The organism is Mycolicibacterium sp. XJ662 (assembly GCF_053484035.1).
Genome location: NZ_JBEFTL010000002.1, coordinates 452,035 through 507,574 on the forward strand (window position 1 = coordinate 452,035; position 55,540 = coordinate 507,574).

At 67.3% G+C, this 55,540-nt stretch carries 61 protein-coding genes and 1 pseudogene (2 of these 62 running past the window's edge); 23 read left to right on the forward strand and 39 right to left on the reverse strand.

Features of this window, described 5'->3' with window-relative positions; translation table 11 throughout:
- The 3 genes from ABQE93_RS09435 to ABQE93_RS09445 form a co-directional block, all read left to right on the forward strand.
- Window positions 1-712: the 3' portion of a cutinase family protein gene (locus ABQE93_RS09435; RefSeq protein WP_448406814.1), read on the forward strand. 41 nt of this gene lie to the left of the window's left edge; only the last 712 of its 753 coding nucleotides appear in the window; its start codon lies off the left edge, out of view; the stop codon is at window positions 710-712.
- Between the two features lie 36 nt (window positions 713-748).
- A complete protein-coding gene (locus tag ABQE93_RS09440; protein WP_448406813.1) occupies window positions 749-1,396 on the forward strand; it encodes a cutinase family protein in 648 nt (215 codons plus the stop codon).
- A 128-nt stretch (window positions 1,397-1,524) separates the two neighbouring features.
- Window positions 1,525-2,139: a cutinase family protein gene (locus ABQE93_RS09445; protein WP_448407256.1), complete on the forward strand. Its 615-nt coding sequence runs from the start codon at window positions 1,525-1,527 to the stop codon at window positions 2,137-2,139.
- A gap of 7 nt (window positions 2,140-2,146) precedes the next feature.
- Here the strand turns inward: ABQE93_RS09445 and truA are convergent, their stop codons facing one another.
- From truA to infA, 8 genes are all read right to left on the reverse strand, one after another.
- A complete protein-coding gene (truA, locus tag ABQE93_RS09450) occupies window positions 2,147-3,040 on the reverse strand; it encodes a tRNA pseudouridine(38-40) synthase TruA (RefSeq protein WP_448406812.1) in 894 nt (297 codons plus the stop codon).
- Window positions 3,024-3,599: a 50S ribosomal protein L17 gene (gene rplQ, locus ABQE93_RS09455; RefSeq protein ID WP_448406811.1), complete on the reverse strand. Its 576-nt coding sequence runs from the start codon at window positions 3,597-3,599 to the stop codon at window positions 3,024-3,026. The genes truA and rplQ overlap by 17 nt, the downstream gene beginning before the upstream one ends.
- Window positions 3,600-3,628: 29 nt before the next feature.
- A complete protein-coding gene (locus ABQE93_RS09460) occupies window positions 3,629-4,681 on the reverse strand; it encodes a DNA-directed RNA polymerase subunit alpha (RefSeq protein ID WP_448406810.1) in 1,053 nt (350 codons plus the stop codon).
- An 80-nt stretch (window positions 4,682-4,761) separates the two neighbouring features.
- The gene (gene rpsD, locus ABQE93_RS09465; protein ID WP_448392851.1) at window positions 4,762-5,367 is read right to left on the reverse strand and encodes a 30S ribosomal protein S4; all 606 of its coding nucleotides are present in this window, start codon (window positions 5,365-5,367) and stop codon (window positions 4,762-4,764) included.
- A 13-nt stretch (window positions 5,368-5,380) separates the two neighbouring features.
- On the reverse strand, window positions 5,381-5,788 hold the full coding sequence (gene rpsK, locus ABQE93_RS09470) for a 30S ribosomal protein S11 (protein WP_046751018.1): 408 nt from the start codon (window positions 5,786-5,788) through the stop codon (window positions 5,381-5,383).
- 4 nt (window positions 5,789-5,792) lie between these two features.
- Window positions 5,793-6,167 carry a 30S ribosomal protein S13 gene (gene rpsM / locus ABQE93_RS09475; RefSeq protein ID WP_448392849.1) on the reverse strand — a complete coding sequence of 125 codons (375 nt, stop codon included), beginning with the start codon at window positions 6,165-6,167 and terminating at the stop codon, window positions 5,793-5,795.
- A 172-nt stretch (window positions 6,168-6,339) separates the two neighbouring features.
- Window positions 6,340-6,453, reverse strand: coding sequence for a 50S ribosomal protein L36 (gene rpmJ / locus ABQE93_RS09480; RefSeq protein ID WP_003879483.1), 114 nt, complete (start codon window positions 6,451-6,453; stop codon window positions 6,340-6,342).
- A 33-nt stretch (window positions 6,454-6,486) separates the two neighbouring features.
- Window positions 6,487-6,708, reverse strand: coding sequence for a translation initiation factor IF-1 (infA, locus tag ABQE93_RS09485; RefSeq protein ID WP_003418601.1), 222 nt, complete (start codon window positions 6,706-6,708; stop codon window positions 6,487-6,489).
- Between the two features lie 273 nt (window positions 6,709-6,981).
- Here infA and ABQE93_RS09490 point away from each other — a divergent pair, with 273 nt between their 5' ends.
- The 12 genes and pseudogenes from ABQE93_RS09490 to mmsB all read left to right on the forward strand — a co-directional run bounded on the left by ABQE93_RS09490 (window position 6,982) and on the right by mmsB (window position 20,522).
- Window positions 6,982-8,643 (forward strand): NAD(P)/FAD-dependent oxidoreductase, encoded by a 1,662-nt coding sequence (locus tag ABQE93_RS09490; RefSeq protein WP_448406809.1) that lies wholly within the window; start codon window positions 6,982-6,984, stop codon window positions 8,641-8,643.
- Window positions 8,644-8,653: 10 nt separating this feature from the next.
- Entirely contained in the window at window positions 8,654-10,105 is a 1,452-nt protein-coding gene (locus tag ABQE93_RS09495) for an ATP-binding protein (protein WP_448406808.1), read from the forward strand.
- A gap of 22 nt (window positions 10,106-10,127) precedes the next feature.
- Window positions 10,128-10,973: an LLM class F420-dependent oxidoreductase gene (locus ABQE93_RS09500; RefSeq protein WP_448406807.1), complete on the forward strand. Its 846-nt coding sequence runs from the start codon at window positions 10,128-10,130 to the stop codon at window positions 10,971-10,973.
- Between the two features lie 19 nt (window positions 10,974-10,992).
- Window positions 10,993-11,835 carry an LLM class F420-dependent oxidoreductase gene (locus tag ABQE93_RS09505; RefSeq protein WP_448406806.1) on the forward strand — a complete coding sequence of 281 codons (843 nt, stop codon included), beginning with the start codon at window positions 10,993-10,995 and terminating at the stop codon, window positions 11,833-11,835.
- 577 nt (window positions 11,836-12,412) lie between these two features.
- Window positions 12,413-13,213: a class I SAM-dependent methyltransferase gene (locus ABQE93_RS09510; protein WP_448406805.1), complete on the forward strand. Its 801-nt coding sequence runs from the start codon at window positions 12,413-12,415 to the stop codon at window positions 13,211-13,213.
- Window positions 13,214-13,241: 28 nt separating this feature from the next.
- A complete protein-coding gene (gene rfbB, locus ABQE93_RS09515) occupies window positions 13,242-14,237 on the forward strand; it encodes a dTDP-glucose 4,6-dehydratase (protein ID WP_448406804.1) in 996 nt (331 codons plus the stop codon).
- Between the two features lie 61 nt (window positions 14,238-14,298).
- Window positions 14,299-14,545 (forward strand): annotated as a pseudogene (locus ABQE93_RS09520) (long-chain fatty acid--CoA ligase); the annotation flags it as partial.
- A gap of 45 nt (window positions 14,546-14,590) precedes the next feature.
- Window positions 14,591-16,156, forward strand: a complete 1,566-nt coding sequence (locus ABQE93_RS09525; protein ID WP_448407255.1) for an AMP-binding protein — start codon at window positions 14,591-14,593, stop codon at window positions 16,154-16,156.
- 63 nt (window positions 16,157-16,219) lie between these two features.
- Window positions 16,220-16,852 (forward strand): class I SAM-dependent methyltransferase, encoded by a 633-nt coding sequence (locus ABQE93_RS09530; protein WP_448406803.1) that lies wholly within the window; start codon window positions 16,220-16,222, stop codon window positions 16,850-16,852.
- A gap of 88 nt (window positions 16,853-16,940) precedes the next feature.
- Window positions 16,941-18,461, forward strand: a complete 1,521-nt coding sequence (locus ABQE93_RS09535) for a CoA-acylating methylmalonate-semialdehyde dehydrogenase (RefSeq protein ID WP_448406802.1) — start codon at window positions 16,941-16,943, stop codon at window positions 18,459-18,461.
- Window positions 18,462-18,468: 7 nt separating this feature from the next.
- Window positions 18,469-19,635 carry an acyl-CoA dehydrogenase family protein gene (locus ABQE93_RS09540; protein WP_448406801.1) on the forward strand — a complete coding sequence of 389 codons (1,167 nt, stop codon included), beginning with the start codon at window positions 18,469-18,471 and terminating at the stop codon, window positions 19,633-19,635.
- 14 nt (window positions 19,636-19,649) lie between these two features.
- Window positions 19,650-20,522 (forward strand): 3-hydroxyisobutyrate dehydrogenase, encoded by an 873-nt coding sequence (mmsB, locus tag ABQE93_RS09545; RefSeq protein ID WP_448406800.1) that lies wholly within the window; start codon window positions 19,650-19,652, stop codon window positions 20,520-20,522.
- A gap of 1 nt (window position 20,523) precedes the next feature.
- Here the strand turns inward: mmsB and ABQE93_RS09550 are convergent, their stop codons facing one another.
- Window positions 20,524-21,210 carry a nitroreductase family protein gene (locus ABQE93_RS09550; protein WP_448406799.1) on the reverse strand — a complete coding sequence of 229 codons (687 nt, stop codon included), beginning with the start codon at window positions 21,208-21,210 and terminating at the stop codon, window positions 20,524-20,526.
- Between the two features lie 37 nt (window positions 21,211-21,247).
- The gene (locus tag ABQE93_RS09555; RefSeq protein WP_448406798.1) at window positions 21,248-22,051 is read right to left on the reverse strand and encodes an HAD family hydrolase; all 804 of its coding nucleotides are present in this window, start codon (window positions 22,049-22,051) and stop codon (window positions 21,248-21,250) included.
- A 116-nt stretch (window positions 22,052-22,167) separates the two neighbouring features.
- Between ABQE93_RS09555 and ABQE93_RS09560 the strand changes: the two genes are divergently transcribed.
- Both ABQE93_RS09560 and ABQE93_RS09565 read left to right on the forward strand, forming a co-directional pair.
- On the forward strand, window positions 22,168-22,833 hold the full coding sequence (locus ABQE93_RS09560) for a response regulator (protein ID WP_448406797.1): 666 nt from the start codon (window positions 22,168-22,170) through the stop codon (window positions 22,831-22,833).
- Window positions 22,830-24,071 carry a GAF domain-containing sensor histidine kinase gene (locus ABQE93_RS09565; RefSeq protein WP_448406796.1) on the forward strand — a complete coding sequence of 414 codons (1,242 nt, stop codon included), beginning with the start codon at window positions 22,830-22,832 and terminating at the stop codon, window positions 24,069-24,071. The genes ABQE93_RS09560 and ABQE93_RS09565 overlap by 4 nt, the downstream gene beginning before the upstream one ends.
- Before the next feature lie 72 nt (window positions 24,072-24,143).
- Here ABQE93_RS09565 and ABQE93_RS09570 read toward each other — a convergent pair whose 3' ends face one another.
- The 10 genes from ABQE93_RS09570 to secY form a co-directional block, all read right to left on the reverse strand.
- On the reverse strand, window positions 24,144-24,665 hold the full coding sequence (locus ABQE93_RS09570) for a MarR family winged helix-turn-helix transcriptional regulator (RefSeq protein ID WP_448406795.1): 522 nt from the start codon (window positions 24,663-24,665) through the stop codon (window positions 24,144-24,146).
- A gap of 40 nt (window positions 24,666-24,705) precedes the next feature.
- Entirely contained in the window at window positions 24,706-25,716 is a 1,011-nt protein-coding gene (locus tag ABQE93_RS09575) for a pyridoxal phosphate-dependent aminotransferase (protein ID WP_448406794.1), read from the reverse strand.
- A complete protein-coding gene (locus tag ABQE93_RS09580; RefSeq protein ID WP_448406793.1) occupies window positions 25,716-26,726 on the reverse strand; it encodes a 3-oxoacyl-ACP synthase III family protein in 1,011 nt (336 codons plus the stop codon). The genes ABQE93_RS09575 and ABQE93_RS09580 overlap by 1 nt, the downstream gene beginning before the upstream one ends.
- Before the next feature lie 4 nt (window positions 26,727-26,730).
- Window positions 26,731-27,396 carry a DUF8713 domain-containing protein gene (locus ABQE93_RS09585; RefSeq protein ID WP_448406792.1) on the reverse strand — a complete coding sequence of 222 codons (666 nt, stop codon included), beginning with the start codon at window positions 27,394-27,396 and terminating at the stop codon, window positions 26,731-26,733.
- A complete protein-coding gene (locus tag ABQE93_RS09590; RefSeq protein ID WP_448406791.1) occupies window positions 27,377-29,137 on the reverse strand; it encodes a thiamine pyrophosphate-binding protein in 1,761 nt (586 codons plus the stop codon). The genes ABQE93_RS09585 and ABQE93_RS09590 overlap by 20 nt, the downstream gene beginning before the upstream one ends.
- 70 nt (window positions 29,138-29,207) lie before the next feature.
- Window positions 29,208-29,918, reverse strand: a complete 711-nt coding sequence (locus ABQE93_RS09595) for an anti-sigma factor family protein (protein ID WP_448406790.1) — start codon at window positions 29,916-29,918, stop codon at window positions 29,208-29,210.
- Complete coding sequence (locus ABQE93_RS09600) at window positions 29,915-30,439, reverse strand: sigma-70 family RNA polymerase sigma factor (protein ID WP_448406789.1); 525 nt, start codon at window positions 30,437-30,439, stop codon at window positions 29,915-29,917. The genes ABQE93_RS09595 and ABQE93_RS09600 overlap by 4 nt, the downstream gene beginning before the upstream one ends.
- A 168-nt stretch (window positions 30,440-30,607) precedes the next feature.
- On the reverse strand, window positions 30,608-31,405 hold the full coding sequence (gene map / locus ABQE93_RS09605; protein ID WP_448406788.1) for a type I methionyl aminopeptidase: 798 nt from the start codon (window positions 31,403-31,405) through the stop codon (window positions 30,608-30,610).
- Window positions 31,406-31,408: 3 nt separating this feature from the next.
- Window positions 31,409-31,954, reverse strand: a complete 546-nt coding sequence (locus ABQE93_RS09610; protein ID WP_448406787.1) for an adenylate kinase — start codon at window positions 31,952-31,954, stop codon at window positions 31,409-31,411.
- Entirely contained in the window at window positions 31,951-33,288 is a 1,338-nt protein-coding gene (secY, locus tag ABQE93_RS09615) for a preprotein translocase subunit SecY (protein WP_448406786.1), read from the reverse strand. Before secY ends, ABQE93_RS09610 begins: the two co-directional genes overlap by 4 nt.
- Before the next feature lie 256 nt (window positions 33,289-33,544).
- Here secY and ABQE93_RS09620 point away from each other — a divergent pair, with 256 nt between their 5' ends.
- Genes ABQE93_RS09620 through ABQE93_RS09630 form a run of 3 tightly spaced genes read left to right on the forward strand, consistent with a single transcriptional unit; the run spans window position 33,545 to window position 36,273 of the window.
- Complete coding sequence (locus ABQE93_RS09620) at window positions 33,545-34,474, forward strand: class I SAM-dependent methyltransferase (protein ID WP_448406785.1); 930 nt, start codon at window positions 33,545-33,547, stop codon at window positions 34,472-34,474.
- The gene (locus tag ABQE93_RS09625; RefSeq protein WP_448406784.1) at window positions 34,471-35,367 is read left to right on the forward strand and encodes a class I SAM-dependent methyltransferase; all 897 of its coding nucleotides are present in this window, start codon (window positions 34,471-34,473) and stop codon (window positions 35,365-35,367) included. The genes ABQE93_RS09620 and ABQE93_RS09625 overlap by 4 nt, the downstream gene beginning before the upstream one ends.
- Window positions 35,368-35,376: 9 nt before the next feature.
- Window positions 35,377-36,273, forward strand: a complete 897-nt coding sequence (locus ABQE93_RS09630) for a class I SAM-dependent methyltransferase (RefSeq protein WP_448406783.1) — start codon at window positions 35,377-35,379, stop codon at window positions 36,271-36,273.
- On the opposite strand, the gene ABQE93_RS09635 is transcribed toward ABQE93_RS09630, so the two are convergent.
- Window positions 36,257-37,606: a xylulokinase gene (locus ABQE93_RS09635; protein ID WP_448406782.1), complete on the reverse strand. Its 1,350-nt coding sequence runs from the start codon at window positions 37,604-37,606 to the stop codon at window positions 36,257-36,259. The genes ABQE93_RS09630 and ABQE93_RS09635 overlap by 17 nt on opposite strands.
- Window positions 37,607-37,633: 27 nt before the next feature.
- Between ABQE93_RS09635 and ABQE93_RS09640 the strand changes: the two genes are divergently transcribed.
- The gene (locus tag ABQE93_RS09640) at window positions 37,634-38,614 is read left to right on the forward strand and encodes an NAD(P)-dependent oxidoreductase (RefSeq protein ID WP_448407253.1); all 981 of its coding nucleotides are present in this window, start codon (window positions 37,634-37,636) and stop codon (window positions 38,612-38,614) included.
- A complete protein-coding gene (locus ABQE93_RS09645) occupies window positions 38,611-39,264 on the forward strand; it encodes an L-fuculose-phosphate aldolase (RefSeq protein ID WP_448406781.1) in 654 nt (217 codons plus the stop codon). The genes ABQE93_RS09640 and ABQE93_RS09645 overlap by 4 nt, the downstream gene beginning before the upstream one ends.
- Window positions 39,265-39,310: 46 nt before the next feature.
- Here ABQE93_RS09645 and sppA read toward each other — a convergent pair whose 3' ends face one another.
- The 15 genes from sppA to ABQE93_RS09720 form a co-directional block, all read right to left on the reverse strand.
- On the reverse strand, window positions 39,311-41,101 hold the full coding sequence (gene sppA, locus ABQE93_RS09650; protein ID WP_448406780.1) for a signal peptide peptidase SppA: 1,791 nt from the start codon (window positions 41,099-41,101) through the stop codon (window positions 39,311-39,313).
- A 40-nt stretch (window positions 41,102-41,141) separates the two neighbouring features.
- Window positions 41,142-41,588: a 50S ribosomal protein L15 gene (gene rplO, locus ABQE93_RS09655; RefSeq protein ID WP_448406779.1), complete on the reverse strand. Its 447-nt coding sequence runs from the start codon at window positions 41,586-41,588 to the stop codon at window positions 41,142-41,144.
- A complete protein-coding gene (gene rpmD / locus ABQE93_RS09660; RefSeq protein ID WP_448406778.1) occupies window positions 41,585-41,773 on the reverse strand; it encodes a 50S ribosomal protein L30 in 189 nt (62 codons plus the stop codon). Before rpmD ends, rplO begins: the two co-directional genes overlap by 4 nt.
- A 2-nt stretch (window positions 41,774-41,775) precedes the next feature.
- Complete coding sequence (rpsE, locus tag ABQE93_RS09665; protein WP_448392794.1) at window positions 41,776-42,435, reverse strand: 30S ribosomal protein S5; 660 nt, start codon at window positions 42,433-42,435, stop codon at window positions 41,776-41,778.
- A gap of 25 nt (window positions 42,436-42,460) precedes the next feature.
- Window positions 42,461-42,865, reverse strand: a complete 405-nt coding sequence (gene rplR, locus ABQE93_RS09670) for a 50S ribosomal protein L18 (protein WP_448406777.1) — start codon at window positions 42,863-42,865, stop codon at window positions 42,461-42,463.
- A 2-nt stretch (window positions 42,866-42,867) separates the two neighbouring features.
- On the reverse strand, window positions 42,868-43,407 hold the full coding sequence (gene rplF / locus ABQE93_RS09675) for a 50S ribosomal protein L6 (protein WP_448406776.1): 540 nt from the start codon (window positions 43,405-43,407) through the stop codon (window positions 42,868-42,870).
- A gap of 13 nt (window positions 43,408-43,420) precedes the next feature.
- Window positions 43,421-43,819, reverse strand: coding sequence for a 30S ribosomal protein S8 (gene rpsH / locus ABQE93_RS09680; protein ID WP_069405603.1), 399 nt, complete (start codon window positions 43,817-43,819; stop codon window positions 43,421-43,423).
- 127 nt (window positions 43,820-43,946) lie between these two features.
- Window positions 43,947-44,132, reverse strand: coding sequence for a type Z 30S ribosomal protein S14 (locus tag ABQE93_RS09685; protein WP_046753705.1), 186 nt, complete (start codon window positions 44,130-44,132; stop codon window positions 43,947-43,949).
- A 5-nt stretch (window positions 44,133-44,137) separates the two neighbouring features.
- A complete protein-coding gene (rplE, locus tag ABQE93_RS09690) occupies window positions 44,138-44,704 on the reverse strand; it encodes a 50S ribosomal protein L5 (protein ID WP_448406775.1) in 567 nt (188 codons plus the stop codon).
- Window positions 44,701-45,021 carry a 50S ribosomal protein L24 gene (rplX, locus tag ABQE93_RS09695; protein WP_448392789.1) on the reverse strand — a complete coding sequence of 107 codons (321 nt, stop codon included), beginning with the start codon at window positions 45,019-45,021 and terminating at the stop codon, window positions 44,701-44,703. Before rplX ends, rplE begins: the two co-directional genes overlap by 4 nt.
- On the reverse strand, window positions 45,022-45,390 hold the full coding sequence (gene rplN / locus ABQE93_RS09700) for a 50S ribosomal protein L14 (protein ID WP_163897914.1): 369 nt from the start codon (window positions 45,388-45,390) through the stop codon (window positions 45,022-45,024).
- A 239-nt stretch (window positions 45,391-45,629) separates the two neighbouring features.
- On the reverse strand, window positions 45,630-46,514 hold the full coding sequence (locus ABQE93_RS09705) for a formylglycine-generating enzyme family protein (protein WP_448406774.1): 885 nt from the start codon (window positions 46,512-46,514) through the stop codon (window positions 45,630-45,632).
- A 4-nt stretch (window positions 46,515-46,518) separates the two neighbouring features.
- Window positions 46,519-47,211, reverse strand: a complete 693-nt coding sequence (locus ABQE93_RS09710; protein ID WP_448406773.1) for a hypothetical protein — start codon at window positions 47,209-47,211, stop codon at window positions 46,519-46,521.
- On the reverse strand, window positions 47,211-49,562 hold the full coding sequence (locus tag ABQE93_RS09715) for an arylsulfatase (RefSeq protein WP_448406772.1): 2,352 nt from the start codon (window positions 49,560-49,562) through the stop codon (window positions 47,211-47,213). Before ABQE93_RS09715 ends, ABQE93_RS09710 begins: the two co-directional genes overlap by 1 nt.
- 34 nt (window positions 49,563-49,596) lie before the next feature.
- Window positions 49,597-50,256, reverse strand: coding sequence for a DUF2306 domain-containing protein (locus ABQE93_RS09720; RefSeq protein WP_448406771.1), 660 nt, complete (start codon window positions 50,254-50,256; stop codon window positions 49,597-49,599).
- A 57-nt stretch (window positions 50,257-50,313) separates the two neighbouring features.
- Here ABQE93_RS09720 and ABQE93_RS09725 point away from each other — a divergent pair, with 57 nt between their 5' ends.
- Window positions 50,314-51,003: a TetR/AcrR family transcriptional regulator C-terminal domain-containing protein gene (locus ABQE93_RS09725; protein ID WP_448406770.1), complete on the forward strand. Its 690-nt coding sequence runs from the start codon at window positions 50,314-50,316 to the stop codon at window positions 51,001-51,003.
- Between the two features lie 6 nt (window positions 51,004-51,009).
- Here ABQE93_RS09725 and ABQE93_RS09730 read toward each other — a convergent pair whose 3' ends face one another.
- The 3 genes in view from ABQE93_RS09730 to ABQE93_RS09740 are tightly spaced (at most 47 nt apart) and all read right to left on the reverse strand, a layout consistent with a single transcriptional unit that may run on beyond the window.
- Window positions 51,010-52,647 carry a glycosyltransferase family protein gene (locus ABQE93_RS09730; RefSeq protein ID WP_448406769.1) on the reverse strand — a complete coding sequence of 546 codons (1,638 nt, stop codon included), beginning with the start codon at window positions 52,645-52,647 and terminating at the stop codon, window positions 51,010-51,012.
- A gap of 47 nt (window positions 52,648-52,694) precedes the next feature.
- Window positions 52,695-54,173 carry a glycosyltransferase gene (locus ABQE93_RS09735; protein WP_448406768.1) on the reverse strand — a complete coding sequence of 493 codons (1,479 nt, stop codon included), beginning with the start codon at window positions 54,171-54,173 and terminating at the stop codon, window positions 52,695-52,697.
- On the reverse strand, window positions 54,170-55,540 hold the 3' portion of the coding sequence (locus tag ABQE93_RS09740; RefSeq protein ID WP_448406767.1) for a hypothetical protein. The gene runs 159 nt beyond the window's last position; the window shows 1,371 of its 1,530 coding nt (coding positions 160-1,530); its start codon lies off the right edge, out of view; it ends in the stop codon at window positions 54,170-54,172. The genes ABQE93_RS09735 and ABQE93_RS09740 overlap by 4 nt, the downstream gene beginning before the upstream one ends.

Here is a 55,540-nt window from a genome sequence, read left to right on the forward strand (position 1 = left end):
CGCCGCGGTCGCGCTCATCTGCGCCCCGATACCGTTGGCTATGGCCCAGCCCGGCCCGCCACCGGGGCCGCCGGAACCCGGGCACGGCACCGGAGAAGTACCTGGTCCGTACGCGTCCCCTGTGACACCGACCGTGGTCGCACCGAGGTCGACGTGCGCCGATATCGAGGTGATCTTCGCCCGCGGCACCGACGACACCCCGGGCCTCGGGACACCGGGAAGCGCGTTCGTCAACGAGCTGCGCCAGCGGGCCGGCGGCCGCAGCATCACCGCCTACGCGGTCGACTATCCCGCCTCCTACGACTTCCTGGCCGCTGCCGACGGTGCAGCCGACGCCACCAACCGCATCGCGGTTCTGGCGCAGCAGTGCCCGTCGACCCGCATCGTGCTCGGCGGTTACTCGCAGGGCGCCGCGGTGATGGACATGCTGGCCGGTGTGCCACCGCTGGGCAACAAGATCGGCTCCATCGGGTCGGCGCCCCCGCTGCCCGGCAGCCTGCAGCGAAACGTCGCGGCGGTCGCGGTGTTCGGCAACCCGGCGGCCAAGTTCGACAACCCGATCACCAGTTCGGTTTTCGCAGGCAGGGCGATCGACCTCTGCAAGGACGGCGACCCGATCTGTTCCGGCGGCCGCAATCCGTTCGCGCACAACGACTACGTCACTTCGGGACTGGTTCAGCAGGCCGCCGACTTCGCCGCCGGCCACCTCTGACCTGAACGGCGCGGCCCGCCGATATCATCGGACCCCGTGGAACCCCATCGTCTTCGCCGACGGCTCATCGGCGCTGCCCTTGCCGCGCTGACCGCGGCGGCCACCCTCGTCGCCCCGGCGGTCGCCTCGGCGCAGCCCTGCTCGGATGTGACGGTGGTTTTTGCGCGCGGCACCGGCGAACCACCCGGCATCGGGCGCGTCGGACAGGCCTTCGTCGACGCGTTGCGCCCGCAGCTGGGCGCACGGACGTTGTCGAGCTACGGGGTGAACTACCCGGCCAGCTACGACTTCGTGCTGGCCACCGACGGTGCGGCCGACGCGTCGGCGTTCGTCTCGAACATCGCGCAGAGCTGCCCGTCGACCCGGATTGTCCTCGGCGGGTTCTCTCAGGGGGCGGCCGTGGTCGACATGCTCGCCGGGGTGCCGCCGCTGGGCAACCGCCTCGGCGCGCTCGGGCCCATGCTTCCCGACAACGCCATCTCCAAGGTCGCCGCGGTCGCGGTGTTCGGCAACCCCGCGGCCAAGTTCGGCAACCCGATCACCAGTTCGGTGTTCGGCGGGCGCGCGATCGACCTGTGCACCGACGGCGACCCGGTCTGCTCGCGCGGTCGCAATCCGTTCGCGCACCGCGACTACACCGCGATGGCACACCAGGCCGCCAACTTCGTTGCAGGTCTGGTGTAAAACCGTCGTCGACGGTCGCGTCGATATCTTCAGTTATCATCGGCTGGGTGAAATTCGATCTTGTCAGTCGGTGGGGACGTCGCGGAATTCTGCTTGCAGGGGCGGTTGTGCTCGCTTTCGCCGGGCTGATGACCCCGGCAACGATTAGCCACCAAGGGTTTGCGCCTGTCGCCGCCGCGCAGTCCTGCCCGCAGGCCGAGCTCATCTTCGCCCGTGGCCGCACCGAAGCCGCAGGCGCCGGCGTGATCGGCAACGCGCTCATCAGCGCTGTGCGCAGCAAGACCGACAAAAACATCAACCTCTACGCCGTGAATTACCCCGCGGACTACGAGGTCGACATCGGCGCCAACGACATGAGCTCACGCATCCAGGACATGGCGGCCCGGTGCCCCGACACGCGCCTGGTGCTCGGTGGCTATTCGCTGGGCGCCGCGGTGACCGACGTCGTGCTGGCCGCGCCCATCGCGGCGCTCGGCTTCGATAAGCCGTTGCCGCCGGGCATGGACCGCCACATCGCGGCCGTCGCGCTGTTCGGCAACGGCATCGCCTGGGTCGGGCCGATCACGAACTTCAGCCCGCTCTACAGCGAGCGCACGATCGAGCTGTGCCACGGCGCCGACCCGATCTGCAGCCCCGCCGACCCCAAGACCTGGGAAGGCAACTGGCCCGACCACGCCGCGCGGGCCTACATCAACGCCGGCATGGTCAACCAGGCCGCGGACTTCATCGTGGGCCGCATCTAGCCGTCGTCTAGTCGACGAAGCGCAGGCCGCGGGTGACCTTGGTACGGGCCTCGAGCTGATCGTCGGGCGGGTAGTCGACGCCGACGAGCGCCAGTCCCTGCGGCGGTGCCGCGGCGAACTCGCTGGAGCGTCGCTTGGCCTCCAACAGCGTTGCGCACCAGCCCGGTTCGCGGCGATGCTCGCCAACCGCCAGCAGCGCACCCACCAGTGATCGCACCATCGACCAGCAGAACGCGTCGGCGCTGACGTGGGCGGTGACGCGCTCGCCGTCGCGGGACCAGCCCAGCCGCTGCAGGTCACGGATGGTGGTGGCGCCCTCCCGGTGACGGCAGAACGCGGCGAAGTCGTGCAGCCCCAGCAGGTGTCGGGACGCGGCGGTCATCGCGTCGACGTCCAGCGCACGCGGCCACGCCGTCACGAACCGGGCGTCCTGCGGTTCGACGCCGTAGGGCGCCGTCGACAGCCGATAGGTGTAATGGCGCCGCAGCGCCGAGAACCGCGCATCGAAACCCACTGGCGCACGGTCGATGTCAAGCACGCGCACATCTGAGGGTAGGAACCTGCTCAGCCGTCGCACCAACGGAAGGAACTCGCTGTCGCCTTGACGTGGCGTGCGGGGATAGGCGTGCGGCAGCGCATCGGCGGGCACATCGACGTGTGCGACCTGCCCTGAGGCGTGCACACCGGCGTCGGTGCGTCCGGCCGCGCGCAGCTGCACCGGGGTGCGAAACACCGTCGACAACGCGTCGTCGACGACGCCGGCTACCGTGCGTTGCCCGGTCTGGGTTGCCCAGCCGGCGAAATCGGTGCCGTCGTAAGCGATCGCAACGCGTAGACGAACGGGCCCGCCACCGTTTCCGATGGCGGGCCCGTCGCTCACGTCACTAGGACTTGTCGTCATCCTTGTCGGCTTGCGCCTCTGCCTCGCTCGACTCGGCCTGGGCCTCCTCGACCGACTCGTCCTCGGTCGGGCCCTCGGCGGCCTCCGGCTCGACGGAAGCCTGCGGTGCGGCGGCCGCCGTGACCGGCTGCTCGACCTTCTCCGCGCGCTTGGCCTGCGACGCCGCCGCACGGCGGGCACGCTCGGCCTCCGATGTCACCGTCTTCTCCCGCACCAGCTCGATGACGGCCATGGGCGCGTTGTCGCCCTTGCGGGCCTCGACCTTGATGATGCGGGTGTAGCCGCCGTTGCGATCGGCGTAGAACGGGCCGATCTCGGCGAACAACGTGTGCACCACGTCCTTGTCGCGGATCTTCTTCATCACCTCACGCCGGTTGTGCAGCGTGCCCTTCTTGGCGTGGGTGATCAGCTTCTCCGCATAGGGCCGCAACGCCCGCGCCTTGGGCTCGGTCGTCTTGATCCGGCCGTGCTCGAAGAGCGATGTGGCCAGGTTGGCCAGGAGCGCCTTCTGATGCGAGGACGACCCGCCGAGGCGAGGGCCCTTGGTGGGCTTGGGCATTGCGAACTCCTATTAGGGACGGACTCTTTTTAGAGCTGTTCGGTTTCGGCGTAGTCCTGGTTGTCCTCCAGGTCGTAGCCGGCGTCGCTGTTCCAGGTGCCGGTGGCGGCGTCGTAGCCGGCGACCTCGGACGGATCAAACGTGGCCGGGCTGTCCTTGAGCGACAGACCCAGCTGGTGCAGCTTGATCTTGACCTCGTCGATGGACTTCTGACCGAAGTTACGGATGTCCAGCAGGTCGGACTCCGTGCGGGCGACCAACTCGCCCACCGTGTGCACACCCTCACGCTTGAGGCAGTTGTAGGACCGCACCGTGAGGTCCAGATCGTCGATCGGCAGCGCGAAGCTGGCGATGTGATCGGCCTCGGCAGGCGACGGCCCGATCTCGATGCCCTCGGCCTCGACGTTGAGTTCCCGTGCCAGACCGAACAATTCGACCAGCGTCTTACCGGCCGACGCCAGCGCGTCGCGCGGGCTGATGGAGTTCTTGGTCTCGACGTCGAGGATCAGCTTGTCGAAGTCGGTGCGCTGCTCGACGCGGGTGGCCTCCACCTTGTAGGTGACCTTGAGCACTGGGCTGTAGATGGAATCGACCGGGATGCGGCCGATCTCGGCGCCCGACGCCTTGTTCTGCACGGCGGGCACGTAGCCGCGGCCGCGCTCGACGACGAGCTCGACCTCCAGCTTGCCCTTGTCGTTGAGGGTGGCGATGTGCATATCGGGGTTGTGCACCGTCACACCGGCCGGCGGGACGATGTCGCCCGCGGTGACCTCGCCCGGGCCCTGCTTGCGCAGGTACATGGTGACCGGCTCGTCCTCCTCAGACGAGACGACCAGACCCTTGAGGTTGAGGATGATGTCGGTGACGTCCTCCTTCACCCCGGGGACCGTGGTGAACTCGTGCAGCACACCGTCGATGCGGATGCTGGTGACTGCCGCGCCGGGAATCGACGACAGCAGGGTTCGCCGAAGCGAATTGCCAAGGGTGTAACCGAATCCAGGCTCCAACGGCTCGATGACGAACTGAGAGCGGTCCTCGGCAAGTACATCTTCGGACAGTGTGGGTCGCTGAGAGATCAGCATGGTGTTTCTCTATCTCCTTCTCGGCACCCGCTATTTGATGCCGGTTGGGTTTCTGCGGTCAGGTGCGCCGCAGAAGTCTGTTACTTCGAGTAGAACTCGACGATGAGCTGCTCGGAGAGCGGCACGTCGATCTGCTCGCGGGTGGGCAGCTGGTGCACCAGGATGCGCTGGCGTTCGCCGACGACCTGCAGCCAGCTGGGGATCGGCCGGTCACCCGCGGTCTCGCGCGCGATCTGGAACGGCAGCGTGTTCAGCGACTTCTCCTTGACGTCGATGATGTCGTACTGCGACACCCGGTAGCTGGGGATGTCCACCTTGACGCCGTTGACGGTGAAGTGGCCGTGGCTGACCAGCTGGCGGGCCTGACGGCGGGTGCGTGCCAGCCCGGCGCGGTAGACCACGTTGTCCAGTCGGCTCTCCAGGATGCGCAGCAGCTCCTCGCCGGTGACGGCCGAGCGTCGCACGGCCTCTTCGTAGTAGCGGCGGAACTGCTTTTCCATCACGCCGTAGGTGAAGCGGGCCTTCTGCTTCTCCTGCAGCTGCAGGCGGTATTCGCTCTCCTTGACCCGGGAGCGGCCGTGCTGGCCGGGCGGGTAGGGACGCTTCTCGAAGGACTGATCGCCGCCGACCAGGTCGACGCCGAGGCGGCGCGACTTGCGGGTCGCGGGTCCGGTGTAACGAGCCATCTGAAATCTCCTCCTAGACCCGGCGCCGCTTGGGCGGACGGCAGCCGTTGTGCGGCTGCGGCGTGACATCGGCGATCGCGCCGACCTCGAGGCCGGCGGCCTGCAGCGACCGGATGGCGGTCTCGCGGCCCGAACCCGGACCCTTCACGAACACGTCGACCTTGCGCACACCGTGCTCCTGCGCCTTGCGGGCGGCGTTCTCGGCGGCCAGCTGCGCGGCGAACGGCGTCGACTTACGCGAGCCCTTGAAGCCGACGTGGCCCGACGACGCCCACGCGATGACGTTGCCCTGCGGGTCGGTGATCGTCACGATCGTGTTGTTGAACGTGCTCTTGATGTGCGCGGCGCCGTGCGGGACGTTCTTCTTTTCCCGGCGACGGGTGGTCTTACCCTTCGCGGCAGCCTTTTTTGCTGGTGGCATCTGCTTACCTGGCCTTCTTCTTGCCGGCGATGGTGCGCTTGGGGCCCTTGCGGGTGCGCGCATTGGTCTTGGTCCGCTGGCCGCGCACCGGCAGGCCACGGCGGTGCCGCAGACCCTGGTAGCAGCCGATCTCGATCTTGCGGCGGATATCGGCCTGCACCTCGCGGCGCAGATCGCCCTCCACCTTGAGGTTGCCCTCGATGTAGTCGCGCAGCTGAGTCAGCTGATCGTCGGTGAGGTCTTTGGTGCGTTGGTCCTTGGAGATACCCGTCGCCGCGAGGATCTCGTTGGAACGGGTACGGCCGATGCCGTAGATGTAGGTCAGGGCGACCTCCATGCGCTTATCGCGCGGGAGGTCTACGCCCACGAGACGTGCCATCAGGCAGTGTTCCTTCTTCTATGCGGAGGTCTGGTCCCAGCCCGTTCCCCGATGGGGTCCGGCCTCCGTACCGGACGTGATGAGCGGCCGATCCGCTCAGTGGTGCTGGGATTTCGTCATTCAGTTGTAAATGCGGAAGCTCAGCGCTGTTGTCTGGTCTTCGCGCAAGCGCTCATCCCTGCCTCTGCTTGTGGCGCGGATCGGAGCAGATCACCATGACCCGCCCATGCCGGCGGATCACCCTGCACTTATCGCAGATGGGCTTGACGCTCGGGTTCACCTTCACGGCTGTGTCGATCCTGTTCTTCTCGTTCGAAAACTACTTGTACCGGTAAACGATGCGGCCCCGGGACAGGTCGTAGGGCGACAACTCCACCACGACGCGGTCCTCGGGCAGGATGCGGATGTAGTGCTGCCGCATCTTGCCGCTGATGTGGGCAAGAACCTTGTGTCCGTTCTCCAGCTCAATGCGGAACATCGCATTGGGCAGAGGTTCGACCACGCGGCCCTCGACCTCGATGGCACCGTCTTTTTTGGCCATTATGTTTCGGAGATCCTCCGTGTCCTTCTCGTACTGCGGCGCCTTTGTCGCCGCGAGCGGCGACACCCTGCACGGCGTGGCTCGCTCCCGACTACAAAACGTGAGCCAGTAGCCAGAAATTCCAGACAGGGGCACGCAAGAGTCGGCGCGGGAGCCGCACCGCCGATCCATATTACCTGCTCGAGCGCCCGCCCCAAAATCGCTGGCCGTCGACCCCCGCGCGGTGAATATCACCACTATATCCGCGGGCCGCGCAGCGCATACTTGACATCGATGACCGGCCCCACTGCCCGCAAGCCCGTAATCCTCTCCGTCGACGACGATCCAGCCGTGTCCCGAGCCGTCGCTCGCGACCTGCGCCGCCACTACGGTGAGGTTTTCCGCATTGTGCGCGCCGAATCGGCGCAGGACGCCCTCGAGACGCTCAACGAGCTTAAGTTGCGCGGTGAGACCGTCGCGGTGTTCGTCGCCGACTACCGGATGCCGCAGATGAGCGGCATCGAGTTCCTCGAACAGGCGATGGACATCTTTCCGATGGCACGCCGCGTGCTGCTCACCGCCTACGCCGACACCAACGCCGCGATCGATGCCATCAACGTCGTCGACCTGGATCACTACCTGCTCAAGCCGTGGGATCCGCCCGGGGAGAAGCTCTACCCGGTGATCGACGCGCTGATCGAGGCCTGGCGCGAAACCGGCGATCGGGCGATCCCGCACACCAAGATCATCGGACACCCCTACAGCGCCCGCTCCTCACAGGTGCGCGAATTCCTCGCCCGCAACCGGCTGTACTACACGTGGTTCCGCTCCGATGAACCCAAGGGCCGACGCCTGCTCGACGCCGCGGGCCTGGATGACCTGACGCTGCCGGTGGTGATCACCGAACAGGGTGAGACGCTGGTCGGGCCGTCCGACGCCGATCTCGCCGCGACGCTCGGCCTGTCCACCACACCGGCCGAGGACTTCTACGATCTCGTCGTCATCGGTGGCGGGCCTGCGGGGCTGGCGGCCGCGGTGTACGGCGCCTCGGAGGGGCTCAAGACCGTACTGATCGAGCGCACCGCGACCGGCGGCCAGGCGGGCCAGAGCTCACGCATCGAGAACTACCTGGGTTTCCCGGACGGGTTGTCGGGCGCTCAGCTCGCCGAACGGGCGCGCCGGCAGGCCGAGAAGTTCCGCGCGGAGTTGATCACCGCCGCTGAGGTGACCCGCCTGGAGGTCGACGGCGCCGCCCGCACCATCCACCTTTCCGACGGACGGGCCATCGGCACCCGGGCCGTCATCCTGGCGATGGGCGTCGACTACCGCCAGCTCGACGCCGACGGCTGCACCGGTTTGACGGGTGCCGGGCTGTATTACGGTGCCACGGCGTCGGTGGCCGCGGACTGCGACGGCGAGGACGTCTTCGTCATCGGAGGGGCGAACTCAGCAGGGCAGGCCGCGATGCATCTGGCGCGCACCGCGAGGTCGGTGACCCTGGTGTGCCGTCGCACGCTCGAAGATTCGATGTCCTATTACCTGATCCAGCAGATCCGCGCCCAGCCCAACATCAAGGAGCTGCCATACACCAGGGTGCACGCGGTCAAGGGCGCCGACCATCTGGAACGCGTCTTTTTGGAGAACACCCGCACCGGGGAGCGCGAAGAGCACGGCTGTGAGCGCATGTTCGTCTTCATCGGCGCCGAACCGCGTACCGACTGGGTCGAGCAGGCCGGCATCGCCCGCGACGACCACGGGTTCGTCCTGGCCGGCCCCGACCTGCGCAACGTCGCCGGCTGGACCCTTGACCGTCCGCCGCACCAGCTGGAAACAAGCGTGCCGGGCGTGTTTGTTGCAGGTGACGTGCGTTCCGAATCGGCTAAACGGGTCGCCGCCGCCGTCGGCGAAGGATCGATGGCGGTGATGTTGGTGCACCGCTATCTCGCGGAAGCTTAGGGAGACGACCATGAGCCAGACCTGCCTGCCCGACGAACTGCGTTCGCTGTTCCTGTTCGAGGCGCTCGACGACCGACAGCTGCAGGTGTTGTGCGACAACGGCCACATCGCCACGTTCGAGCCGGGACCGATCTGCACCGAGGGCGACCCGGCGACCTGTTTCTACGTGCTGCTCGAGGGCGAATTGGTGATGTCGAAACGCTCCAGTGGCATCGACATCCAGACGGCCCGCACCTCCCAGCGCGGCGTGTACTGCGGCGCATGGTCGGCCTACGTGCCCGGTGAGGAACACGTCTACGAGGCGTCGGTGCGGGTCACCGAGCCGTCGCGGTTCTTCGTGCTCGACGCCGACGCGTTCGCCGAGTTCATGCGCACCGAGTTCCCGATGGCCGTGCACCTGCTGGAGGGCCACCGCGTCGGCGGGCGGCGACAGCGCGAGATCGTGGGTCAGCGCGAGAAGCTGCTGGCGCTTGGCACCATCACCGCCGGCCTGACCCATCAGCTCAACAATCCGGCGGCCGCGGCCGCGCGGGCGGTTGCCGACCTGCGCGAAGGCGTCGGCAAGATGCGCCACAAGTTGGCGATGCTGGCCGACGGCCAGTTCACCCCGGTGGCGCTGCGGACGTTGATCAGCATCCAGGACGAGGTCACCGAACACGTGGCCAAGTCGACGGCGGTGGAGTTGTCTGCGCTGGAGGCCTCCGACCGCGAAGAGCAGATCGGTGACTGGCTCGAGGCCCGCGGGATCAGCGGTGCCTGGGACTGGGCACCGACCTTTGTCGAGGCCGGCCTGGACCTCGACTGGCTCCAGCGCGTGGAAGCCTCCCTCGACGACGTGGACTGCGCGGCCACGCTGCAGGGCGCGCTCGGTTGGCTCAAGTACACGATCGACACCGAACTGCGGATGAACGAGATCGCCGACGCCAGCAAGCGGATCTCGGCGCTGCTCGCGGGCGCCAAGCAGTACTCGCAGATGGACCGGGGCGAATATCAGACCGCCAACGTGCACGAGCTGATCTACGGCACGATCAAGACGATCTTCGGTCACATGGTGGGCAAGGACAAACCCGTCGAGATGGTGTGGGACAAGGACACGTCGTTGCCCGAACTACATTGTTACCCGGGCGTTCTGAACGAGGTGTGGTCGAATCTCATCGACAACGCGATCCAGGCGATGAACGGCCGTGGCACGCTGACGATCCGCACCGCACGGCACAACGACGACATGGTGCGCGTGGAGATCTGCGACGACGGGCCCGGCATCCCCGCCGACCACATCGACCGCATCTTCACCCCGTTCTTCACCACCAAGCCCGTCGGCGCGGGCACCGGGATCGGACTGGACCTGGCGCGTCGCATCGTGGTCGAAAAGCACCACGGCGACCTCCGGGTGGAATCCGCACCCGGCGACACCCGGTTCATCGTGCTGCTGCCGCTGGTGGCGCCCGCACCGCAGGACTGACACGAATAGAGTTGGACCAGACATGACCAAACCCGATCTCGGCCCGTTCGGGGTGTTCGGCCACCACTCGATGTGGCAACGGCTGAGCCCGCAGCAACTGCGCGAGATCGAGACCCTCGGCTACCGGGCGATCTGGGCGGGTGGTTCGCCGGCGGCCGAGCTGCCGTGGGTGGAGTCACTTCTGGAACCGACCACCGACGTAAAGGTGTCCACCGGCATCGTCAACATCTGGACCGCGGAGCCGGGCCCGACCGCGGAATCGTTTCACCGCATCGAAAAGGCCTATCCCGGACGGTTTTTGCTGGGTATCGGCGTCGGACATCCCGAAGCCCACACCACGTACCAGAAGCCGTACCGCGCGCTGAGCGACTATCTCGACAAGCTCGACGAGTACGGCGTACCCAAACAGCGCCGGGTGGTCGCCGCGTTGGGTCCGCGGGTCCTGCGGCTGTCGGCGCAGCGCTCCGCGGGCGCCCACCCGTATCTGACGACGCCTGAGCACACCGCACAGGCGCGCGAGGCGATCGGCCCGGAGGCGTTCCTGGCGCCCGAGCACAAGGTGGTGTTGACCACCGACGCCGAGAGGGCGCGTGCGGTCGGACGCAAGGCACTCGACATCTACCTCAACCTGACGAACTACCTCAACAACTGGAAGCGACTGGGCTTCACCGACGAGGACGTGGCGCCCCCCGGCAGCGACCGTCTCGTCGACGCCGTCGTCGCCCATGGCAGCGTGGAGGCCGTAGCGTCACGGCTGAAGGAGCATCTGGACGCCGGCGCGGACCACGTACCCGTGCAGGTACTGACCGGGCCGGACAAGCTGGTCGGCGTGCTCACCGAACTCGCGGGCCCGCTGGGCCTGCAGTGACCTCGAGGGGGATCAACGAATGACTGAGCTCAAACCCGAACTCGGCCGTTTCGGCGTCTGGACGTTCGGGGTGGTCAAGCCCGAACAGGCCGTCGAGATCGAGAAACTCGGGTACGGCGCGGTGTGGATCGGCGGGTCCCCGTCCGGTGATCTCAAATACGTCGAGCCGATCCTCGAGCGCACCGAGAACCTCACGGTGGCCACCGGCATCATCAACGTCTGGACCGCGCCTGCTGAGCAGGTCGCCGAGGCCTACCACCGCGTCGAGGACGCCTACCCGGGACGGTTCTTGCTCGGGATCGGCATCGGTCACCCCGAGCACACCGAGGAGTACCGCAAGCCCTATGACGTGTTGGTCGAGTACCTCGACACGCTCGATGCGGCCAAGGTCCCGACGAGCCGGCGTGTGCTCGCCGCGCTGGGCCCGCAGGTGCTGAAGCTCGCAGCGCAGCGCAGCGCGGGTGCACACCCCTACCTGACCACGCCGGTGCACACCGGTGAGGCGCGAAACCTCCTGGGGCCGACGGTGTTTCTGGCGCCCGAGCACAAGGTGGTGCTGGCCAGGGACGCCGAGGCTTCACGGGAGGCCGGCCGCGAAGCCGTCGACTTCTATCTGAACCTGTCCAACTACCTGAACAACTGGAAGCGCCTCGGGTTCACCGAGGACGACCTCGCCAAGCCGGGCAGCGACAGGTTCATCGACGCGATGGTCGCCCACGGCACACCCGACGACATCGCCAGGCGGTTGACCGAGCATCTGGACGCCGGCGCAGACCACGTCGCGATCCAGGTGCTCGGCGGGTGGGATGCGTTGGTGCCGACCCTGACCGAGTTGGCCGGACCGCTCGGCCTGAAAGACTGACGCGCCGAACGTACGGTCACTGACGCGTATCGGCCGATTTTCGTCATCTTCCGTACGCTCGGCGACCGGATCAGTGGCTGTGGCTGTGGTCGTGACAGTGCCCGCCGTGGTCGTGTCCGTGTCCGGCGTCATCGCACTCATCGTCATCGTCGCTTCCATGCGAATGGGAATGCGAATGCCCGTGATCGCCGTCTAGCTCGTCATCGTGGTCGTGCTCGTCATCGTGGTCGTGCTCGTGGTCGTCTTCTCCGTCGTGATCGTGGCCATGGTCGTGCGCCGGGTCCGGGACTTGGCTGGTCGAACTCGCCGAACTTGTTGGGTGCGTGGCGGTTACATCGGTACGCTCGTCCGACTCGGCTGACGAGACGCCGGCGACGCACAACGCCCCGACCAACATCGCCGTCGGGGTGACAGCCTGCATTCCTCGCAATACTCCGCGCACTTCTCGACTCCTTACCTCGTTGGATTTTGCCGACTGTAATGAAAACGATTATCATTATCAAGTGATTCGACGGTCGGATCCCCGCCCGCCCGGCGGAAGCGCAGCGAAGGCACGGTTACCGCGAATGTTGTTGATATGACGCCGACGGAGTCCGAGAACGCGAACCCCACGACACGCATCTCAGGCCTCTTCCGCCACATCGAAGCCGTGCAGCGCAACCGCCGCTGGGGTTCGCTGCTGGACGCGGGAACCGGCGTCAACTCCCTGCAATGGATCTCCACCCTGGCGACCGAGAGTTGGACGGCCATCACGGCCTCGCATCGCATGGCGGCCACGATCCGCAACTCCCCCGGCATCCGGATGCGCGATCGGGACCGCATGTTGGTGGGCAACTGGGTCAACGACAGCCTGTTGGCCGGCGAGACCTTCGACACCGTGCTGGTCGACTATCTGATCGGGGCCATCGATGGCTTCGCCCCGTACTGGCAGGACAGGCTCTTCGACCGTTTACGGCCGCTGATGACGGATGACGGCCGGCTCTACATCATCGGCTTGGAACCGTATGTGCCCTTCAAACCCGACACCGAAAGCGGCAGGGTCATATGGGAAATCGGGCGTGTGCGCGACGCCTGTCTGCTCCTCGCCGGCGAGCGGCCCTACCGCGAATACCCGGCCGAGTGGGTTCTACGTCGACTCGGCGAGGCCGGCTTCCGGGTGCTCGAGACCCGCCACTTCGCCATCCGCTACCGCGAGCGCTTCGTCAACAGCCAGCTCGACATGTGCCTGGATCGCCTCACGCGCTTCGCTTCCGACGACCTCGCCACGTCGATGCGCCCCTACGTCGAGGACCTTCGCGCACGAGCGCTGGCATTGCAGGACCGCGAGAACGGGCTGCGTCATGGCCGCGACTATGTGATCGCCGCCGAGCAGATGTAGCGGGGTCCGCGTCGGCTAGGGTTTGACCATGCGGTTGCTGATCACCGGCGGCGCGGGGTTCATCGGCGCCAACTTCGTGCACAGCAGCGTGCGCCTGCATCCTGAGGACTCGGTGACCGTGCTGGACGCGATGACCTATGCGGGCAGCCGCGAGTCGCTGGCCGCCGTCGAAGACGACATCCGCCTGGTGCAGGGTGACATCACCGATGCGGAGGTCGTGGGCAAGCTGGTCGCCGAGAGCGATGCCGTCGTGCATTTCGCCGCCGAGACCCACGTCGACAATGCGCTGGCCGACCCGGAGCCGTTCCTGCACGCCAACGTCATCGGCACCTTCACGGTGTTGGAGGCGGTGCGCGCACACGGGGTCCGGCTGCATCATGTGTCGACCGACGAGGTGTACGGCGACCTCGAGCTCGACAACAAGCGGCGGTTCACCGAGTCCACGCCGTACAACCCGTCGAGCCCGTACTCCTCCACCAAGGCGGCCGGCGACATGTTGGTGCGCGCGTGGGTGCGTTCCTACGGTGTGCGCGCCACGATCTCGAACTGCTCCAACAACTACGGGCCATATCAGCACGTCGAAAAGTTCATCCCGCGCCAGATCACCAACGTGCTGACCGGCCGCCGACCCAAGCTCTACGGATCCGGGGCCAACGTGCGCGACTGGATCCACGTCGACGACCACAACAGCGCGGTGCGTCGCATCCTGGCCGACGGCCAGCTCGGACGGACGTATCTCATTGGCGCCGAAGAGGAACGAGACAACCTGTCGGTCATGCGCACGATCCTGCGGTTGATGGACCGCGACCCCGACGATTTCGATCATGTCACCGACCGCGCCGGCCACGACCTGCGTTACGCGATCGATCCGACGGCGCTCTACGGCGAACTCGGCTGGGCGCCCAAGCACACCGATTTCGAGGACGGCCTGCGCGCCACCATCGACTGGTACCGCAACAACGAGTCATGGTGGGGTCCACTGAAAGATGCCACCGAAGCGACCTACGAGGGCCGCGGCCAGTAACTCAGGCTCGATGTCCCGCCGACTGTCTTGACCCCGGAATCCCCCGTCACACCGGGCCCACGAGGGCTACATTTATGTGGTCGACCGGAAGAAGGACATGATCATCTCGGGCGGGGAGAACATCTACAGTGCCGAGGTGGAGAACGTCCTGGCGGCCGAACCGAAAGTGGCCGAGGTGGCGGTGATCGTGCCGCGCGACCCCGCCGACCCACCGACCGCGGCGCATCGCGCTCGTCGAGGAGTTGCCACGTAACGCGGCAGGGAAGGTTCTCAAAAACATGCTACGCGAATCCTATACAGCGCCCGGTGCCTATGCCGCAGGCCCGACCGACACCCCTCTTCTCGAAGAAACCATAGGGACGAACTTCGAACGCACGGTCTCAGCGCACCCCGACGTCGACGCGCTCGTCGACGTGACCACGGGCCGACGCTGGACCTATGCGGAGCTCAACGACGAAATCGATCTTGTCGCACGGGGTTTGATGGACCACGGGATCGCGGTGGGCGACCGCGTCGGCATTTGGGCGCCCAACTGCGCGGAGTGGACGATCCTGCAGTACGCCACCGCCAAAGTCGGTGCGATCCTCGTGACGGTCAACCCCGCCTACCGCACACATGAGCTGGCCTACGTGCTGCAGCACTCGAGCATCCGGATGCTGGTGGCGGCCACCGAGTTCAAGTCCTCCGACTATCGCGCCATGGTCGCCGAGGTGCGTCCGACTTCGTCCGACCTCACCGAAGTGGTGTTCATCGGCACCGACGATTGGGAGCAACTCCGACAGCGCGCCGACGGCGTATCGGTCGACGACCTGCGCGCCCGGGTGGACGGTCTCGCGCCGTCGGATTCCATCAACATCCAATACACCTCGGGCACAACGGGTTCCCCGAAGGGCGCGGTGCTATCTCACCGCAACATCCTCAACAACGGGTTCTTCGTCACCGAGCTGATCAACTTCGACGAAGACGATCGGCTGTGCATCCCCGTGCCGTTCTATCACTGCTTCGGCATGGTGATGGGCAACCTCGGTGCCACCACCCACGGCGCCACGATGGTGATCCCGGCCCCCGGCTTCGACCCCGCGGCGACGCTGGCGGCCATCGAGGCCGAACGCTGCACCGCGGTCTACGGGGTGCCGACCATGTTCGTGGCGATGTTGGCCCACCCGGACCTGGGGCGACGCGATGTGTCGTCGCTGCGCACGGGGATCATGGCGGGCGCGACGTGCCCGGTGGAGCTCATGAAGCGCTGCATCAACGAGTTGCACATGTCGGAGGTGTCGATCGCCTATGGCATGACCGAGACCTCTCCGGTGTCGTGTCAGACCCGCATCGACGACGACCTGGACCGGCGCACCGCCACCGTCGGGCGAGTGCACCCGCACGTCGAGATCAAGGTCATCGATCCCGACACCGGCGCGACGCTCGAACGCGGTGTGCCAGGCGAATTCTGCACCCGCGGCTACTCGGTGATGACGGGTTACTGGGGCGACGAGGACAGAACCCGCGAGGCGATCGACGACGACGGCTGGATGCACACCGGCGATCTCGCGGTGATGCGCGACGACGGCTACTGCCAGATCGTCGGGCGCATCAAGGACATGGTGATCCGCGGCGGCGAGAACGTGTACCCCCGTGAGGTCGAGGACTTCCTGCACTCCCACCCCGACATCGAAGATGTCCAGGTGATCGGTGTGCCCGACGAGAACTACGGCGAGGAGATCTGCGCCTGGATCAGGATGCGCTCGGGCGCCGAACCGCTGGACGCCGCAGCGCTGCGCGAATTCGCCACCGGAAAGCTCGCGCACTACAAGATCCCGCGCTATGTCCACCTCGTCGAAGAGTTCCCGATGACCGTCACCGGCAAGGTGCGCAAGGTCGACATGCGCGCCGAGACGGTCCGGTTGCTGGGCGGCCTCTGACCCGGTCTTGCCAATACGGCAAGATTAGTTGCTACACGGCCAGAGTGCCCGCAAGGTAGAGGAGTGACGAGCGAACTCGATCAGTCCTACTGGGACGGGCGGTGGGAGCAGGTGTACCGCGCCCACAAGGCCATCGCCGACAGCCGCGAGCCCAACCCGCAACTACGCGCCGAAGTCAGTGCGCTGCCTCCCGGCCGGGCGCTCGACGCCGGTTGCGGCAACGGATCCGACGCGATGTGGCTCGCCATGCAGGGCTGGCAGGTGACCGCCGCCGACTTCTCCGCCACCGCGCTGAAGCACGCTCGGATACGCGCCGACGACGCCGGCGTAGCCGACCAAATCGATTGGGTACACGCCGATCTCAGCGTCTGGTCGCCGCCCGCCGCCCGATTCGACCTGGTCACCAGCCACTACCTTCACGGTGTGCCGCAACGGAAGACGGTCTTTCGCCGCCTCGGTTCGGCGGTGACCCCCGGCGGCACCCTGCTCATCGTCGGCCATCATCCCGACGACCGACCCGACGACCCCGCAGCGCCGCCGCTGGAGGCGTTCTTCCGAGTCGAGGAACTGCTCGACGCCCTGGATCCGGCCGACTGGCACGTCGTCGTCGCCGAGACCAGGGCGCGCCCCGGCATCGACCACGACGGCAACCCGATCACCCGCACCGACGCGGTGCTGCGGGCACAACGGCGCTGACCCCCGCGACGCCGGCAGCCCACCCCCTTGCGCGCCCCTCCGCAGCATTACTAGGATATCCAACTATCTAGTAGCGAAGGGCAAGCTCATGAGCAAGCAGATTCCGCATTTCATCAACGGTCAGCGCACCGCCGGTGAGTCCAAGCGCACCGCCGACGTGTTGAACCCGAGCACCGGGCAGGTGCAGGCCACGGTGCCGATGGCCTCCGCCGCCGATATCGACGCGGCGGTGGCAGGCGCCGCCGAAGCGCAAAAGGAGTGGGCGGCGTGGAACCCGCAGCGCCGCGCACGCGTCATGATGAAGTTCATCGAGTTGGTCAACCAGAACATCGACGAGCTCGCCGAACTGCTCTCTCTCGAACACGGCAAGACGCTCGCCGATTCACGCGGCGACGTCCAGCGCGGCATCGAGGTCATCGAGTTCTCGATCGGCATCCCGCACCTGCTCAAGGGTGAATACACCGAGGGCGCCGGCCCCGGCATCGACGTGTACTCGCTGCGCCAGCCGCTCGGTGTGGTCGCGGGCATCACCCCGTTCAACTTCCCGGCGATGATCCCGCTGTGGAAGGCGGGCCCGGCGCTGGCATGCGGAAACGCCTTCATCCTCAAGCCATCCGAGCGTGACCCGTCGGTTCCGCTGCGGCTCGGCGAACTGTTCATCGAAGCGGGACTGCCGCCCGGTGTGTTCCAGGTCGTGCACGGTGACAAGGAGGCCGTCGACGCCATCCTCGAGCACCCGAACATCGAGGCCGTCGGCTTCGTCGGCAGCTCCGACATCGCGCAGTACATCTACGCCGGTGCGGCCGCCAACGGGAAACGCTCCCAGTGCTTCGGCGGCGCCAAGAACCACATGATCGTCATGCCCGACGCGGATCTCGACCAGGCCGTCGACGCGTTGATCGGGGCGGGCTACGGCAGCGCCGGTGAACGCTGCATGGCGATCAGCGTCGCCGTCCCGGTCGGTGAGCAGACCGCGGATCGCCTGCGCGCCAGGCTCGTCGAACGCATCAACAACCTACGGGTCGGCCACAGCCTCGACCCCAAGGCCGACTATGGGCCGCTGGTCACCGAGGCCGCGCTGGCGCGGGTGCGCGACTACATCGCCCAGGGTGTGGACGCCGGCGCCGAGCTCGTGGTCGACGGCCGCGAACGCGGCAGCGACGAACTGCAATTCGGCGACGACAGCCTCGAGGGCGGCTACTTCATCGGGCCCACCCTCTTCGACCACGTCACCACCGACATGTCGATCTACACCGACGAGATCTTCGGCCCGGTGCTGTGCATCGTCCGGGCGCACGACTACGACGAGGCTCTGCGGTTGCCCTCCGAACACGAGTACGGCAACGGCGTCGCGATCTTCACCCGCGACGGCGATGCGGCCCGCGACTTCGTCTCACGCGTGCAGGTCGGCATGGTCGGCGTCAACGTGCCGATCCCGGTTCCGGTGGCCTACCACACCTTTGGCGGCTGGAAGCGCTCCGGCTTCGGCGACCTCAACCAGCACGGGCCGCACTCGATCCTGTTCTACACCAAGACCAAGACCGTCACCCAGCGGTGGCCCTCGGGCATCAAGGACGGCGCGGAGTTCGTCCTGCCGACCATGAAGTAGGCCTTTCGTGGATTACTTCGGGCTCGACGACGACGAGCGCGTGATCGCCGAGACGGCGGCCGCGTTCGCCGAGAAGCGCCTCGCGCCACACGCTTTGGAATGGGATGCCACCAAGCACTTCCCCACCGACGTGTTGCGCGAGGCGGCCGAGCTCGGCATGGCGGCCATCTACTGCCGCGACGACGTCGGCGGCAGCGAACTGCGCCGCCTCGACGCGGTGCGGATCTTCGAAGAGCTGTCCAAGGCCGATCCCACCGTGGCGGCGTTCCTGTCGATCCACAACATGTGCGCCTGGATGGTCGACTCGTTCGGCACCCCCGAACAACGCAAGGCCTGGGTGCCGCGGCTGGCGTCGATGGAGAGCATCGCCAGCTACTGCCTGACCGAGCCCGGCGCGGGGTCTGACGCAAGCGCGTTGCGCACCAAGGCCGTCCGCAACGGCGGCGACTACGTGCTCGACGGCGTCAAACAGTTCATCTCCGGTGCCGGGTCCTCCGACGTTTACGTGGTGATGGCCCGCACCGGTGACGACGGACCGCGGGGCATCTCGGCGTTCCTCGTCGAGAAGGACACGCCGGGGCTGAGTTTCGGTGCCGACGAGCTGAAGATGGGCTGGAACGCCCAACCGACCGCGCAGGTGATCTTCGAAGGCGCACGGGTGCCCGCTGACGCGATGCTCGGTGGCGCCGACGGTGAAGGTACGGGCTTCGGTATCGCGATGAACGGCCTTAACGGCGGCCGGATCAACATCGCCGCGTGTTCACTGGGCGGTGCGCAGGCCGCCCACGACAAGGCGGCGCGCTACCTCGCCGACCGGCAGGCGTTCGGCGGCGCGCTGCTCGACGAGCCGACGATCCGGTTCGCGCTCGCGGACATGGCCACCGCGTTGCAGACGTCACGAGTGTTGTTGTGGCGCGCGGCCACCGCGCTCGACGAGGACCATCCGCAGAAGGTGGAGCTGTGCGCGATGGCCAAGCGCTACGTCACCGACGCCTGCTTCGATGTCGCCGATCAGGCGTTGCAACTGCACGGCGGCTACGGGTATCTGCGCGAGTACGGGCTGGAGAAGATCGTCCGCGATCTGCGGGTGCATCGGATCCTGGAGGGAACCAACGAAATCATGCGTGTGGTCATCGGTCGGGGCGAAGCCGCCCGGGCCCGCGCGTCGATATAGAGCAGGGAGAACACATGGCGACGGTCGCGGTTTTGGGGTTGGGCCACATGGGCGGGCCGATGGCGGCGAACCTGGTTGCCGCCGGCCACACCGTGCACGGTTTCGACCCGGTCCCGAGCTTGCGCGACGCCGCCGCCGAGAAGGGCGCTCAGCTCTTCGACAGCGGCGCCGCGGCCGTCGGCGACGCGGACGTGGTCATCACCTCGCTGCCCAACGGCGACATCGTCAAGTCGTGCTACGCCGAGGTGTTGCCCGCGGCCAAAGACGGCGCGTTGTTCATCGACACCTCGACCATCTCCGTCGACGACGCCCGCGCGGTCCACCAGCAGGCCGTCGACCGCGGTTTCGCCCAACTCGACGCGCCGGTGTCCGGCGGGGTGAAGGGTGCCGTCGCGGGCACGTTGGCGTTCATGGTCGGCGGTGAGGAGGACGCGGTGGCGCGGGCCCGGCCCGTGCTGGAACCGTTGGCCGGCAAGATCATTCACTGCGGCGCCTCGGGCACCGGACAGGCCGCCAAACTGTGCAACAACATGGTGCTGGCGGTTCAGCAGATCGCCGTCGGCGAGGCGTTCGTACTGGCCGAGAAGCTCGGGCTGCCGGCACAGTCCCTGTTCGACGTGATCACCGGCGCCACCGGCAACTGCTGGGCCGTGCACACCAACTGCCCGGTGCCGGGCCCGGTGCCGACGTCACCGGCCAACAACGACTTTCAGCCGGGCTTCGCCACCGCGTTGATGAACAAGGACCTCGGCCTGGCGATGGCCGCCGTGAACTCGACGAGCGCCAAGGCGCCGCTGGGCAGCCACGCGGCCGAGATCTACGCCGAGTTCGCGACCGACCACGCCGACAAGGACTTCAGCGCGGTCATCGAACAGCTTCGCGACTGACCTACACGTCGCGCCATGCGCGGTTTCCATACCCGTCGAGGTGCACGACCTCCTGCACCGGCTTGCGGGTGGTGGGCCCGTAGCGGCCCCGCGGCCAACCGAGCGGCACGATGCACACCGGGGTCACCGTCAGCGGCAGGCCCAAGATCCTGCGCGCCGACGTCACACTCCACAGCGGCAGGGTGATCAGCGAAGCGCCGAGCCCCATCGCCCGTGCCGCCAGCAGCAGGTTCTGCACGCTCGGATAGATCGAACCGAAGAACGACGACTCCCCCACGAACGGGGACGGCATGTACGGCACCCGTGCACCGCCGCGCAGGCACGGCACGACGAGGACCGGGATTTCGCTGAAGTGATCGACCTGCCATTGCACGGCCCGCAGGATCTTCTGCATCGACTCGTCACCGGCGGCGACGCGCCTGCCGGCCGCCCCGTACAGCGACCACGCCTGGCGGTAACGCTTCGCGAGCCGGTTTTTGACGTCCTGGTCCTTCACCACGATGAATTCCCAGTTCTGCCCGTTGGATCCGGTGGGCGCCCGCAGCGCCAACTCGATGCACTTGAGCACCACCGCGTCGTCGACGGGGTCGGGCAGGACGCGGCGCACGGCCCGCTGGGTCATCATCGCTTCGGCCAGCGGCATATCGAGGCGGGCAAGCGCGTCCTCGACGGTGGGGATGTCGGTCATCCCATGAAACTACCGCGCCGAACGCGGGCGGTGCCTCCTACGCGGCCGTCGGATTGTGGCTCTTCGACCACTTCGCGTGCAGCCGTTGACATTCGGCGATGCGCAGCGGCTCGGCTCCAGCGAAGTCTGGCCGCACCGCCACCGCCGTCGGGATGTCGGGGGCGCCTTGGCCGGTGATGACGACGGTGGCCAGCCCGGCGGTGTTCGCGGCGCGCAGACCCGTCGCCGAGCCGCACACGGCAAGCGCATCGTCGGCCGACAGCCCCAACTCCCACAGGGCATGGCGGTGGGCGGCGGCATCCGGCATCGTCTTGTCGACGTCTTCGGCGGTCACCACGGTCTCGACGACGCCTTCTCCAGCCAGTTGGCGCACCAACGGCTCCGCCCAGCTGCGCTGCCCGTTGGTCACCACCGCCACCTGCACGCCCGCGGCGTATGCGTCGGTGAGCAGATCGACCAGCCCGGGCCGCGGCGCGAGATCATGGTCGAGAACCAGCTCGTCGAACATCATCGACTTGGTGTTGTAGATGTCGTCGGCGAGCAGCGCGGTCAGCACGTCGGACTCGGTGGCCACGCAGCGCTTGCGCAACTCGGCCGCCACCCGCTGGCGCTCATCGTCCAGCGCGAGCAATTGGCGGTAGCGCGTCACCGACCACTCGAAGTCCAGCCCGTGGGCGGCGAAGGCGGCGTTGTAGGCCACCCGGTGGCCGTCGCACTCGATGTCGGTCAGCGCATCGAGGTCGAAGACAACCGCCCGCAGCTGGCTGTCGGCTCCGGTCGGTGCTGCGTTATCCCACCAAAAGCGTCCGGCACGCCACGTCTTCTCCTGCGTTATCGACATAGGAATAGGGTGGCGCATGTCACAGCCCTCGCGCCTCCCCCGCTGGGGGGATAGTCAAGGTCAACTTGCGCAGCGGCCGCCCCGACCCAGCAATAAGGTCGCAATAAGGTGGTGTCATGACCGTAGCCGCCGGACCGGTGCGAATTGTGCTGGTAGACGACCACGAGATGGTGATCGAGGGGCTCAAGGCCATGCTCGCGGCGTTCTCCGATCGCGTGGTGGTGGTCGGCCAGGCCGTCGGCGCTGAGCGGGCGCTCAGCGTGATTGACGAACTCGATCCCGACATCGTGCTGTGCGACGTGCGGATGGAGGGCTCCAGCGGTCTGGACGTGTGCCTGGCGCTGCGGGAGCGCAACGCGGAGCGCAAGGTCGTGATGCTGTCGGTCTACGACGACGAGCAGTATCTGTTCCAGGCCCTGCGCGTCGGCGCGTCCGGATATCTGCTGAAGAGCATCAGCAGCGACGAACTGGTGCGCCAGCTGGAGTTCGTGCACCGCGGCGAGACCGCGATCGATCCCGGTATGGCTGCCAGGGCCGCCGACACCGCCGCACGGTTGCAGCGCGACGAGTTCTGGCCCGGCGTGCGCCAGGGCCTGACCCAACGCGAGAGCGAGATCCTGTCGTTTGTCGTCGACGGGCTGTCCAACCGCGCGATCGCCACCAAGCTGGTGATCGGCGACGAGACCGTCAAGAGCCACCTGAGCTCGATCTACCGCAAGCTCGGGGTCAGTGACCGCACCGGTGCGGTGGCCACGGCGCTACGCGAAGGAATCTACCGATGACCCCGGAACCCCGGCCCGGCGACGCGGTCCGCGACCTCAGCGAGTACGCGCTGGCCGCCGACCGCGAACTGGCCCTGCTGCGCGAACTGATCCAGGCCGCATCCAAGGGCCCCGGCGTCGAGCCGTTGGCCGCCGCGGCCGCGCGGATGATCACCGCGGCCACCGCCAGCGACGTGTGCTTTGTGCACGTGCTCGACGACACCGAACACTCACTCACCCTTGCCGGTGCGACACCGCCGTTCGACGCGGAGGTCGGCAAGATCAGACTGCCGCTGGGCCGAGGGATTTCGGGTTGGGTGGCCAGCCACCGCGAACCCGTGGTGATCACCGAGGACAAAGAGTCCGACCCCCGGTACATGCCGTTTCAGTCATTGCGCGGTTCGGATTTCACGTCGATGGTGTCGGTTCCGATGGAGACCGATCCCGGCGGGCTGGTCGGCGTGCTCAACGTGCACACCGTCGAGCGGCGCGACTTCACCGAACGCGACGTCGAGTTGCTGTTGGTGATCGGTCGGCTGATCGCCGGGGCGATGCACCAGGCCCGGCTGCACCGCCAGCTGGTCGCGCGGGAACGCGCGCACGAAGTGTTCGTCGAGCAGGTGATCGAGGCGCAGGAACTCGAACGCCGCCGGTTGGCCGGCGACATTCACGACGGCATCTCCCAGCGGCTCGTCACCCTGTCCTACCGGCTGGACGCGGCCGCCCGCGCCGCCGATCCGGCCGTCGCCGCCGAACAGCTCGGCACCGCCCGCGAACTGGTGGAGTTGACGCTGGAGGAGGCGCGGGCGGCGATCAGCGGGTTGCGGCCCCCGGTGCTCGACGACCTCGGGCTGGCCGGCGGGCTGGCCAGCTTGGCCCGCTCGATCCCGCAGGTGAACGTCGACGTGGACCTGGAGGAAACTCGGCTGCCCGATCACATCGAGCTCGCGCTGTACCGGATCGCGCAGGAATGCCTGCAAAACGTCGTCAAACACGCCAACGCCACGACGGCCCGGCTCACCTTCGCCGTGGACGCGGGTCAGTCTGCGCCGGTCGCACGGCTCGAAATCGTCGACGACGGCGTTGGTTTCGACACCTTCGAGCATCCGCTGGGCAGCGACGAGATGGGTGGCTACGGGTTGCTGTCGATGGCCGAGCGCGCCGAGATCGTCGGCGGCCGGCTCAACATCCGGTCCCGTCCAGACTCGGGGACCGCCGTCACGGCGACCATTCCCCTGCCGTCGGGGGTCACCCCCTAGCGGCGAGCAGACGCAGATGGCCCGCGATCGGGCTATTTCAGGGGCCCTCTCCGTCTGCTCGGCGGGGAAACGTTAGAAATCCCCGGAGTTCTGGCGCAGCGTCTCGATCGAGTCGGCCAGCGCCCGCGACTCGTCCTCTGACATCCCGATGTCGGCGAACACCTCCTTGTTCAGCGTCATCGTCGCGTCCTCGACCGTCGAGCGGCCGAGGTCGGTGATGCGCACCAGCGTGGTGCGGCCGTCGGTCGGATGCGGGGTGCGCTCTACCAGGCCGTCGGCCTCCAGGCGCCGGATCGCGTGGGTGACGCTGGTGACGTGCACCTGCAACCGGTCGGACGCCTTGGTGATCGGCAGTTCCCCGTTTCGACTGAACGCCAACAGCCGCAACAACTCGAATCGCGAAAAGCTCAGGTCGTAGGGTCGCAGCGCGGTCTCCACCCGGGCCAGCAGGATCTGGTGGGCCCGCATCACCGACGTCACCGCGACCATGCCGTCGGCGACGTCACCCCATCCCGAGCGCTCCCAGTTGGCGCGGGCCAGCGCGATGGGGTCGCGATGGTCGGGCTGCGACGGCTGCGGGGGTTGGGAGGCCACGCCTCTTCATACCGCACCAGCGCGTCCGGTCCGCTGATTTCTAACGTACGGCGGCCAGCACGGCGCGGGTGGAGCGGCGGTCACCGACGGTGATGCGCACGCCGCCGTCGGCGTAGTGGCGCACCCGCGGCCCGGCGCCGTCGAACACCTGCGTCCAGTCCCGGTCACGGCGCGGCAGGTAGACGAAGTTGGCGTGGCTGTCGGTGCTGTACACCCCCAACGAACCCAACCGCATTCGCAGGTAGCGAGATTCGTTGGCGATCATCGAGATACGTTGCTGTAGCTCGGCTTCCGCCTCGTAGGAGGCCTCGACGGCCACCTGGCTGGTGCTCGCGATGCCGAACGGCAGTTGCATGGCCCACAGCCTGCGGGCCAGTGGCGAAGCACAGAAGCCATAGCCAATGCGCAGCCCCGCGAGGCCGTAGGCTTTCGAGAACGTCCGCAGCACCACGAGATTCGGAAACCTCGCGACCAGCCCCGCAGCGTCGAGACGCGATCCCGGTGCCAGGAACTCGACATAGGCTTCGTCGAACAGTACGACGGTGTCGGGCCGCACGCACCGCAGGAACGCCTCGATGTCGGCGGGCGTCTCGATGGTGCCGGTCGGGTTGTGCGGCCGGCACACCACCACCACCCGCGCGTCGGTCGCGGCGCGCGCCAACGCCTCCAGATCGTGGCGGCCATGGCTGTCCAACGGCACGGTGATCGGCACCAGCCGGGCCATCCGCGCGAAGACCGGATATCCGTCGAACGTCGGCGACGTCATCGCCAGCACCTCACCGGGACGTGTCACCGCCTGCAGCACCTGCATGATCACGCCGGTGGCGCCGACGCCGAGGACCACCTGCTCATCGCGCACCCCGATGTGCGCGGCGACCGTCGAGCGCAACCGTTGCGGCAGATACTCCGGATACCGGTTGGCCGAACCGATCGAGGCGGTCAGCGCCATCTGCACCGCGGGTAGCGGCGGGAACGGATTCTCGTTCAGCGACAACGCCAACGGGCTCATCACATCGGGAAGCACGCCGCCGTCACCTTCTGGTGTGGTCATCAGCCGCGACCACCCCATCGCACCGCGGCTGCGCCCGCGAAGTCACCGGCATGGGCGAACGCAGCCATCATCACCACGTCGCCGGCCTGCAACCGACCCTCGGTGACGGCCCGGTCGAGGTTGATCGGAATGCCCGCGGCGAACAGGTTTCCGCATTCCTCGAAGGTGTCGACATGACGTTCCTTGGGCAGTTCGAGCGCTTCACGCCAGTTGCGCAGGAACACCCGGTTGGGCTGGTTGGTGACGAGCAGGTCGAGATCTTTGGGTTTGACGCCGATGCGGTCGCATACCGCATAGGACACCTCGGGTACCTGGCGGTTGCCCCGCGCCAGCACCTTGGTGATCTTGCTTTCGGTGAACCCGATGTAGCCCTCACCGGATCCCGGTTGCCACCATTTGCGCGGCGGATCGACTGCGATGGTCATGTCCCCGGCGAATTCCCCGTAGGTGCGGCACTCGACGTCGAGAATCGGCGAGTGTTCCGACACCGCAACCAAACCGACCGCGGCGCCGTCGCCAGGGACCGCGGCCTGCGCCTTGCGCCGCACGCTGGGTTGGTCGAACACCTGCCCGGCGGCGTTCTGCGCGACGGCGATCAACGCCGTCTGTCCCGCTCCCGACACCAGCAGCTGACGTGCCAGCTGCATGCCGAGGACGAACGCAGCGCAGCCACCGTTGTGCAGATCGAGCACCCAGTTCGGTTTCATCCCAAGGCGATACGCCACCGCGCCACCGGCACCGTAGAACGGCATGTCTGGTAGCTGGGTGTGGGTGATCAGCACGTCGATGCCGGCGATCACGTCGGCTCCGTGTCGTTGCACCAGGCCCGCGGCGGCGCGCTCGACCATGTCGACTGCGGTCTCGTCCTGGCCGACGTGGTGACGGTACCGCGGCGCGCGGAACATCACGTTGTCGCGCAGCGCATCTGATTCGGCGAACTGCGCATAGTAGCTCGCGCCGATCGGCTCACCCGGCAGATAGGTGGCGATGTCTAGCAGGCTGACGGTCATCTGGTCACCTCATCCAGTCCGGTGTCACGGGGAGCCCGTTGGAATAGCGGTATTCGGCGATCGCCTTGAGGTTCTGCAACTCCAGCAGGTGGCCCGCGCCGAACATGTCCCAGAAGTCGCCGACCCACACGGGCCGCTGCGGCGGCGCGGTTTCCGGATAGGGGTTGTGGTCGTAGAACGGGTGATGGCAGTTGGTCCACAACACCACCGACCCCGGCTTGTCGAACACCGACTGTGCGTCGACGATCCGCATCAGATAGATCATCCAGAGGTGCTTGCCCTGGTCCCACGCGCAGTGGTAGTCGACGGTCATCGCTTGTTTGTTGGCGTGGGTGCGGGTGAAGATCCGGGTCTCTGAGCCGAGCCGGTCGTAGGCAAGCCACAGCCCGGGTTCTTCGGTGGTGGTGAAGCCACGCAGGCTGTAGGTCCACTCCTCGAGGCTGCGGGTGTCGGACATGTATTCGAACAAGTCGTCGGGTGGACAGTCGATATAGCTGTTGACGGTGCAGAATTCGCCGAATACGTCGTCGTGCGGATAGACCGAGCGCATCATCTCCATGATGATCGGCGTGGCCTTCTCCCGCGGTGACGTCTCGACGCGGATGAGCCCGTCGAGCGGTTCGGTGGTACCCCGGTGGGCGGTGATGTCATCAAGTGCGGGCAACGACATGGGATCTGCTCTCCTTTGTGCGGGCGTCGGTTGAAGTGAGAAAAGCTGCGAACGGCGGGATTTCGTCTGCCGAACACTCGACGCCGACCACGGAGGGACCGTCGACCGCCAGTGCGGCGTCCAACGCGGCCGGCAGCTGCGTGAGATCGGAGACGTCGACCGAGACCAGCCCCGGAAACATCGCGGCCAGACCGGCTCCCAGCCGGCTCGGGCCGAACCGGTTGTAGCTGTAGCGGTCGCCGTAGAAAAGCTGCTCGCGGGTCACGCACATCGCATGCGCGTGGTTGTCGAACAACAGAAACGTCACGGGCAGCCGGTACTGCAGCGCGGTGTGGATCTCCATGCCGTGCATGAGAAATGCGCCGTCGCCGGCGATCACCACGGTGCGTCGACGCCGCTGCCGCCGGTCCCCCTGCCCTTCGGGCGGGTGGTGCCCCCACTTCGCGCGAGCGCTCATCGCGCCGAACGCCATGCCGACACCGGCGCCGAAGCTGTAGCCCATACCGCCCATGCCGAGCGCGACGAGGAACCGGCCGTCGCGTCGTACCGGCAGGTGATGGATGGCCGATGCGCCGATGTTTCCGGCGTCGACGACGATGTCGGCGCCGTCGGGCAGCGCGCCGTCCAGCACCGTCATCGCGTCGCGGTACCGGATCCCCGGACCGTCGTGGGTCGGTGGTTCGAGGCACGTGCGCGGCACCGCGTCGGGCACCCGCACGCCGGTGGCGCGGCCGTTACCGGACAGCGCCGCGGTCAACAGCAGCAGCGAGCCACGCAGATCGTCGGTGTGCACGTGGGTACACGGCAGATGCGGCGGGTCGGATCCGATGGAGTACACCGACGTCGCTGCCAGCGCGCTCTCCAGCCCGGCGCGGGCGGTCACCGTCATGCGGGTGCCCACCAGGAGACACAGCGCGCTGTCTGCGATGGCGGCGGCGACGCTGGGGTGGCCCATCACGCCCGTCACGCCCAGAAACGACGACGATCCCGAACCGGGTGTGCCCGCGGCGTCTTTGGCGTCGGGCACGCAGGCCACCCGGGCGCGCACCAGGGCCCGCAGCCGTTCGAGTGCGACGCGCGCCTCGTCGCGGGCGACCTGTTCGCCGGCGATGATCGTGACGGGCCCGTCGACGCGCCGCAGCGCGCGCACGATGGGGTGCGGGTCGCCGAGTTGACTGCAAAGTTCATCTGACACCGCGGCGCCGCCGTTGACGGCTAGTTCGGCCTGCTGAACGTCCTTGGGTAACAACAACACCGCAGGCCCGCGTAGCCTTCGGGCCGCAGCGATCGCCTCCGGCAGCGCCGATTGGATGTCGGCCGGGGTCAGCACGCGTCTGCAGTGCACCGAAACCGCGGAGAACAGTGCGTGCGCGTCAAGCGCGCCGTTGCGTCCGCTGGTGTCCTGGAACGCCCCGCGGCCGTCGAGCACCGTCGGGGACTGCCCGATCAGCGCCAGCACGGGCACCCGGCTGGCGAACGCCTCCCCCAGCCCGGGCACCGTGTTCAGGCAGCCGCCGCCTGAGGTGGCGGCAAGCACGCCCAAGCCGGCTCCGCTGCGGCTGTATCCGTCGGCCATCGTCGCCGCGGAGAACTCGTGCTTGGCCAGCACCGCGGTGATCCCGTCGCGGAAGTGGGCCGCGTCGTAGACGTCTTCGATGTTGGCGCCGTCGACCCCGAAGATGTACTCGACGCCGATCGCCGCAAGATATTCGACGATGTGGTCGACGACCCGATGCGCCATCGCTGCCCCGCTTCCGCATGTTTCCCGGAATACGGAGCGTTATGCAGTCGGGTTCAACGCGCGGCGCGATTCACAGCTGGCGTTCCAGCAGCACCTGGTCGTCATCGGCCGAAACCAGTTGCACCGCAGCGATTTCATCCATCTGCATCGGGGTGTTCGCGCTCGGCAGCGCGGTGGCACCGGACAGCCCCAGCCAGGTCGCGACCTGTTCGCGGCTGCCGTCGCGGCCGATCACCACCATGCCGAGGTTCTGTGGTGGCGCGTCGCGCCGACCCCAGTCGCCGTAGGTGCAGGCCATGTCGATGCGGGTGCCCCAGCCGTAGCCGGTGACGGTGATCGTGGCGTTGATCGGCGTCTCGGCCACCTTGACCATCTCGAGTTCGGCGCCCGAGGCCTGCGGCGCGGGCGTTTGGGTGTCCAGCACCCCGGGACGCAGCACGAGCACCAGGCCGAGCGCCAGCAGCGCGGCGGCCATCGCGACCGCGGCGGTGGTGACCCAACGGGTCCGCCTGCGTCGCGCATGCACCTTGTCCAGCAGGGTGTCGAGCACCTCGGGCCGCAACGCGGGCGGGTCTGGTTGGTCGATGTCGGCGATGTCGATCTTGGCCAGCAGCGCGGGGATACCGCCGAGTTCGGCGACGGCGGTCCGGCACCGCGCGCAGGTCTGCAGGTGCGCCTCGTATTCGCGGCGCTCGTCGCTGGACAACGAACCCAGCACGTACGCGGCGTCCCAGGTGAGGTAGCGATCGTCATCGCTTCGGGGAGAACCGAATTCGGTCATCGCGTCACCCCCATCTCCTGCAACTTCAGCCGCAGCGCGCGCACCCCGTAGTGCAACCGCGACTTCACCGTGCCCTCGGCGATCTGCAGATCAGCGGCGATCTGCGCGGTGGTCCAGCCCTGGTAGTAGGCGCGGCGGATGACGGCCCGATGTTCCTCGGACAGTTCACGAATGGCTTCACCAAGCAGCATCCGGTCCAGTGCCGTCTCCACCTCGTCGGGACCAGCGCGATCCGCCGTCTTCTCCATGTCCGGCGTGCCGGTTTCACTGCGGAAGCGGGCGCTGCGTCGCTCGTCGATAACGAGGTTACGCGCCACGGTGAACAGCCACGCCCGCGGCGACCGGTCACGGTCGGCGGCCACCTCGGGGTGGCGCCAAGCACGCAACAGCGTCTCCTGCACGACATCCTCCGCCCGGGCCGTATCCCCCGTCAGCCGCAAGGCGTAGCGCCAGATGGCTGCGGCGTGCTCGTCGTAAAGCAGCCGCATGACGTCGGCGTCGAGGGCCTCCGGGTCGTCCAAACTCAACCTCCATCAGGGATACGAGGTTGCCGGTCGTCCGGTTCAGTATTCGCCCATTCGCCCAGTTCGCCCAGTTCGCCCACCCCGCCGAGCCCGCCGAACGTGGGTTACCCGCACGTCTAGCCGCACAACAGTGTGCGGGTAACCCACGTTCGCGGCGGCCGGAAGCTACTGCGTGAGGATGCGGGGGCCGTCGTCGGTGACGGCGACGGTGTGCTCCCAATGCGCGGCGCGCGAACCGTCGGCGGTCACGACGGTCCACTCGTCCTCGAGCACCACGGTCTTGGCGGTGCCCAGCGTCAGCATGGGTTCGATGGCCAGCACCGACCCCGGCGCCAGATAGGGCCCGCGGCCGGGCGCGCCCTCATTGGGCAGAAACGGGTCCATGTGCATCTGCCTGCCGATGCCGTGGCCGCCGTAGCCCGCGACGATGCCGAACTTGCGGCCGTGACGATCTTCGGCGGCGCGGGTGCCGACCTCGATGGCGTGCGAGACGTCGGTGAGCCGGTTCCCGGGCACCATCGCGGCGATCCCGGCCTCCATGGCCTCCCGAGTGGCCTGCGACAGCGCTTCGTCGACGGGAATCAGCGGCCCGACACCGAACGTGATCGCCGAATCCCCGTGCCAGCCGTCCACGATCGCGCCGCAGTCGATGGACACCAGGTCCCCCGCCGCCAGCGTCTCACTGGCCGACGGGATGCCATGCACCACACGCTCGTTCACCGAGGAGCAGATGCTCGCCGGAAAGCCGTGGTAGCCCAGAAACGACGGCACCCCGCCCCCGTCGCGGATCGCCGACTCGGCGATCTCGTCGAGCTCGAGCGTGGACACCCCCGGTACGGCGGCTTGCCGCACGGCCTTCAGGGCCGACGCCACCAGGGCGCCCGCGACGGCCATCGCGTCGAGTTCGGCGGGGGTGCGTTGGGCGACGACCTTGCGGTTGCGCAAGCCGGGCAGTCCGATCATCTGCTACTTGCCGAGCGCCTGCAGCGCGCGGGAAAACACCTCGTCGAGCCCGCCGACCGCGTCGACGGTGTGCACGTTGTCGCGGTAGTACTCCAGCAGCGGCTGGGTCTCGTCGCGGTACACCTGCATCCGGTTGTGGATGACTTCCTCGGTGTCGTCGGCGCGGCCGCGGGCCTTCAGGCGCTTGAAGAGCTCCTCTTCGGACACCGCGAACTCCAGGACCGCGTCGAGTTCGGTGTTGCGCTGTTTGAGCATCTTGTCGAGCGCCTTGGCCTGCTCGACCGACCGGGGGTAGCCGTCGAGGATGAAGCCCTCCGCGGCGTCGGGCTGGGTGATCCGGTCCTCGACGAGCTTGTTGGTCAGCTCAGATGGCACCAGGTCGCCGGCGTCGAGGTAGCGCTTGGCCTCCAGCCCGAGCGGGGTGCCGTCGCCGATGTTCTTGCGGAACAGGTCCCCGGTCGAGATCTGCGGGATGCCGAGCTTCTCGGAGAGCTTCTGGGCCTGGGTGCCTTTACCGGCGCCGGGCGGCCCGAGCAGAACGACCCTCACTTCAGGAACCCTTCGTAGTTGCGTTGCATGAGCTGGCTCTCGATCTGTTTGACCGTATCCAACCCGACGCCGATCATGATCAACACCGCAACACCGCCGAACGGCAGGTTCTGCACCGGGCCGCTCCCGCCGACGGACAGGAACATGTTCGGCAGCACGGCGATACCACCCAGGTAGATCGAGCCGGGCAGGGTGATCCGGTTGAGCACATAACGCAGGTAGTCGGCGGTCGGCGCGCCCGGGCGGATACCGGGGATGAAGCCGCCGAACTTCTTCATCTCGTCAGCACGTTCGTCGGGGTTGAACGTGATCGACACGTAGAAGTACGTGAAGAACACGATCAGGCCGAAGTAGACCGCGATGTAGATCGGGTCGGACGGGTTCGACAAGTTCTCGGCGACGAACCGCTGCCACCAGCCGGTGCCGGGGTTGGAGCTGCCGCTCTGGACCAACTGCGTGATCAGCTGCGGGATGTAGATCAGCGACGACGCGAAGATGACCGGGATGACACCGGCCTGGTTGACCTTCAGCGGCAGATACGTCGACGTGCCGCCGTACATTCGCCGGCCCACCATCCGCTTGGCGTACTGGACGGGGATACGCCGCTGGCCCTGCTCGACGAACACGACGCCGATGAGGATGGCCAGCGCGCCGGCGCAGACCAGGGTGAACACCAGGCCGCCGCGGCTCTCCAGGATCATCTGGCCCTCGCCGGGCATCGCCGAGACGATGCTGGCGAAGATGATCAGCGACATACCGTTGCCGATGCCGCGTTCGGTGACCAGCTCGCCCATCCACATCACCAGCGCCGCGCCCGCGGTCATCACCAGCACCATGACGACGAGCACGAAGATGTCGATGCCGTCGTTCTGGCCCTGGATGATGTCGAGCGAGCAGCCCTGCAGCAGCCCGCCGTTAGCGGCCAGCGCCACGATGCTGGTGGCCTGCAGGATGGCCAGCGCGATCGTCAGATAACGCGTGTACTGCGTCATCTTGGTCTGGCCGGCCTGACCTTCCTTGCGCAGCTGCTCGAACCGCGGGATCACCACGGTCAGCAGCTGCACGATGATGCTCGCGGTGATGTAGGGCATGATGCCGACCGCGAACACCGACAGCTGCAGCAGCGCGCCGCCGGAGAACAGGTTGATCAGGGAGTAGACCTGCCCGGCGTCACCGCCGCTGACCTCGGCGATGCACTTCTGGATGTTCGGGTAGTTCACGCCCGGCGACGGGATCGACGCGCCGATCCGGTAGATGATGACGATGCCCAGGGTGAAAAGAATCTTTCGCCTCAGGTCGACTGTCCGCAGCGATGAGATGAAAGCCGAAAGCACTCTTCCTCCTGCGCAGCCGACCTAGTGGCCGCAGCGTACGAACTGGGCTGGTGTGACCAGCGTCTTGGTTAAGTCGTGTGCGGACCTCCGCCGAGCGCGCAGCCTGCGAAGTTACCCGTCAAACAGTCTACGAGAGTAACAGTTGGAAACGCCTCGCCATGCATCCCAGACTCACAGCAGTCTCTCAGCTCGGGAACATACCGTGTCAAGCATCTCGTTATATCCACTAACTATCAACAGAGATGTAAGGAATCAGATGACGCGGACCGACAACGACACCTGGGATCTGGCCTCGAGCGTCGGGGCGACGGCCACGATGGTCGCGGCCGCCAGGGCGCTGGCCACCAACGCCGAGCAGCCCCTGATCGACGATCCGTTCGCCGATCCGCTGGTGCGTGCGGTCGGGGTGGATTTCTTCACCCGGCTGGTCACCGGGGAGCTGCGTCCCGCCGATTTCGACGACGACGGCGACATGGGCGGCATGCAGCGCATGACCGACAACATGGCGGTGCGGACCAAGTACTTCGACGAGTTCTTTTTGGATGCGACGCGCGCCGGCGTGCGGCAGGCGGTGATCCTGGCGTCCGGGCTGGACGCGCGCGCCTACCGGTTGGCGTGGCCTGCCGGCGTCGTCGTCTATGAGATCGACCAACCGGAGGTGATCGCGTTCAAGAGCGCCGCGCTGTCGGAACTGGGCGCCGAACCGACCGCGCAGCGTCGCGCAGTCGCTGTGGACCTGCGCTTCGACTGGCCGTCGGCGCTGATCGCGGCGGGCTTCGATCCCAGCCAGCCGTCGGCGTGGAGCGCTGAAGGCCTGCTGGGCTACCTGCCGCCCGACGCCCAGGACCGCCTGCTCGACACGATCACCGAGTTGAGCGCGCCGGGCAGCTGGTTAGCGGTGGAGAGCGTCCCCCATATCGATCCCGAGCATCAGGAGCAGGCGGCCGAGCGAATGCGCTCCGCGGCACAGCGGTGGCGTGAGCACGGCTTCGACCTGGACTTCACCGAGCTGGTGTACCTCGGTGACCGTAACGAGGCCGCCGCGTACCTGGATGACCGCGGGTGGCGGCTGACCCGCCGAAGCGTCCGGGATCTGCTCGTCGCCAACGGGCTGCCGCCGCTGGACGATGAGGCGGCCGCCGACTTCGGTGAGCTGCAGTACGTCAGCGGGATACTCACCGCATGAGCCGCACCGACAACGACACCTGGGACCTGGCGTCCAGCGTGGGCGCGACGGCGACTTCTGTGGCCGCTCAGCGCGCACTGGCCACCAAACAGCGCGATCCGCTGATCGTCGATCCCTACGCCGACGCGCTGGTCAACGCCGTCGGGCTCGAGCACTGCATCCGGATCGCCGACGGTGACCTGCCCTTCGACGATCCGATGCTCGACCGCCAGCGCATGTGTGAGCAGATCGCCGTGCGCACCCGCTACTTTGACGAGTTCTTCACCACCGCCGCATCGGCGGGTATCCGCCAAGCCGTCATCCTGGCGGCCGGTTTGGACACCCGCGCCTACCGGCTGCCGTGGCCGTCGGACGCCGTGGTGTTCGAGGTGGACCAGCCCGAGGTCATTGAGTTCAAGTCGACGGTGCTGGCCTCTCTGGGTGCCGCACCCCCCGCTGAGCGACGCACCGTCGCCGTTGACCTGCGCGACGACTGGGTTGGCGCGTTGCGGGACAAGGGTTTCGACGCGTCGGCGCCTACCGCCTGGATCGCGGAGGGGCTGCTGATCTACCTACCGCCGGATGCCCAGGATCGGCTGTTTGACAACATCACCGCGCTCAGCGCCCCGGGCAGCAGGCTGGCCACCGAACACATGGACGTCGCGGCCCTGTCGGGCGAATGGGCCGCCAAGCTCGACGAGCGGTCCCGCCGCATGGGCTCCCCCATCACCTTGACCGACCTGTTCTACTCCGGTGAACGCAACAGCGCACGCGATTATCTGACGGCCAACGGCTGGCGCGTCGAGGTGCTTGGCACCCGGGACGCGTTCACCGACAACGGTTTCCAGCTGCCCGACGAAGACCTGTTGGCCCTGGTCGGGGACTCCGGCTACCTTTGTGCGACTCTCGACTAGGAGGCCTTGATGGCGCGCAGCGACAACGACACCTGGGATCTGGCATCCAGCGTAGGCGCGACGGCGACGATGGTCGCCGCGCAACGCGTGCTGGCCCACCGCGAGGGGTTGATCGACGACCCGTTCGCCGAGCCACTGGTCCGCGCGGTCGGCCTGGACTTCTTCACCCAGGCGATCGACGGCGAGATCGATTTGGCGGCCGTCGATCCCGAGTTCAACGTGCGCCGGGCCGCCGAGGGGATGGCGGTGCGCACGCGTCACTTCGACCGGTTGTTCACCGACGCCGCCGAAGCCGGGGTGCGCCAGACGGTGATCTTGGCGGCCGGCCTGGACGCGCGGGCCTACCGGTTGGCGTGGCCGGCCGCGACGACGGTGTACGAGGTCGACCAGCCCGAAGTCATCGCGTTCAAGACCAAGACGTTGGCGGAGTTGGGTGCGCAGCCGACCGCCGACCGTCGCACGGTCGCCGTGGACCTGCGCGACGACTGGCCTCAAGCATTGCGCGACAACGGTTTCGACCCGTCACAGCCGACCGCCTGGATCGCCGAGGGCCTGCTCATCTACCTGCCGCCCGAGGCGCAGGACCTGTTGTTCGACCGGATCACCGAGCTTTCCGCGCCCGGCAGCCGGGTGGCCACCGAACACATCCCCGACATCACGATGTTCTCCGACGAGCGCTCGCAACGCATCGCCGAGCGGATGAAGAAGTACGGCTCGAACATCGAGATGGGCGAGCTGATCTATCACGATGAGCGCAACGACGTTCTCGAGTACCTGAGCGGGCACGGCTGGTCACCGTCGGCCCAGTCGATGCGGGACGCCTACGCCGCCAACGGGTTCACGTTTCCGGAGGAGGAGACGATCGGGATGTTCGCCGATATGAGCTACCTCAGCGCGGTGCTCTGACAGGCGTTGTCTCGGCGAGTTCGAGGAAGCGGCCGTAGCGGTCCTGTGTCGGGCCCGTCCACTGCGGATCGGGTTCGACGACGCGTGCGGTGTGTGCCCAGCGCGACGCGTCGGTGATTGACGACTCCAACCCGACGGCCACCCGGCCCAGAAACGCCGCGCCCAGCGCGGCGCCTTCGGGTATCGCGCTGACGTGTACCGGCAGCCCGGTCGCGTCGGCGACGGCCTGCATCCACGGCGCGACGCGGGTGCCGCCGCCGGTGGCGACGATGCGGGTCGCCGGCGCGCCGCTGCGCTCGACGAGTTGGCGCACGACGAACCCGGAGGCCTCGTAGGCGGCGCGGCGCACGCTGGCGCTGTCATGGGTGAGGTCGAGGCCGTCGAGCACGCCGCGGCGGTCCGGGTCGTGGTAGGGCACCCGCTCACCGCGGACGTACGGCGACCACACCGGCACCCGTCGCGCATCGACGGCCGCGCCCGCGCGAGGCCGCAGCAGGCGGTCCACCCAGCCCAGAAACAGCCCGCCGGCGTTGCTCGGCCCGCCGATCTGGCACCGGCCCGGCGTGCTGTGCGGCAGCGTCCACAGCCCGGGCACCTCGCGGTACGACTCGATCATCGTCCACACGATCAGCGTCGTACCGCACAGCACCAACACGTCGCCGACGTCGTCGGCGCCGGCGACCATCTGCTCGCACACCGCGTCCACCGCGCCGGCAGCCAGCACCGCCTCGGAGTCGTGAACCCGGCCGGCCGGCGTGCCGGTCGCCGCGACGCGTGGCATCTGCGCCGGGGTGACTTCGCAGTCGGCACAGACCTTTTCGCTCCAGCTGTCGCCGTCGTACAGCGGGTAACTGGTGCCGGCCGTCGTCGTGTCGATTATCGCCTCCCCCGCCAACGCGTGGTTGGCGGCGGCCGCCGCGGGCCAGTAGCCATGGGCGTCGGGGGCGTGCCTGGCGGTCCAGCGCAGGAACTCGACCGACTCGCCGGTGAGGAACCTGGTGTCGGGTCCGGCGTCGCGGGCGCGTCCGCGGCTGTCGCCGTAGAGCAGGCCCGGGGTCAGCGGCCGGCCCTCGGCGTCGACGGCGGTCAACGAGGGCACCATCGCGGTGACGGCCACCGCCGCCGCGTCCGGCACGCACAGTTCGGCGAGCGCGGTCAGCGGGCCGCGCCGCCACGCCTGGTCGGCGTCGTGCTCGAACCGATCGGGCCCGGGCACCCGCAGCCGATGGGGGGTCCGTGTCCTGGCCAGCACGTGGCCGTCTGCGTCGGCGGCGACGGCCTTGACGGCGGTGGTGCCGATGTCGATGCCGATTGTGACGTCTTTGGCTGACACGGGCGTCACCGTACGCCAGCATGGGCAATCGTGACCCGACTTCGCGCGCTCGTGACCGCACCGCTTCGCGGTCCGGGCTTCGACAAACTGCAGCAGTTGGTCGACGTGGTGTATGACCCCTGGATCGAGTTGCGCCCGCTACGGATCTACACGGCCGAACAGCTCGCCGAGCGCGCGGCGGCAGAGCGCGCCGATGTGCTTGTGGTCGAAGGTGATTCGGTTACCGGTCCGGTATTCGACCTGCCGCTGCGCGCGGTCGCCTCCACCCGCGGCGACCCGAACAACGTCGACGTCTCCGGCGCCACCGCGGCGCGAATCCCGGTGCTGCACACCCCCGCCCGCAACGCCGACGCCGTCGCGGAGATGGCCGTCGGACTGTTGTTCGCCGCGACGCGCCATGTGCTCACCGCCGACGCGGACGTCCGCGCGGGTGAGGTGTTTCGCGACGGAACCATTCCCTACCAGCGGTTCCGCGCCTGGGAGGTCGCGGGCCGCACGGCAGGCCTGGTCGGGCTGGGCGCGGTGGCGCGTGCGCTGCGGTGGCGGCTCGAGGGGCTGGGGATGACGGTGATCGCCTACGACCCCTACCACGACGAGGCCCGCCACAGCCTCGACGAACTGCTTCTCGCGGCCGACGTCGTGTCGCTGCACGCACCGGTCACCGAGGACACCGTCGGCATGATCGGGGCCGAGCAGTTCGCGGCGATGCGCGACGGGGTGGTGTTCCTCAACACCGCGCGCGCCCAGTTGCACGACACCGACGCGCTGGTCGACGCGCTGCGTCGGGGCAAGGTGGCCGCGGCAGGCCTGGACCATTTCGTCGGGGAATGGCTGCCGCCGGATCATCCGCTGGTGGCGATGGACAACGTCGTGCTCACCCCGCACATCGGCGGGGCGACGTGGAACACTGAGGCACGGCAGGCGCAGATGGTCGCCGACGGCCTGGAAGCGCTGCTGGCGGGGCGCACGCCCGCCCATATCGTCAATCCGGAGGTGCTCAGGCCATGAGGTTCGTGGACAACGCCGAGGACGCGGTGCTCGCAGCGGCCAAGGACATGCTGCGCCGCGGGCTGGTCGAGGGTACCGCTGGCAACATCTCGGCCCGGCGCGAGGACGGAAACCTCGTCATCACACCGTCATCGGTGGATTACCGCGATATGGCTCTCGAGGATCTTGTTGTCGTCGACCCGGACGGTGCGGTGGTGTCGGGCAAGGACGGTCGGGCACCGTCGTCGGAGATGGCGCTGCACCTGGCGTGCTACCGCGCGTTCGATGACATCGGCAGCGTGATCCACAGCCATCCCGTGTGGGCGACGATGTTCGCCGTTGCGCGCCAATCGATTCCGGCGTGTATCGACGAGTTCGCGGTCTACTGCGGCGGCGAGATCCGTTGTGCGGACTACGCGGCATCCGGCACCGCCGACGTCGGCCACAATGCGGTGAAGGCGTTGCAGGGCCGCGCGGCTGCGCTGATCGCCAACCACGGTCTGGTGGCCGTCGCGCCGCGGCCGGACAAGGCGCTGCACGTCACCGCGCTGGTGGAGCGCACCGCACAGATCGTTTGGGGTGCACGGGCGCTGGGCGGCCCGGTGCCGATACCCGAGGACGTCAACCGTAACTTCGCCGCGGTGTACGGGTATCTGCGCGAGCAGTCGTAGCTCCCCCGCCGGCCCGGTTGTCCCTTTCGGCGTAACGATGCGGCGGCTAGTAGCGGTGGTTGCCGAGCCAGAGCGCGCTCACCCCGGACAGCGAGCGGTCCGCGTTCTCCAGCACACCCGTCAATGACCGACCGACAAGCGCGGCGAACGCCTCGGGCAGCGAGGCCGCCGCGGGCTGCGACGACGGCTTGGGCCGCAGCAGGTCCATCAACGACGAACCGGGATAGGCGACCGTGCGGACCTCGTCCTCGGCGTCGAGCCCGGCCAGCACCTTCGCGCGGTTGATCGCGGTGCGCAGCCCGCCGAGTTCGTCGACCAGGCCACGCTCCAGCGCATCGGCGCCCGTCCACACCCGACCCCGGGCCACCACCTCGACGTCCTCGACGCTCAGCTTGCGGCCCGCCGCGACCCGCTCGATGAAGTCGGTGTAGAACAGGTCCGCTTCGTCCTCGACGTGCGCGCGCTGTTCTTCGGTGAACGGTTGGTTGACCGACCACGCGTCGGCGTTTCGATTGGTGCGCACCGAATCCGACCCCACCCCGAGCCGGTCCTTGAGCTCACGGGCCACCAGCTTGCCGGCCACCACACCGATCGACCCGGTGATCGTCCCCGGGTTGGCGACGATCGTATCGGCGGCCATCGAAACGTAGTAACCACCGGACGCCGCCACCGAACCCATCGACGCGACGACCGGGGTTCCGTTGGCGCGTACCCGATCCACCTCGCGCCAAATGGTTTCCGACCCGGTGACCGAGCCGCCGGGGCTGTCGACCCGCACCACGATGGCCACGACGTCGTCGGCGGCGGCGGCTTCGCGCAAAGCCGCGGTGATGGTGTCGGCGCCGACGCTGGAGTTGCCCAGCGGCAGCATCGGAGGCCCGCCACGACCGCTGACGATCGGCCCGTCCAGCGTCACCACCGCGACGACCGGTTTGGCCTTGGCGGCGATCGCGGGCAGCGACGGCCCGGACCGCGGCGCGGTGGCCCGCGCATACCGCGACAGATACAGCCGCGGCGGCGCGTCGTCGGAGTCGGCGTCCCCGGTTTCAGGTGAAATACCGGGCGCGCCAACCAGTTCGCCGATGCGGGCATAGGCTTCGTCGCGGAAACCGATGCGGTCGACGAGGCGGCCAGTGACGGCGTCGTCGCGCAGCAACGGCGCCTTGTCGACGAGCGCGTCGAGCTCCTCGGGATCGAGATGGCGGGACTTGCCCACGTCGGCCAGCACCTGGGCGTGCAGGCTTTCGATCAGCCGGCTGTCGGCTTCGCGGTGGGCGTCGGTGTAGCTGTTCTCCGTGAAACGGTTTGCGGCCGACTTGTATTCGCCGCGGGCGACGAACTGCGCCTCGAGGCCCGCCTTGTCCAGCGCGTCACGCAGGAACATCGCGCTGGTGGCGAAGCCGACCAACCCGACGGTGCCCGACGGCTGCATCCACACTTCGCGGAACGCCGACGCCAGGTAGTACGACATGGTGCCGGGATAGGTCTCGGCCCACGCCAGCGATGGTTTGGCGTCGCTGAACGCCGCGATCGCCGACCGTAGTTCCTGCACCGGCCCCGCCGCCGCGCCCGGAAGTTGGATCCGCGCGATCAGCCCCGCGACCCTGGGGTCCTCGGCGGCGCGGTGGATAGCATCCACGGCCCCCCGAAGCACCACCGGCCGGTCGCCGGCCAGAAACGCGAACGGATCGAACCCGCCGGTCTCGTTGGGCACCGACAGCAGGTCCATCTCCAGCACAACACCGTCCGGCACGCCACGGTGGCGGGCGGTGTCCATGCGCTTGACCAGCGCGCGAATGTCGTCAACTCCGGGGACGCCGGGCAGCAATGCGAACATGCTTCGAGCGTACCGACGTCAAAGCCGCCGGCCGAGCGGACTACAGTTCGGTCGCTGAACCGCCTGCCGCGGTGATCTTTTCGCGCGCGCTGCCGCTGAACTTGTGCGCGGTGACGTTGACCTTCACGGTCAGCTTGCCGTCGCCGAGCACCTTCACCAGCGTGTTCTTGCGCACCGCGCCCGCCGCGACCAGCTCGTCCACGCCGATATCGCCACCGTTCGGGAACAGCTTGTTGATATCGCCGACGTTGACGACCTCGTACTCGGTGCGGAACCGGTTCTTGAACCCCTTGAGCTTGGGCAGTCGCATGTGGATCGGCATCTGGCCGCCCTCGAACGTCGCGGGGACGTTCTTGCGGGCCTTGGTGCCCTTGGTGCCGCGACCGGCGGTCTTCCCGCGACCGGAGCCCTCACCGCGACCCACCCGGGTCTTGGCCGTCTTGGAGCCGGGGGCCGGCTTCAGGTCATGCAGTTTGATCGGAGTCATTTCGTCTCCACCGCCTCAACTTCTACGAGGTGATGCACGGTCTTGATCAGCCCGCGCGTCTGCGGGTTGTCCTCGCGGACGACGGACTGCCGGATCCGGCGCAGTCCCAGCGTCCGCAGGCTTTCCCGCTGCTTCCAGCGCGCACCGATGGTGCTGCGCACCTGGGTGATCTTCAGCTCTGCCATGGCTACGCCGACCCTTCCCGTGTGGTCGATGCCGCCAGTGCCTCGGCCTCGCGCCGGGCCCGCAGCATGCCTGCCGGCGCCACGTCCTCGATGGGCAGACCGCGACGGGCGGCCACCTCTTCGGGACGCTGCAGCATCTTGAGCGCGGCGACGGTGGCGTGCACCACGTTGATCGCGTTGTCACTGCCCAGCGATTTGGCCAGGATGTCGCGCACGCCAGCGCATTCCAGCACCGCACGAACGGCGCCGCCGGCGATCACACCGGTACCGGGGCTCGCCGGACGCAGCATCACCACACCGGCTGCGGCTTCACCCTGCACCGGATGCGTGATGGTGCCGCCGATCAGCGGAACCCGGAAGAAGTTCTTGCGCGCTTCTTCGACGCCCTTGGCGATGGCGGCCGGAACCTCCTTGGCCTTGCCGTAGCCGACGCCGACCATGCCGTTGCCGTCGCCGACGATCACCAGCGCGGTGAAGCTGAACCGGCGGCCACCCTTGACCACCTTGGAAACTCGGTTGATCGAGACGACGCGCTCGAGGTAGTTGCTCTTGTCACCGTCGCGGCCACGGCCGCCCCGGTCGTCGCGCCGGCCCCGTCCCTCGCGCTCACCGCGCGCCGGACGGCCTTCTGGGGGGCCGCCGGCAGTTGCCTGTTCGGCCATCATGCAGTCCTTCCGTTAACAGTCATTAGAACTTCAGCCCGCCTTCGCGCGCCGCGTCGGCCAGTGCCGCTATCCGTCCACCGTAGGTGTATCCACCGCGGTCGAACACGACCTTGTCGATCCCGGCGGCCTTGGCCCGCTCGGCGATCAACTGACCGACGCGCACGCTGTGGGCCTTCTTGTCGCCGTCGACCGCGCGCACATCGGGCTCGATCGACGACGCGGCAGCAAGCGTGGTGCCGTTGACGTCGTTCACCAGCTGCACGTGAATGTGCCGTGACGACCGGTGCACGACCAGGCGGGGCAGCTCGGCCGTGCCGGAGATCTTCTTGCGCAGTCGGGCGTGCCGCCGCAGCCGCGCGGTGCGCCGAGCCTCGGAGATGTTGCGCCCCACGGCCACGCGCTTCGCGGACTCTGTCTGAGAAGCCATATCTACTTACCTGTCTTTCCGACCTTGCGGCGGATCTGTTCACCCGCGTAGCGAACGCCCTTGCCCTTGTAGGGGTCCGGGCGGCGCAGCCGGCGGATGTTCGCCGAGATCTGACCGACCTTCTGCTTGTCGATACCCGAGATCGAGAACTTGGTGGGCGACTCCACCGCGAAGGTGATGCCCTCCGGCGCCTCGACGCTGACGGGATGGCTGAAGCCAAGGGAGAACTCGAGGGTGTTGCCCTTGAGCTGCACGCGGTAACCGACGCCGTGGATCTCCATCTTGGTGGTGTAACCCTCGGTCACCCCGGTGATCAGGTTGGCCACCAGCGTGCGCGACAACCCGTGCAGCGAACGGTTGTGCCGGTCGTCGTCGGGTCGGGTCACCACGATGGCGCCCTCGTCGTCGCGCGACACCTTGATCGGCTCGGCGACGGCCAGTTCAAGAGAACCCTTGGGCCCCTTGACCGCCACGTGCTGACCGTCGATGGTCACGTCGACCCCGGATGGCACCAGGACCGGTTGCTTTCCAATGCGGGACATGTCTAAACCTCCCTCACCACACGTACGCGAGGACTTCGCCGCCCACGCCCTCGCGAGCCGCCTGGCGGTCGGTCTTCAGCCCAGCCGACGTCGAAATGATCGCCACCCCAAGGCCGCCGAGCACCCGCGGCAGGTTCGTGGACTTCGCATAGACGCGCAGACCGGGCTTGGACACCCGGCGCAGACCCGCAATGCTGCGCTCACGGCTTGGCCCGTACTTCAGTTGCACCACCAACGATTTGCCGACCCGAGCATCCTCGGTGCGGTAATCGGAGATGTAACCCTCGGTCTTGAGGATCTCGGCGATGTTGGCCTTCAGCTTCGAGTGCGGCAACGTCACCTCATCGTGGTACGCCGAATTGGCGTTGCGCAGACGCGTCAAGAAGTCTGCGATCGGATCCGTCATGGTCATCGGGCGCTGCTCCTCATCGTCGCTGCGCTCCGCATCGTCGTCATCGCGGTCATGACAGGGGGTTCACCTTCCTCGCGGCGGTTCCCGTCAGGGCCTGCCGCGCACCTGTTCTAGTAGTGGTCTGCTGTTACCAGCTGGCCTTCTGGACGCCGGGCAGTTCGCCGGCATGTGCCATCTCGCGCACGCAGATCCGGCACAGGCCGAACTTGCGAAACACCGCGCGAGGCCGGCCGCACTTGCTGCACCGGGTGTAGCCGCGCACCTTGAACTTCGGCTTCTTGTTGGCCTTGTTGACCAATGCCTTCTTTGCCATCTAGCTCAGTTCTCCTTGAACGGAAAGCCCAGCGCCCGCAACAGCGCCCGGCCTTCGTCGTCGGTCGTCGCCGAGGTGACGACGGTGATGTCCATACCGCGTGGGCGGTCGATGCTGTCCACGTCGATCTCGTGGAACACCGACTGCTCGGTCAACCCGAACGTGTAGTTGCCGGTGCCGTCGAACTGCTTGGGCGAAAGCCCGCGGAAGTCGCGGATACGCGGCAGCGCAATCGAAATCAGTCGGTCCAGGAACTCCCACATCCGGTCGCCGCGCAGCGTGACGCGGGCGCCGATCGGCATGCCCTCGCGCAACTTGAACTGTGCGATCGACTTGCGGGCCCGGCGCACCTCCGGCTTCTGGCCGGTGATGAGCGCGAGATCGTTGACGGCGCCGTTGATCAGCTTGGCGTCGCGGGCGGCGTCGCCGACGCCCATGTTGACGACGACCTTGACCACGCCGGGGATCTGCATGACGTTGCCGTAGCCGAACTCCTGTTGGAGCGAATCCCGGATTTCTTGGCGGTAGCGCTGCTTGAGGCGCGGCAGGCTCTTGGTTTCGGTGCTGGTCATGAGATGTCCTTGCCGTTGGTCTTGGCGATGCGGACCTTCTTGCCGGTCTCGTCGTCCCTGCGGTATCCGACGCGGGTCGGCTTACCGTCGGAGTCGACGACCATCACGTTGGAAACGTGGATCGGGGCCTCCTGGGTGACGATGCCGCCGGACTGGGCGCCGCGCTCGTTGCTCGATACCGCGGTGTGCTTCTTGATCCGGTTCACGCCCTCGACGAGCACCTTGTTGCGTGTCGGGTAGGCCACCAGCACCTTGCCCTTGGCGCCCTTGTCCTTACCGGAGATCACCAGCACGGTGTCGCCTTTGTGGACCTTCATCTACAACACCTCCGGGGCGAGCGAGACGATCTTCATGAAGCGCTTCTCGCGCAGTTCGCGGCCGACCGGGCCGAAGATGCGCGTGCCGCGCGGATCGTTGTCGGCCTTGATGATGACCGCGGCGTTCTCGTCGAACTTGATGTAGCTGCCGTCGGCGCGACGGCGTTCCTTGACGGTGCGCACGATGACGGCTTTCACGATCTCGCCGCGCTTGATGTTGCCGCCGGGTATGGCTTCCTTGACGGTCGCCACGATGACATCGCCGATGCCGGCGTAGCGCCGCCCGGAGCCACCGAGCACGCGGATGCACAGGATCTCCCGTGCGCCGGTGTTGTCGGCGACCTTCACCCGCGATTCCTGCTGAATCACTCGATCTCCTCGACCTGGTATTTGTATGCACGCCAGATACCGACCTGGACGTACGCGGTCTGCTGTCACCGAAGGGCACGCGGGGCCTATCCGGGAAGGATCGGCCGAGGTCTGCCCAAGGCAACCGCCTAATACTAGGTCACGACCTGCGCTGAACCAAATCCGTCACCTCACCGCCGAACGTGGGTTACCAGCACGCTTTGCGCGCGGTAAGCGTGCGTCGACCCCACACTCGGCGTTCAGGCGTCGGCCACGCAGCGGAAGCCGATGTGGGTGGTCGCGCTGTCCTGTGACTGCGGTGACCGCGCCGAGGGCCGGTAGCGGTGGCAGTACTCCGGGGCGCACAGGTACGAGCCGCCCTTGAGGGCCTGGTGAACGGCCGGATCGGCGGGTCCGCTCGGTGTGCAGCAGGCCTTCGGCGGCTCGTCGAGGCGGTGATGGCCCCGAAACCGCGTCGTCGTCCACTCCCACACGTTGCCGATCATGTCGACCAGGCCGAACGCGTTGGGCGGAAACGTGCCGACCGGCGACGTGCCGACCCAGCCCAGCGCGCCGGTGTTGCGGTACGGGAAGTCGCCCTGCCAGATGTTGGCCATCACCTGCCCGTCCGGGCTCACCTCCTCTCCCCAGGAATAGGTCGACGTCGTCCCGCCGCGGGCGGCGAACTCCCACTCGGCCTCGGTGGGTAGCCGGCGACCGGCCCAGCGCGCGTAGGCGGCGGCGTCCGGATAGGCCACCTGCACGACGGGGTGGTCCGCCCGGTCCTGCCACGACGGCCCGCCGGGCCCGAACGGATGCCGCCAGCACGCCCCCGGCGTCCACGTCCACCACTGCCGCCAGTCGCGCAGGTCGACGGGCCCGGACGTGGGTCGAAACACCAACCCGCCCGGCACCAGGTCCTCGGCGGCCGCACCCGGGTAGAGCGCCGGATCCACCGGTCGTTCGGCGACGGTGCGGTAGCCGGTCTCCTCGACGAACACGGCGAACTGCGCGTTGGTCACCGGATGGCGTTCGACGGCGAACGCGGCGACCGTGACGGTGTGCGACGGCGCCTCTTCCGGATAGAACTGCGTCGAGCCCATCCGGAAGGGCCCGCCCGCCACCTCGACGAGCTCGGTGAGCATGACCTCAGGGTAGAACGACGGTGAAGTCGGCCATCAGCGGTGAGGACAGCGGGTCGAAGTGCGGTGTGTCGGCCGGCCCTTCGACGTGGACGGCGACGAGATAGTTGTTCGTGTTGGTCCAGATGTGCGCGATGCGGTCACCGAATTCGACGGCCTTCTCGGTCGCGCCCGACCACATCCCCAGCAGCTTCTGCCCGCTGTAGCCGCACAGCTCCGCTGGTAACACGCTGACGCTGCTGACGTTGGCCCCCGCCATCGCGTCGTTGACGTACTGCTCGAACGCCTCGGCCGGATCCAACTGGGTACGCGCGATCGTCACCGTCGCCGAAAGCCCGTCCGGGCCCTGCAGTTTCGCGCCGACGTCACCGTCGCCCGCCGACGTGGACCAGCCCTCCGGCAGCGCGACGGTGATTCGGGGCGCCGCCGGGTCGTCGACCTTCGCGACCACGCCGACCGGCGGCGGGTCGGAAGGTTCGCAGGTGGCCGCCCCCGCGGGCACCGGTGTGCGCGTGGTAGGGGCGATGCCGGGCTCGGGAAGTGTGGTCTGCGGGGTCGGGATGGCTCGCGTCGACGGCGTCGACGTGGCGGGGACGGCGGTATCGGCGGGCACCGGCGTGCCTTCGCTGGTCCTGTCGCACGCGGTGAACACGACGGCACCAAGGCCGAGCGCGGCGAGCGCCGCCCACCGGGTGCTCATCAGTCCCTAGCAAATGCGCGCGCGAACTCGCGTTCGACGTCGACGTACGGCTGACCGGAGACGTCGACGTTCACCTGGGCGATGGTGCCGCCGGTGAACGCGAAAGGCGGTTTGTACGAACGTGATACCGGTGAGCCGGTGTTGCGGCCGATCCCGAGCGCGGCGCCGGCGAGGCCGAACGTGCCCGGGTGGATCTTCATCCCGGTCATCGTGGCCACCTCGGCGTCGTCGATGTAGAGGGCGGCGTCGCCGATCGGCGTGTGGCTGCCCTCGACCGTGCCGGTGCGGGTGAACGCGACACCGAACCTGTGCCGGCCCGCTGGCACGGTGTCCCGCGACGACAACTTCTGCTCGTCCTCACCGAGGAAGTTGTAGACGTAGTGCAGCCGGCCGTCCTGCAGGAACAGCGTGTGTCCACCATGTGCCGCACCGTGTTTGAACACCACGCCTTGGGCGTCGGTGCTCTCGGTGGTGACCTCGGCGATGACGACGAACGACCGGCCCGCGATCTCCACGGCGGCGCCCGTCCCGACCTCAGCGGCGCCCGGGTAGTACACGTAACTGTCGCGGGCACCGGCCAGGCTGGGCCGCCACCGGCCGATGGTTTCGAACACGTCGAGGTCCCCGAGGGGTAGACCGTTGTACTTGTCGGCCTCGCTGAACCACAGCGCCTGAAGTTCTTCGAGCTTCTCCGGGTGCTCGGTGGCCAGATCACGGGTTTGGCTGCGGTCGGCCTCGATGTGATAGAGCTCCCAGCGGTCCTTGTCGAAATGTGACCAGCCCGACGGTGACGCCGGGTGCACCGTGTTCGCGAACCACCCCTTGTGCCAGATCCCGCGGGTGCCCAGCATCGTGTAGAACTGCGTCTCCTTACCGGTGGGAATATCCGGATCGGTAAGGGCCACTTTGAAGCTCATCCCGTCGAGTGGCTTCTGAGGTATCCCCCTGACGGTGGCGGGCGGGGTGATCTCGAGTAGGTCGTAGACCGTCGGGGTGATGTCGCAGACGTTGACATAGTTGTCGCGCACTTCTCCGTGCGCACGGATGCCCTTGGGCCAGGAGATGATTGCCGTATCGGCGATGCCGCCCTCATGGGAGGCGTAGCGCTTGAACAGTTTGTAGGGCGTGTTGAAAGCCATCGCCCAGCCGATCGGGTAGTGGTTGTAGGTCTCGGGCCCACCGAGGACGTCGAGGACTTTGAGCCCGTCCTCGACGGTGTCGATGTAGCCGTTGAAGAACTTGACCTCGTTCACCGAACCGTTCGGGCCGCCCTCACCGCTGGCGCCGTTATCGGAGATGACCACGATGATGGTGTTGTCGAGTTGGCCGGACTGCTCCAAATAGTCCAGGACGCGGCCGATTTGGTCATCGGTGTAGGACAAAAACCCGGCGAACACCTCGGCCATCCGGGTGAACAGCTTCTTCTCGTCGTCGTTCAGATCGTCCCAGGGGCGCACCGTGTCCTGCTCCGGCCACTTCTGGCCGTCCGGTCCCGTGACATCCAGATACGGGTTGACCGACGAGAGTTCGGTATCCGGCGGGACGATGCCGAGCCGTTTCTGGTTCTCCAGCACGACGTCGCGGTAGCGCTCGTAGCCCATGTCGAACTTGCCCGCGTACCGGTCCGCCCACTCCTTGAACACATGGTGCGGCGCATGCCCTGCGCCCGGACACAAGTAGGTGAACCACGGCTTGTCGGGAGCGATCACCTTGGCGTCGCGAATGAACTCGATCGTCTTGTCGGCGAGGTCCTTAGACAGGTGGTAGCCGTCCTCGGGGGTGCTCGGCGGCGCGACGGGATGGTTGTCGTAGACGAGGTCGGGATACCACTGGTCGGTCTCACCGCCCATGAACCCGTAGAACCGCTCGAACCCGCGAGACAGCGGCCAATGTCGTTTGGTGGACGCCAGATTCGACTCCTCGAGCGGTGTCATGTGCCACTTGCCGACCGCGTAGGTGTTGTAGCCGTTCTCGGCCAGCACTTCGGACAACAGCGCCGAGTCGTGCGGGATGCGCCCGCTGCAGCCCGGAAAACCGTCGGTGAACTCTTCGACGGTAGCCATGCCGACCGTCGTCGGGTTGCGGCCGGTGAGCAGCGAGGCGCGGGTCGGCGAGCACAACGCGGTGGTGTGGAACTGTGTCAGCCGGACACCCCGTTCGGCGATGCGACTCATGGTCGGCATCTCGACCAGACCGCCGAAGCAGTCCCACGTGGCGATGCCGACGTCGTCCCAGACGAGGTACAAGACGTTGGGCGCGCCCTCGGGCGCCACCGGTGCGGCGTACGGTCCCCAGTCCGGTTCGGAATCTCGGATGTCGAGTTCGATTTTGCCGTGAAATTCCGTCGCCATGGCCCGCAGGCTACACGCGCGCGGCGACGGTTTGCTAAGGAATCGGCGACGTTGCGATCACGGGCTTCTTGTTCAGCCACCACTGCACGACGCACAACGGAATCACCCAGCCCAGCCATCCCCCCATGCCGGCCACGAACCAGAGAAAGATCTCCTGGTTGCCGCCAAACACAGTGTCCTGCAACGGATGGAACGCGATGTAAACAACAGGCGCCCAGACTCGGTTGGTGATGATCGAAAACGTCAGCGTCGCACTGCGAATCATGTGCCGTCGATGTTCGGCGAAATGCCGTCGCCGTGCCGCCAGAAACCCGTTCACCGTGAACCAGAGCCACAGCGTGCCCAGCACGACGTTGCTGACCGCCAGTATTGGGCCGAACGGGGTGGCGGCTCCGATGACGATGGCCGACGCGGCGGCCGGAACCGTTGCACTGACGTAGACGCGGCCGGCGCGCCGATGCAGGGCGGGGTGTCGGCGACGCAGGCCGGGCCAGAGTTGTGCGACGGCGGTGACCATCGCGACGCTGCCCAACATGACGTGGGCGATCAACAACGGGTAGTGCAGCGCGAACGTCGCGGGCACCCGGGTGCCGCCGCTGAAGTACGGCCGCAGCGAGTAGGCCAGAAACGCCGCGACGACGACGAGCAGCGCTACGGCTAGCCGCCGGCGGCCGGTAGTTGTTGCGTATGGCATACGCACGAAGCGTACGGCATACGCGTCACGGCATGCAATCGTTTATGCTGGCGAGAAATGACCGAACCTCTGCCCCGCGCGCTGGAGATTTTGTGGCGCGAACCGAGCGCACCGCGACGCTCGGCGGGGCTGAGCCGTGACCGCATCGTCGATGCGGCCATCGCGGTGGCCGACGCCGATGGCCTGGGCTCGCTGTCGATGGCCCGGGTGGCCGAACGTCTGGGCTGCGGCACGATGTCGCTGTACCGGCACGTCGCCAACAAGGACGAGCTGTTGACCTTCATGCTGTCGGTCGCCACGCGACAACCACCCACCCTGGATCCATCGGATTGGCGTGCGGCGCTCAGTGATTGGGCTATGGGCCTGTGGCAGCTCTACCACCGGCACCCATGGATTCTGCAGGCCAGCGTCGCGGGCCCGCCCGCCGATCCGGGCCAGGTGGCTTGGCTGGACGCAGGCCTGGCGGCGTTGGGCCGCACCGGGATGGCCGAACGTGACAAGCTCGCGGCGGTCTTGGTCGTGCTGCACTTCGCGCGCGGCGCTGCGGCAGTACACCTTGCAGCCAGCCATGTCGACAGCCCGGACTACCCCACGCTGCTTCGCCGGGTGATCGACACGGATCGGTTCCCCGCGTTGAGCGCGGCGCTGGCGGACGGGGTGTTCGATGACGCCGACAACGACCGCGAGGCCGACTTCAAGTCGGGGTTGCGTCAACTGCTCGACGGCATCGCCACCCGGGTGAAGTAGCCGCGGTTAGGCGTTCGGTGACACGTCGTTGACCCGGTAGAGCCGCCAGTCGGGTTGGCTGTCACCGTTGTTCGGGATTTCCAGCTCGAGCGTGGCGACATCGGCGCCGGTGTCGTAGAGCGTCGGGTACCGCAGGTTCAGCGCATCCGCGGTGCCACGACCCTCCCGTGGTATCGCGAGCATGTACCTGACGCCGTGCGCGGTCGGCGCGTTGAGCACCGCGGTGAAGTCCGGATCCGAGGGCACCACAAACATTCGCGGGCGACTCGAGGCCGCCAGGATGGCGAACCCGTACTCGGTGTCGACGATGACCGAACCGTCCGGAAGGTCGAGCCGTTCAAGGTAATCGGCGATCTCACGCTCGGTGGAGAAGCTGGCGGCGATCCGGTGCTCGATGGCTTTGCGCTCGTCGACGCTGTCGGGCTGCGGTGCCAGCACCGCGCCGAGCGCGTACTCCTGCGGTGCGTACTCAGGCTTTCCCATGCCCCACGCGGTGACGGGTATGGCGACCGCGAACGCCACTGCCACCGGGGCGTAAACGGCCCAGGACCGCCGTCGTCCGGCCGCCCCGACGGCGGGCCGCGCCGTGGCGAACTTACCGCGTCGCTTGGCGGGTGCCAGCACGCCGTCGGGCACGGCGAGCATCGCCAGGCACGCCGCAAGCGGGACCGCGATGATGTAGAACCGCAGAAACGGGAAGGTGGACCCGGTGGCATAGCTGAGGGCCTGAAACGTCAATGCGGCACCGAATATCGCGACCGGTGGGGCAAGTACGTGCCAGTCGGGTGCGCGTCGTCGGCGCGCCACAGCCAGGATGGCAAGGGGCACCAATGTCGGCGCCAGCAAGGTGATGCAGATCGCGGCAAAGGTGAGCCCTTCGCCGAAACCCGGTGCGCTGTGGCCGGATTGCTCGAGGATGGCGGCATTCCCGTATTGCGAGGTGAACTGCCCGAACGCCTCGCCGGTGATCAACCAGCTGACCCCGGCCCAGCCGAGGAAGGCCGCCAGGCCAGGGCCGCTGACCATGATCATGTCCAGCAGCGCGCGGCGCAACCGGGGGGCAGGACGCGCGCGCAGATAGGTCGTCGAACCCACCAGTACGCCGGCAGCCGCGATGCAGGCCACAGCGTCGTATCGGGTCAGATAAGCCAGCCCCATCGCGATGCCGCCCGCCGTCACCAGGTGATGAACGTCGTCGTCGAGCATCCACATGATGAGCCGCCGCACCGCCCAGGACATGAAGAACAGGAACGGCGCCTCGCTCATCCCGTTGGCACCGTAGAAAATGATCATCGGGTTGAGCGCGAACAACGCCGTGATCGCCAGCACGTAGCTGCGCGGTAGCCCCCGATCGGTGCCCATGCTCATGATCTGGATGACCGCACCGGCCATGAAGACCGCCGACATGATGGTTCCGGAGAACGCCCGCTCCGCCATGTCCGGCCACAACGGGCTGGCGCCGATCGCCGGTATCTGCACCACCGCGGTCAACGGCGTGAAGATGAACCCGATTGCGGCCAGGTGCGGGTCCCGGCTGAACAGCACCGCTTGCGCCGCCGAGACCCGCGCCAGCGCGTCGCCCATGATGAACCCGTTCTGGACCTGAAGCCAGTAACCGACGGCCAGGTAGGCGGTGAGCGCCATCAGAAAGACCGTTACGCGGAGCCGACGGTTCGACCATCCGGCCATGGTCATGTGGACCCGTCGGCGTCGTCGGGTTGTTCGGCGAGCCCGTGAAAAGTCTTCTCCCAGTACGACGGTTGGCGGATCAACTGATAGCAGCCCTTGGCGGCGGCGATGCTCATCATCAACCAGAAGGCCGGCACGGTCAGCGCCGCCAGCAGAAGGTCGGATCGGTCGTCTTCGCGTAGCGCAATCAGGTTCATGTAGAGGGTGGCGGCGTTACCCAGAATCAACGCGATCAAGGCGGGAAAGTAGACGAACGCGGGGAACACATCTTCGACGACTGCGGGCTGGCCGAGGAACCACAGGAGGGTGATCAGCCAGAACGCCAGGTTCAGCACGGCGATGATCGGCGTACCACCCAGCACCAGGTTGAACCGGACGAAACCGCGCAGACCGATGGTGCGGAACAGTTGGACGGGCCGCCTGATGTGCACCAGCCAGGTCTGCAGATAGCCCTTGTACCAACGTGATCGCTGGCGGATCCAGTTGATCGGATCGCTGTTGGCTTCCTCGAGGGTGCTCGAGTCGATGACGGCGGTGTGGTATCCGTGTGCGGCGATGCGCAACCCGAGGTCGGCGTCTTCGGTGACGTTGAACGGATCCCAGGCGCCGATCTCGTCGAGCACGCTGCGCCGCAGGTGGTTCGACGTGCCTCCCAACGGGATCGGCGACGTGCTCATCATCATGCCCGGCAGCAGATAACCGAACCACAGCGCGTACTCGGCGGTGAACCACGCGGTCAGGAGATTCTGGTGGCCGTTGTAGTACACCAGCTTGGCCTGCACGCATGCGGTCTTCTCCGACAGTCGGCGGAACGCGGCGACCACCCGCCGAAGCTGCAGGGGTTCGGGCATGTCCTCGGCGTCGTAAATCGTGACGATGTCACCGGTGGCGAACTGCAGTCCGTAGTTGCACGCCTTCGGTTTCGTCCGGGGTTCCGCGGGTGGAACCAACAGGATGGTGATCGCGTCGGATTGTTCACATGCCTTGGCGGCGTTGATGGTTACCGCGTCGTCGGCCTCGAGTAGCAATAGCACCTGAAGCTTGTCAGGTGGATACTCCAGCGCGGCCATCGATCCGATCAAATCTCCCACGACCTCGGGCTCGTTGTATGCGGGAACCAGGATGGTGTAGCGCGGCAGTTCGTGGTCGGTGAGTGCGCGTGCCTCCTCGTCGGATATCACGATCGCGCGCGACGCCAGCCCTTCGCGGAAGATCAGTAGCCGGTCGAGCATCGTCAGCAGGTAGGCGAGCGTACACGCGGCGACCAGCACCACCGCAGTGGTCATCGGTCGCCAGGCAATACCGATGACCACGACGGCGAGCGCGGCCCACAGCATCCACCGCTGCCACCGCACGAGCGGGCTCGACGCCGAATGCAGGGGATTGTCTTCGCGCAGGCCATCGATCGCGCGGTGCAGCGCATGCGCCTGCTCGGTTTCGGAGATCTTGCCGGCGGCAGGGTCGTCGAAGTTCGTGGTCATCGGTGCCCCGCCGCCAGAAACTGCGCGGCCACGAGCGCACGGCCGAACTCGGTCAGCAGGTCACCGTCTTTGAACCCCGGCGAGTCGTCGCTGAGCACAGCGTTACCACGGAACAACATGGTGATCAGGCTCCGCAGTGTGGAGGCCATACTGTCGGAAGGGGTGGGAAACTGTGCGTCGGGTTCATGGTTGTCGACGGCGAAAACCGTGACGCGTTGGCCCAGCTGCGAGTTGCCCCAGCCGAAGGTCAGCCCGGTCCAGGTGATGAGCAGCTTGTCGTCGACCACCGAGTAGAGGTTTCCCTTGATGCCGAAACCGAGTTCGACCCGCTGGGGCGCGCTGATTCGCGCTTCGGCGAGGTTGTAGAGCACCCGCATCGGATAGATCTCGAACGCGAACGGACGATCGGTGACGATGTTGTCGACGACGAGCGTGCGCGGCCGTGCGAACTTGTCGAAGCGGGGCTCGCCGGTGTCGGCCGTCATCCGCTGTCGGGTGAGCTCGCTGCCCCCGCCGTAGAACCGGTGCACCCAGCCGAAATTCTCGTAACCGGTGGAGGTCCATCCCGTCGGTGCGACCAGCGGCTGGCCCGCGACCGGCCGGCCGGGGGCCATGCCGGAGAGTCGCGATTCGGTGGCCTCGGACGGCAACGGAATGAGCGTCAGCACTATCGTCACCCCCAGCACCAGCGGTGCTGCAGCCCAAACCTGGCTGGCGGCAAGGGGTTCCACTTTGCGGTCCAGGACGCGTTTGGGAACACCACGCCTGGCCTGAAAGTACATGCTGACCGCCACGACCGATATCGCGGTGAGCCCGGGCACCTGTTGGTAAACCCATACGGGCGCGGAATTGAAGAACAATCCGATCGCGATGAGCACGGCGAAGCCGACCCCCCAGGTCGCCATTGACCCGATGAACCCGCGCCTGAACGTGCGCCCGACGGCGATGCCGGTGCCGATGGCCGCGATGATCAACGTGGACGCGCCCGCGGCGAACTTGCCGCCGCCCAGGAACACCACCGACAGGTAGTACGGCAGCGAGAACACCATGAACATCAGCGCCCACACCCACCCGAACCGGATGACCGGGCGCAGCCCGAAAAGCACGATGCTCGAACTGAGTACGAACAACCACATCGCCACCAGATCGAGCCGCAGCAAGTAGAAATACAGTGCGAATCGCGGCACCAGGACTCCCTGGACCAGCATGGCCAGTACCAGTCCCATGCTGCCGACGATGATGTCGGTCTGGCGGTCGTGAATGGGCAGTTCGGTCCGGTGCCGACGCGCCACGCCGAGCGACACCAGCACGGCGGCCGCGGGTACCACCCACACGTACCCGCCGACGCCTTCGTTGCGTGTGGTGCG

Coding starts and splice junctions, on each gene's coding strand:
- ABQE93_RS09445 (WP_448407256.1), top strand. CDS start 1,525: ATGACCCCGGCAACGATTAGCCACCAAGGGTTTGCGCCTGTCGCCGCC.
- truA (WP_448406812.1), bottom strand. CDS start 3,040: ATGACGACAAGTCCTAGTGACGTGAGCGACGGGCCCGCCATCGGAAAC.
- rplQ (WP_448406811.1), bottom strand. CDS start 3,599: ATGCCCAAGCCCACCAAGGGCCCTCGCCTCGGCGGGTCGTCCTCGCAT.
- ABQE93_RS09460 (WP_448406810.1), bottom strand. CDS start 4,681: ATGCTGATCTCTCAGCGACCCACACTGTCCGAAGATGTACTTGCCGAG.
- rpsD (WP_448392851.1), bottom strand. CDS start 5,367: ATGGCTCGTTACACCGGACCCGCGACCCGCAAGTCGCGCCGCCTCGGC.
- rpsK (WP_046751018.1), bottom strand. CDS start 5,788: ATGCCACCAGCAAAAAAGGCTGCCGCGAAGGGTAAGACCACCCGTCGC.
- rpsM (WP_448392849.1), bottom strand. CDS start 6,167: ATGGCACGTCTCGTGGGCGTAGACCTCCCGCGCGATAAGCGCATGGAG.
- infA (WP_003418601.1), bottom strand. CDS start 6,708: ATGGCCAAAAAAGACGGTGCCATCGAGGTCGAGGGCCGCGTGGTCGAA.
- ABQE93_RS09490 (WP_448406809.1), top strand. CDS start 6,982: ATGACCGGCCCCACTGCCCGCAAGCCCGTAATCCTCTCCGTCGACGAC.
- ABQE93_RS09495 (WP_448406808.1), top strand. CDS start 8,654: ATGAGCCAGACCTGCCTGCCCGACGAACTGCGTTCGCTGTTCCTGTTC.
- ABQE93_RS09500 (WP_448406807.1), top strand. CDS start 10,128: ATGACCAAACCCGATCTCGGCCCGTTCGGGGTGTTCGGCCACCACTCG.
- ABQE93_RS09505 (WP_448406806.1), top strand. CDS start 10,993: ATGACTGAGCTCAAACCCGAACTCGGCCGTTTCGGCGTCTGGACGTTC.
- ABQE93_RS09510 (WP_448406805.1), top strand. CDS start 12,413: ATGACGCCGACGGAGTCCGAGAACGCGAACCCCACGACACGCATCTCA.
- rfbB (WP_448406804.1), top strand. CDS start 13,242: ATGCGGTTGCTGATCACCGGCGGCGCGGGGTTCATCGGCGCCAACTTC.
- ABQE93_RS09535 (WP_448406802.1), top strand. CDS start 16,941: ATGAGCAAGCAGATTCCGCATTTCATCAACGGTCAGCGCACCGCCGGT.
- mmsB (WP_448406800.1), top strand. CDS start 19,650: ATGGCGACGGTCGCGGTTTTGGGGTTGGGCCACATGGGCGGGCCGATG.
- ABQE93_RS09550 (WP_448406799.1), bottom strand. CDS start 21,210: ATGACCGACATCCCCACCGTCGAGGACGCGCTTGCCCGCCTCGATATG.
- ABQE93_RS09555 (WP_448406798.1), bottom strand. CDS start 22,051: ATGTCGATAACGCAGGAGAAGACGTGGCGTGCCGGACGCTTTTGGTGG.
- ABQE93_RS09560 (WP_448406797.1), top strand. CDS start 22,168: ATGACCGTAGCCGCCGGACCGGTGCGAATTGTGCTGGTAGACGACCAC.
- ABQE93_RS09565 (WP_448406796.1), top strand. CDS start 22,830: ATGACCCCGGAACCCCGGCCCGGCGACGCGGTCCGCGACCTCAGCGAG.
- ABQE93_RS09575 (WP_448406794.1), bottom strand. CDS start 25,716: ATGACCACACCAGAAGGTGACGGCGGCGTGCTTCCCGATGTGATGAGC.
- ABQE93_RS09580 (WP_448406793.1), bottom strand. CDS start 26,726: ATGACCGTCAGCCTGCTAGACATCGCCACCTATCTGCCGGGTGAGCCG.
- ABQE93_RS09585 (WP_448406792.1), bottom strand. CDS start 27,396: ATGTCGTTGCCCGCACTTGATGACATCACCGCCCACCGGGGTACCACC.
- ABQE93_RS09590 (WP_448406791.1), bottom strand. CDS start 29,137: ATGGCGCATCGGGTCGTCGACCACATCGTCGAATATCTTGCGGCGATC.
- ABQE93_RS09595 (WP_448406790.1), bottom strand. CDS start 29,918: ATGACCGAATTCGGTTCTCCCCGAAGCGATGACGATCGCTACCTCACC.
- map (WP_448406788.1), bottom strand. CDS start 31,405: ATGATCGGACTGCCCGGCTTGCGCAACCGCAAGGTCGTCGCCCAACGC.
- ABQE93_RS09620 (WP_448406785.1), top strand. CDS start 33,545: ATGACGCGGACCGACAACGACACCTGGGATCTGGCCTCGAGCGTCGGG.
- ABQE93_RS09625 (WP_448406784.1), top strand. CDS start 34,471: ATGAGCCGCACCGACAACGACACCTGGGACCTGGCGTCCAGCGTGGGC.
- ABQE93_RS09630 (WP_448406783.1), top strand. CDS start 35,377: ATGGCGCGCAGCGACAACGACACCTGGGATCTGGCATCCAGCGTAGGC.
- ABQE93_RS09645 (WP_448406781.1), top strand. CDS start 38,611: ATGAGGTTCGTGGACAACGCCGAGGACGCGGTGCTCGCAGCGGCCAAG.
- sppA (WP_448406780.1), bottom strand. CDS start 41,101: ATGTTCGCATTGCTGCCCGGCGTCCCCGGAGTTGACGACATTCGCGCG.
- rplO (WP_448406779.1), bottom strand. CDS start 41,588: ATGACTCCGATCAAACTGCATGACCTGAAGCCGGCCCCCGGCTCCAAG.
- rpmD (WP_448406778.1), bottom strand. CDS start 41,773: ATGGCAGAGCTGAAGATCACCCAGGTGCGCAGCACCATCGGTGCGCGC.
- rpsE (WP_448392794.1), bottom strand. CDS start 42,435: ATGGCCGAACAGGCAACTGCCGGCGGCCCCCCAGAAGGCCGTCCGGCG.
- rplR (WP_448406777.1), bottom strand. CDS start 42,865: ATGGCTTCTCAGACAGAGTCCGCGAAGCGCGTGGCCGTGGGGCGCAAC.
- rplF (WP_448406776.1), bottom strand. CDS start 43,407: ATGTCCCGCATTGGAAAGCAACCGGTCCTGGTGCCATCCGGGGTCGAC.
- rpsH (WP_069405603.1), bottom strand. CDS start 43,819: ATGACCATGACGGATCCGATCGCAGACTTCTTGACGCGTCTGCGCAAC.
- ABQE93_RS09685 (WP_046753705.1), bottom strand. CDS start 44,132: ATGGCAAAGAAGGCATTGGTCAACAAGGCCAACAAGAAGCCGAAGTTC.
- rplE (WP_448406775.1), bottom strand. CDS start 44,704: ATGACCAGCACCGAAACCAAGAGCCTGCCGCGCCTCAAGCAGCGCTAC.
- rplX (WP_448392789.1), bottom strand. CDS start 45,021: ATGAAGGTCCACAAAGGCGACACCGTGCTGGTGATCTCCGGTAAGGAC.
- ABQE93_RS09705 (WP_448406774.1), bottom strand. CDS start 46,514: ATGCTCACCGAGCTCGTCGAGGTGGCGGGCGGGCCCTTCCGGATGGGC.
- ABQE93_RS09710 (WP_448406773.1), bottom strand. CDS start 47,211: ATGAGCACCCGGTGGGCGGCGCTCGCCGCGCTCGGCCTTGGTGCCGTC.
- ABQE93_RS09715 (WP_448406772.1), bottom strand. CDS start 49,562: ATGGCGACGGAATTTCACGGCAAAATCGAACTCGACATCCGAGATTCC.
- ABQE93_RS09720 (WP_448406771.1), bottom strand. CDS start 50,256: ATGCCATACGCAACAACTACCGGCCGCCGGCGGCTAGCCGTAGCGCTG.
- ABQE93_RS09725 (WP_448406770.1), top strand. CDS start 50,314: ATGACCGAACCTCTGCCCCGCGCGCTGGAGATTTTGTGGCGCGAACCG.
- ABQE93_RS09730 (WP_448406769.1), bottom strand. CDS start 52,647: ATGGCGCTCACCGCCTACCTGGCCGTCGGTTACTGGCTTCAGGTCCAG.
- ABQE93_RS09735 (WP_448406768.1), bottom strand. CDS start 54,173: ATGACCACGAACTTCGACGACCCTGCCGCCGGCAAGATCTCCGAAACC.